73 protein-coding genes and 6 tRNA genes (1 of these 79 cut by a window edge) are annotated in these 53,578 nt (G+C 37.8%); 67 read left to right on the top strand and 12 right to left on the bottom strand.

The window, feature by feature from the left end:
• The 32 genes from KTR07_RS05930 to KTR07_RS05775 all read left to right on the top strand — a co-directional run.
• Positions 1-206: the 3' portion of a hypothetical protein gene (locus KTR07_RS05930; RefSeq protein WP_032555573.1), read on the top strand. The gene continues 58 nt to the left of window position 1, outside the view; the window shows 206 of its 264 coding nt (coding positions 59-264); its start codon lies beyond the left edge, outside the window; its stop codon occupies positions 204-206.
• Between the two features lie 2 nt (positions 207-208).
• Positions 209-385 (top strand): hypothetical protein, encoded by a 177-nt coding sequence (locus KTR07_RS05925; protein WP_008647785.1) that lies wholly within the window; start codon positions 209-211, stop codon positions 383-385.
• Positions 386-396: 11 nt separating this feature from the next.
• The gene (locus KTR07_RS05920; protein ID WP_008768595.1) at positions 397-1,074 is read left to right on the top strand and encodes a DUF4120 family protein; all 678 of its coding nucleotides are present in this window, start codon (positions 397-399) and stop codon (positions 1,072-1,074) included.
• Between the two features lie 12 nt (positions 1,075-1,086).
• Positions 1,087-1,404, top strand: coding sequence for a hypothetical protein (locus tag KTR07_RS05915; protein ID WP_008647782.1), 318 nt, complete (start codon positions 1,087-1,089; stop codon positions 1,402-1,404).
• Entirely contained in the window at positions 1,401-1,853 is a 453-nt protein-coding gene (locus KTR07_RS05910; protein WP_008768596.1) for a hypothetical protein, read from the top strand. Before KTR07_RS05915 ends, KTR07_RS05910 begins: the two co-directional genes overlap by 4 nt.
• A 221-nt stretch (positions 1,854-2,074) precedes the next feature.
• A complete protein-coding gene (locus KTR07_RS05905; protein WP_008768597.1) occupies positions 2,075-2,452 on the top strand; it encodes a hypothetical protein in 378 nt (125 codons plus the stop codon).
• Between the two features lies 1 nt (position 2,453).
• The gene (locus KTR07_RS05900; protein WP_128131928.1) at positions 2,454-2,687 is read left to right on the top strand and encodes a hypothetical protein; all 234 of its coding nucleotides are present in this window, start codon (positions 2,454-2,456) and stop codon (positions 2,685-2,687) included.
• A 4-nt stretch (positions 2,688-2,691) separates the two neighbouring features.
• The gene (locus tag KTR07_RS05895) at positions 2,692-3,156 is read left to right on the top strand and encodes a hypothetical protein (RefSeq protein ID WP_008768598.1); all 465 of its coding nucleotides are present in this window, start codon (positions 2,692-2,694) and stop codon (positions 3,154-3,156) included.
• 4 nt (positions 3,157-3,160) lie between these two features.
• The gene (locus KTR07_RS05890; RefSeq protein ID WP_008768599.1) at positions 3,161-3,865 is read left to right on the top strand and encodes a hypothetical protein; all 705 of its coding nucleotides are present in this window, start codon (positions 3,161-3,163) and stop codon (positions 3,863-3,865) included.
• 17 nt (positions 3,866-3,882) lie between these two features.
• Positions 3,883-4,092, top strand: a complete 210-nt coding sequence (locus KTR07_RS05885; RefSeq protein WP_032555576.1) for a hypothetical protein — start codon at positions 3,883-3,885, stop codon at positions 4,090-4,092.
• A gap of 17 nt (positions 4,093-4,109) precedes the next feature.
• Positions 4,110-4,388 (top strand): hypothetical protein, encoded by a 279-nt coding sequence (locus KTR07_RS05880; protein ID WP_128131927.1) that lies wholly within the window; start codon positions 4,110-4,112, stop codon positions 4,386-4,388.
• Positions 4,389-4,413: 25 nt separating this feature from the next.
• Positions 4,414-5,112: a hypothetical protein gene (locus tag KTR07_RS05875; protein ID WP_008768600.1), complete on the top strand. Its 699-nt coding sequence runs from the start codon at positions 4,414-4,416 to the stop codon at positions 5,110-5,112.
• A gap of 17 nt (positions 5,113-5,129) precedes the next feature.
• Entirely contained in the window at positions 5,130-5,345 is a 216-nt protein-coding gene (locus KTR07_RS05870) for a hypothetical protein (protein ID WP_032555580.1), read from the top strand.
• 18 nt (positions 5,346-5,363) lie between these two features.
• Positions 5,364-5,534, top strand: a complete 171-nt coding sequence (locus tag KTR07_RS05865) for a hypothetical protein (RefSeq protein WP_155272570.1) — start codon at positions 5,364-5,366, stop codon at positions 5,532-5,534.
• A gap of 17 nt (positions 5,535-5,551) precedes the next feature.
• Positions 5,552-5,884, top strand: a complete 333-nt coding sequence (locus KTR07_RS05860; protein WP_225472616.1) for a hypothetical protein — start codon at positions 5,552-5,554, stop codon at positions 5,882-5,884.
• Positions 5,885-5,889: 5 nt separating this feature from the next.
• The gene (locus KTR07_RS05855) at positions 5,890-6,147 is read left to right on the top strand and encodes a hypothetical protein (protein ID WP_008768602.1); all 258 of its coding nucleotides are present in this window, start codon (positions 5,890-5,892) and stop codon (positions 6,145-6,147) included.
• On the top strand, positions 6,110-6,721 hold the full coding sequence (locus KTR07_RS05850) for a hypothetical protein (RefSeq protein ID WP_008768603.1): 612 nt from the start codon (positions 6,110-6,112) through the stop codon (positions 6,719-6,721). The genes KTR07_RS05855 and KTR07_RS05850 overlap by 38 nt, the downstream gene beginning before the upstream one ends.
• A complete protein-coding gene (locus KTR07_RS05845) occupies positions 6,711-7,034 on the top strand; it encodes a hypothetical protein (RefSeq protein WP_008768604.1) in 324 nt (107 codons plus the stop codon). Before KTR07_RS05850 ends, KTR07_RS05845 begins: the two co-directional genes overlap by 11 nt.
• Positions 7,031-8,299: an RNA-directed DNA polymerase gene (locus KTR07_RS05840; protein WP_055268802.1), complete on the top strand. Its 1,269-nt coding sequence runs from the start codon at positions 7,031-7,033 to the stop codon at positions 8,297-8,299. Before KTR07_RS05845 ends, KTR07_RS05840 begins: the two co-directional genes overlap by 4 nt.
• Before the next feature lie 1,023 nt (positions 8,300-9,322).
• Positions 9,323-9,781: a hypothetical protein gene (locus KTR07_RS05835; protein ID WP_055268803.1), complete on the top strand. Its 459-nt coding sequence runs from the start codon at positions 9,323-9,325 to the stop codon at positions 9,779-9,781.
• Between the two features lie 34 nt (positions 9,782-9,815).
• On the top strand, positions 9,816-10,805 hold the full coding sequence (locus tag KTR07_RS05830) for a hypothetical protein (protein ID WP_055268804.1): 990 nt from the start codon (positions 9,816-9,818) through the stop codon (positions 10,803-10,805).
• A gap of 78 nt (positions 10,806-10,883) precedes the next feature.
• Positions 10,884-12,029 (top strand): hypothetical protein, encoded by a 1,146-nt coding sequence (locus tag KTR07_RS05825; protein ID WP_225472615.1) that lies wholly within the window; start codon positions 10,884-10,886, stop codon positions 12,027-12,029.
• A 373-nt stretch (positions 12,030-12,402) separates the two neighbouring features.
• Positions 12,403-12,711, top strand: a complete 309-nt coding sequence (locus KTR07_RS05820) for a helix-turn-helix domain-containing protein (protein ID WP_055268807.1) — start codon at positions 12,403-12,405, stop codon at positions 12,709-12,711.
• Positions 12,708-12,974: a hypothetical protein gene (locus KTR07_RS05815; protein WP_055268808.1), complete on the top strand. Its 267-nt coding sequence runs from the start codon at positions 12,708-12,710 to the stop codon at positions 12,972-12,974. The genes KTR07_RS05820 and KTR07_RS05815 overlap by 4 nt, the downstream gene beginning before the upstream one ends.
• A 27-nt stretch (positions 12,975-13,001) precedes the next feature.
• A complete protein-coding gene (locus KTR07_RS05810; protein WP_217315238.1) occupies positions 13,002-13,700 on the top strand; it encodes a DUF1566 domain-containing protein in 699 nt (232 codons plus the stop codon).
• 53 nt (positions 13,701-13,753) lie between these two features.
• Entirely contained in the window at positions 13,754-14,005 is a 252-nt protein-coding gene (locus tag KTR07_RS05805) for a hypothetical protein (RefSeq protein ID WP_008647747.1), read from the top strand.
• 15 nt (positions 14,006-14,020) lie between these two features.
• On the top strand, positions 14,021-14,647 hold the full coding sequence (locus KTR07_RS05800) for a hypothetical protein (protein WP_008768611.1): 627 nt from the start codon (positions 14,021-14,023) through the stop codon (positions 14,645-14,647).
• The gene (locus KTR07_RS05795) at positions 14,644-16,281 is read left to right on the top strand and encodes a DNA cytosine methyltransferase (protein ID WP_109115735.1); all 1,638 of its coding nucleotides are present in this window, start codon (positions 14,644-14,646) and stop codon (positions 16,279-16,281) included. Before KTR07_RS05800 ends, KTR07_RS05795 begins: the two co-directional genes overlap by 4 nt.
• 15 nt (positions 16,282-16,296) lie before the next feature.
• Positions 16,297-16,515, top strand: a complete 219-nt coding sequence (locus tag KTR07_RS05790) for a hypothetical protein (protein WP_055268813.1) — start codon at positions 16,297-16,299, stop codon at positions 16,513-16,515.
• 9 nt (positions 16,516-16,524) lie between these two features.
• Positions 16,525-16,701, top strand: coding sequence for a hypothetical protein (locus tag KTR07_RS05785; protein WP_165861919.1), 177 nt, complete (start codon positions 16,525-16,527; stop codon positions 16,699-16,701).
• Positions 16,702-16,721: 20 nt separating this feature from the next.
• On the top strand, positions 16,722-17,417 hold the full coding sequence (locus KTR07_RS05780) for a class I SAM-dependent methyltransferase (RefSeq protein ID WP_055268814.1): 696 nt from the start codon (positions 16,722-16,724) through the stop codon (positions 17,415-17,417).
• A 245-nt stretch (positions 17,418-17,662) separates the two neighbouring features.
• Entirely contained in the window at positions 17,663-17,818 is a 156-nt protein-coding gene (locus tag KTR07_RS05775) for a hypothetical protein (RefSeq protein ID WP_008768615.1), read from the top strand.
• 52 nt (positions 17,819-17,870) lie between these two features.
• Here the strand turns inward: KTR07_RS05775 and KTR07_RS05770 are convergent, their stop codons facing one another.
• Positions 17,871-18,089: a hypothetical protein gene (locus KTR07_RS05770; RefSeq protein WP_133304326.1), complete on the bottom strand. Its 219-nt coding sequence runs from the start codon at positions 18,087-18,089 to the stop codon at positions 17,871-17,873.
• 136 nt (positions 18,090-18,225) lie between these two features.
• Here KTR07_RS05770 and KTR07_RS05765 point away from each other — a divergent pair, with 136 nt between their 5' ends.
• From KTR07_RS05765 to KTR07_RS05720, 10 genes are all read left to right on the top strand, one after another.
• On the top strand, positions 18,226-18,537 hold the full coding sequence (locus KTR07_RS05765) for a hypothetical protein (RefSeq protein WP_032846348.1): 312 nt from the start codon (positions 18,226-18,228) through the stop codon (positions 18,535-18,537).
• A gap of 19 nt (positions 18,538-18,556) precedes the next feature.
• Positions 18,557-18,742, top strand: a complete 186-nt coding sequence (locus KTR07_RS05760; RefSeq protein ID WP_032555586.1) for a hypothetical protein — start codon at positions 18,557-18,559, stop codon at positions 18,740-18,742.
• Positions 18,743-18,993: 251 nt separating this feature from the next.
• Positions 18,994-19,383 (top strand): hypothetical protein, encoded by a 390-nt coding sequence (locus KTR07_RS05755; RefSeq protein ID WP_008768617.1) that lies wholly within the window; start codon positions 18,994-18,996, stop codon positions 19,381-19,383.
• A 240-nt stretch (positions 19,384-19,623) separates the two neighbouring features.
• Positions 19,624-19,761, top strand: coding sequence for a hypothetical protein (locus KTR07_RS05750; RefSeq protein ID WP_165360465.1), 138 nt, complete (start codon positions 19,624-19,626; stop codon positions 19,759-19,761).
• Between the two features lie 236 nt (positions 19,762-19,997).
• Positions 19,998-20,408, top strand: coding sequence for a hypothetical protein (locus KTR07_RS05745; protein WP_008768618.1), 411 nt, complete (start codon positions 19,998-20,000; stop codon positions 20,406-20,408).
• A gap of 4 nt (positions 20,409-20,412) precedes the next feature.
• Entirely contained in the window at positions 20,413-20,592 is a 180-nt protein-coding gene (locus KTR07_RS05740) for a hypothetical protein (protein ID WP_115484601.1), read from the top strand.
• Positions 20,593-20,599: 7 nt separating this feature from the next.
• The gene (locus KTR07_RS05735; RefSeq protein ID WP_141409269.1) at positions 20,600-21,034 is read left to right on the top strand and encodes a hypothetical protein; all 435 of its coding nucleotides are present in this window, start codon (positions 20,600-20,602) and stop codon (positions 21,032-21,034) included.
• 648 nt (positions 21,035-21,682) lie between these two features.
• Positions 21,683-21,922 (top strand): hypothetical protein, encoded by a 240-nt coding sequence (locus KTR07_RS05730; protein ID WP_008768620.1) that lies wholly within the window; start codon positions 21,683-21,685, stop codon positions 21,920-21,922.
• Between the two features lie 60 nt (positions 21,923-21,982).
• On the top strand, positions 21,983-22,399 hold the full coding sequence (locus KTR07_RS05725) for a helix-turn-helix domain-containing protein (RefSeq protein ID WP_159062822.1): 417 nt from the start codon (positions 21,983-21,985) through the stop codon (positions 22,397-22,399).
• Between the two features lie 383 nt (positions 22,400-22,782).
• A complete protein-coding gene (locus tag KTR07_RS05720) occupies positions 22,783-23,154 on the top strand; it encodes a hypothetical protein (RefSeq protein WP_032555593.1) in 372 nt (123 codons plus the stop codon).
• Here KTR07_RS05720 and KTR07_RS05715 read toward each other — a convergent pair.
• Complete coding sequence (locus tag KTR07_RS05715) at positions 23,151-23,399, bottom strand: hypothetical protein (RefSeq protein WP_032555595.1); 249 nt, start codon at positions 23,397-23,399, stop codon at positions 23,151-23,153. The two genes, KTR07_RS05720 and KTR07_RS05715, sit on opposite strands and share 4 nt — an antisense overlap.
• A 150-nt stretch (positions 23,400-23,549) precedes the next feature.
• Here KTR07_RS05715 and KTR07_RS05710 point away from each other — a divergent pair, with 150 nt between their 5' ends.
• Positions 23,550-23,894 (top strand): hypothetical protein, encoded by a 345-nt coding sequence (locus tag KTR07_RS05710; protein ID WP_008768621.1) that lies wholly within the window; start codon positions 23,550-23,552, stop codon positions 23,892-23,894.
• Here KTR07_RS05710 and KTR07_RS05705 read toward each other — a convergent pair.
• On the bottom strand, positions 23,891-24,145 hold the full coding sequence (locus tag KTR07_RS05705) for a hypothetical protein (RefSeq protein WP_032555596.1): 255 nt from the start codon (positions 24,143-24,145) through the stop codon (positions 23,891-23,893). The two genes, KTR07_RS05710 and KTR07_RS05705, sit on opposite strands and share 4 nt — an antisense overlap.
• A 224-nt stretch (positions 24,146-24,369) precedes the next feature.
• Here KTR07_RS05705 and KTR07_RS05700 point away from each other — a divergent pair, with 224 nt between their 5' ends.
• Positions 24,370-25,023, top strand: a complete 654-nt coding sequence (locus KTR07_RS05700; RefSeq protein WP_008768622.1) for a hypothetical protein — start codon at positions 24,370-24,372, stop codon at positions 25,021-25,023.
• 862 nt (positions 25,024-25,885) lie between these two features.
• Here KTR07_RS05700 and KTR07_RS05695 read toward each other — a convergent pair.
• Positions 25,886-26,059, bottom strand: a complete 174-nt coding sequence (locus tag KTR07_RS05695; RefSeq protein ID WP_153880776.1) for a hypothetical protein — start codon at positions 26,057-26,059, stop codon at positions 25,886-25,888.
• 399 nt (positions 26,060-26,458) lie between these two features.
• Here KTR07_RS05695 and KTR07_RS05690 point away from each other — a divergent pair, with 399 nt between their 5' ends.
• From KTR07_RS05690 to KTR07_RS05615, 16 genes are all read left to right on the top strand, one after another.
• On the top strand, positions 26,459-26,782 hold the full coding sequence (locus KTR07_RS05690) for a hypothetical protein (protein ID WP_109115738.1): 324 nt from the start codon (positions 26,459-26,461) through the stop codon (positions 26,780-26,782).
• Positions 26,783-27,144: 362 nt separating this feature from the next.
• Positions 27,145-27,462, top strand: a complete 318-nt coding sequence (locus tag KTR07_RS05685; RefSeq protein ID WP_109115739.1) for a DNA mismatch repair protein MutS — start codon at positions 27,145-27,147, stop codon at positions 27,460-27,462.
• Between the two features lie 227 nt (positions 27,463-27,689).
• On the top strand, positions 27,690-28,217 hold the full coding sequence (locus KTR07_RS05680) for a hypothetical protein (RefSeq protein WP_008647695.1): 528 nt from the start codon (positions 27,690-27,692) through the stop codon (positions 28,215-28,217).
• A gap of 202 nt (positions 28,218-28,419) precedes the next feature.
• A complete protein-coding gene (locus KTR07_RS05675) occupies positions 28,420-28,818 on the top strand; it encodes a ribonuclease H (protein ID WP_008647689.1) in 399 nt (132 codons plus the stop codon).
• A gap of 285 nt (positions 28,819-29,103) precedes the next feature.
• Positions 29,104-29,177: transfer RNA gene (locus tag KTR07_RS05670), tRNA-Met, on the top strand.
• 249 nt (positions 29,178-29,426) lie between these two features.
• Positions 29,427-29,512 (top strand) — tRNA-Leu (locus KTR07_RS05665).
• 206 nt (positions 29,513-29,718) lie between these two features.
• Entirely contained in the window at positions 29,719-30,510 is a 792-nt protein-coding gene (locus tag KTR07_RS05660) for an SPFH domain-containing protein (RefSeq protein WP_109115741.1), read from the top strand.
• Between the two features lie 366 nt (positions 30,511-30,876).
• Positions 30,877-30,948: transfer RNA gene (locus KTR07_RS05655), tRNA-Glu, on the top strand.
• Positions 30,949-31,161: 213 nt separating this feature from the next.
• Positions 31,162-31,233 (top strand) — tRNA-Asn (locus KTR07_RS05650).
• Between the two features lie 83 nt (positions 31,234-31,316).
• Positions 31,317-31,387, top strand: a tRNA-Cys gene (locus KTR07_RS05645).
• A gap of 44 nt (positions 31,388-31,431) precedes the next feature.
• Positions 31,432-31,953: a hypothetical protein gene (locus KTR07_RS05640; protein WP_141409265.1), complete on the top strand. Its 522-nt coding sequence runs from the start codon at positions 31,432-31,434 to the stop codon at positions 31,951-31,953.
• A 44-nt stretch (positions 31,954-31,997) separates the two neighbouring features.
• Positions 31,998-32,070, top strand: a tRNA-Asp gene (locus tag KTR07_RS05635).
• 327 nt (positions 32,071-32,397) lie between these two features.
• Positions 32,398-32,619 (top strand): hypothetical protein, encoded by a 222-nt coding sequence (locus KTR07_RS05630; protein WP_109115744.1) that lies wholly within the window; start codon positions 32,398-32,400, stop codon positions 32,617-32,619.
• Between the two features lie 22 nt (positions 32,620-32,641).
• The gene (locus KTR07_RS05625) at positions 32,642-33,187 is read left to right on the top strand and encodes an adenylyltransferase/cytidyltransferase family protein (RefSeq protein ID WP_109115745.1); all 546 of its coding nucleotides are present in this window, start codon (positions 32,642-32,644) and stop codon (positions 33,185-33,187) included.
• A 4-nt stretch (positions 33,188-33,191) separates the two neighbouring features.
• Positions 33,192-33,911, top strand: a complete 720-nt coding sequence (locus tag KTR07_RS05620; RefSeq protein WP_109115746.1) for a DUF2829 domain-containing protein — start codon at positions 33,192-33,194, stop codon at positions 33,909-33,911.
• An 88-nt stretch (positions 33,912-33,999) separates the two neighbouring features.
• A complete protein-coding gene (locus tag KTR07_RS05615) occupies positions 34,000-34,266 on the top strand; it encodes a hypothetical protein (RefSeq protein ID WP_130061552.1) in 267 nt (88 codons plus the stop codon).
• A gap of 1,145 nt (positions 34,267-35,411) precedes the next feature.
• Here KTR07_RS05615 and uxaC read toward each other — a convergent pair.
• A complete protein-coding gene (gene uxaC / locus KTR07_RS05610; RefSeq protein ID WP_217315236.1) occupies positions 35,412-36,818 on the bottom strand; it encodes a glucuronate isomerase in 1,407 nt (468 codons plus the stop codon).
• Positions 36,819-37,017: 199 nt separating this feature from the next.
• On the opposite strand from uxaC, the gene KTR07_RS05605 reads away from it, so the two are divergent.
• Both KTR07_RS05605 and KTR07_RS05600 read left to right on the top strand, forming a co-directional pair.
• On the top strand, positions 37,018-38,085 hold the full coding sequence (locus KTR07_RS05605; RefSeq protein WP_008761511.1) for a LacI family DNA-binding transcriptional regulator: 1,068 nt from the start codon (positions 37,018-37,020) through the stop codon (positions 38,083-38,085).
• Between the two features lie 26 nt (positions 38,086-38,111).
• Positions 38,112-39,551 (top strand): tagaturonate reductase, encoded by a 1,440-nt coding sequence (locus KTR07_RS05600; RefSeq protein ID WP_008761512.1) that lies wholly within the window; start codon positions 38,112-38,114, stop codon positions 39,549-39,551.
• 117 nt (positions 39,552-39,668) lie between these two features.
• On the opposite strand, the gene KTR07_RS05595 is transcribed toward KTR07_RS05600, so the two are convergent.
• Complete coding sequence (locus tag KTR07_RS05595; RefSeq protein WP_008765683.1) at positions 39,669-40,202, bottom strand: FHA domain-containing protein; 534 nt, start codon at positions 40,200-40,202, stop codon at positions 39,669-39,671.
• Positions 40,203-40,217: 15 nt separating this feature from the next.
• Complete coding sequence (locus KTR07_RS05590; protein ID WP_070750768.1) at positions 40,218-41,315, bottom strand: SPOR domain-containing protein; 1,098 nt, start codon at positions 41,313-41,315, stop codon at positions 40,218-40,220.
• A gap of 89 nt (positions 41,316-41,404) precedes the next feature.
• Between KTR07_RS05590 and rfbC the strand changes: the two genes are divergently transcribed.
• From rfbC to KTR07_RS05575, 3 genes are read left to right on the top strand one after another with little or no spacing between them, the layout of a single operon-like run.
• The gene (rfbC, locus tag KTR07_RS05585) at positions 41,405-41,953 is read left to right on the top strand and encodes a dTDP-4-dehydrorhamnose 3,5-epimerase (protein ID WP_008761514.1); all 549 of its coding nucleotides are present in this window, start codon (positions 41,405-41,407) and stop codon (positions 41,951-41,953) included.
• Positions 41,954-41,972: 19 nt separating this feature from the next.
• On the top strand, positions 41,973-43,286 hold the full coding sequence (locus tag KTR07_RS05580; RefSeq protein WP_016267541.1) for a UDP-glucose/GDP-mannose dehydrogenase family protein: 1,314 nt from the start codon (positions 41,973-41,975) through the stop codon (positions 43,284-43,286).
• A 37-nt stretch (positions 43,287-43,323) separates the two neighbouring features.
• On the top strand, positions 43,324-44,121 hold the full coding sequence (locus KTR07_RS05575; RefSeq protein ID WP_011107473.1) for a DUF4738 domain-containing protein: 798 nt from the start codon (positions 43,324-43,326) through the stop codon (positions 44,119-44,121).
• A gap of 11 nt (positions 44,122-44,132) precedes the next feature.
• On the opposite strand, the gene KTR07_RS05570 is transcribed toward KTR07_RS05575, so the two are convergent.
• The gene (locus tag KTR07_RS05570) at positions 44,133-45,401 is read right to left on the bottom strand and encodes a DEAD/DEAH box helicase (RefSeq protein ID WP_008765688.1); all 1,269 of its coding nucleotides are present in this window, start codon (positions 45,399-45,401) and stop codon (positions 44,133-44,135) included.
• A gap of 47 nt (positions 45,402-45,448) precedes the next feature.
• Positions 45,449-46,678 carry a phosphoserine phosphatase SerB gene (serB, locus tag KTR07_RS05565; protein WP_008765689.1) on the bottom strand — a complete coding sequence of 410 codons (1,230 nt, stop codon included), beginning with the start codon at positions 46,676-46,678 and terminating at the stop codon, positions 45,449-45,451.
• A gap of 268 nt (positions 46,679-46,946) precedes the next feature.
• Between serB and KTR07_RS05560 the strand changes: the two genes are divergently transcribed.
• Positions 46,947-47,453: a thioredoxin family protein gene (locus KTR07_RS05560; protein WP_008761517.1), complete on the top strand. Its 507-nt coding sequence runs from the start codon at positions 46,947-46,949 to the stop codon at positions 47,451-47,453.
• Positions 47,454-47,630: 177 nt separating this feature from the next.
• Here KTR07_RS05560 and KTR07_RS05555 read toward each other — a convergent pair whose 3' ends face one another.
• From KTR07_RS05555 to lon, 3 genes are read right to left on the bottom strand one after another with little or no spacing between them, the layout of a single operon-like run.
• Positions 47,631-48,728 carry an LptF/LptG family permease gene (locus KTR07_RS05555; protein ID WP_008761518.1) on the bottom strand — a complete coding sequence of 366 codons (1,098 nt, stop codon included), beginning with the start codon at positions 48,726-48,728 and terminating at the stop codon, positions 47,631-47,633.
• 3 nt (positions 48,729-48,731) lie between these two features.
• Entirely contained in the window at positions 48,732-49,862 is a 1,131-nt protein-coding gene (gene tgt, locus KTR07_RS05550; RefSeq protein WP_008761519.1) for a tRNA guanosine(34) transglycosylase Tgt, read from the bottom strand.
• Positions 49,859-52,324 carry an endopeptidase La gene (gene lon / locus KTR07_RS05545; RefSeq protein WP_070750770.1) on the bottom strand — a complete coding sequence of 822 codons (2,466 nt, stop codon included), beginning with the start codon at positions 52,322-52,324 and terminating at the stop codon, positions 49,859-49,861. Before lon ends, tgt begins: the two co-directional genes overlap by 4 nt.
• Before the next feature lie 213 nt (positions 52,325-52,537).
• Between lon and KTR07_RS05540 the strand changes: the two genes are divergently transcribed.
• Positions 52,538-53,251 (top strand): tRNA1(Val) (adenine(37)-N6)-methyltransferase, encoded by a 714-nt coding sequence (locus tag KTR07_RS05540; protein ID WP_048692148.1) that lies wholly within the window; start codon positions 52,538-52,540, stop codon positions 53,249-53,251.
• Positions 53,252-53,578 lie beyond the last annotated feature (327 nt).

Here is a 53,578-nt window from a genome sequence, read left to right as displayed (position 1 = left end):
AGAACAAGGCAACCAAAGATGGGTTGGCAAACTATTGTAAGAAGTGTGACAAAGAAAGAAGACGCAAATCCAGTGGGGGCATAACTCAACAAGGAGTAAAAGCTACTCTGAAAATGTCTGACTTTGATGACAACATGTTGTTTGCTGAATTGCGTAGACGTGGATACACTGGAGAATTACGTTATTCCAAAGTAGTAAATATATAGGTATGTACACAAGTTATGGCTGGGAATTGACTAATCTTTTGCAGGGACAAGATGAGGAATATCTGCTTGAAGTGTTAACGGAAAATTACAGACGTTTGAGAGATGTGCCAGATCATCTTATTGTGACATTGCTTGAATACCGTGGTTATACTGGAAGATTGATAAAAAGTGAAAATTAAAATAAAGAAGTATGATACCAGAAATTATTGAACAAATGCGCAAAGAGTTATACGATACTAAATTGTGCATCTCTGATTTCGAGAAGTATGATTTGAAAACTCTTGAAAAGACCAATGAGCCATTTTTTTGGTTAGTGCGCACACACGGAACACATTTGTGTTTTATTGGCCCCAGTGTAGAAAGTCTTTTTTCGTCAGAAAGTAACCGGTTTGCAATTATGAAAGATTCTCATGCTATTATTGCAAGTATTGTTTATTGGGACGATTTGGACTATAATAAGTATTTTTATTGGGATGGAGCACAGCTTCAGAAAGTATCCAAGGATAAGGTTATTTCAATATTCAATAATATTTGGGGAAGCCGGATACATCAACTTTCCATTCAATACCCTGAAGAGTATGCAGCCATAAACAAACCATTGGAATTAAAAATGTCCCCAGAAATATCAGAGCGTGTAAAAGAGGTCAAGAATATTGCTTCGGAATTGCAAGATTCAAGTTTTGAAGATTGCTTGAAAAGTCTACAAAAATGGGTGAGATTTGCCGTTAACCAACATATTGAAATATATGGTGATTTTGCGAAAAATAGCTTTGGATTCTCTGAGGTGGTAAATGGCAAACGCAAAATTTGCGGCGGGATAATTATGTCCCCAAATGCGACTGAAAGACGTTGGAGTATTCATACATAAAACTGTTGTAATATGAAGTATTCAGTAAATCCTAATCTCAATGCTGTTATGAATAGTATTGAGAAACTATTGTTATCCAAAGGAAAGGATAAGCAAGAGAGTATTCAAATTATTAAGAGGTATATAAAATCATTTCCTAAAGAACCGGATTATAACTTGGCACAACATGGAGGTATGCTTGTTTCCCCTTATGATGTGAGAGAATTGAATATTAAATGCGGTTATAGTGCTGTTGTTCAGAACAGAATCTCTGATGGGAGAGTCTGGAATGAATACTTGCTGCGGGTAGGAAGAGTTGCTAAGGAACTTTTAAAAGCAAACGAACTATGAAAGTTATATCAGAAATTTCACTTCGAGATTTCAAATTTTGGAGTGGGGGTGAGGATCGGGCAAAGAACTGTACCGATGAACAACTGGATAAAATTGAATCCATAATGGAGAGTGCTGCTCCTGAAAGTGGTTGGACCGATGATGACATAAATAATTTCTTTTGGTTTGACTTTGATACAATTGCAGACTGGCTTGGATACAAGGATGGAGAACATTTTGATGCAGGAGTTAGTGAAGATGATGTGAAAGAAGCGCAAGATTGGTTTGACGGTATCACAGACACCGAAGATATGATTGATATAGCCAGCCTTGACAGAGAAGACTATATTTCTACAGATGAAAATGGGGAAGAAGAATTTGATGAAGATCTTGTTTACTATGACTTTTCAAATTGGTGGAACAATATGGATGATATTGAACAAGTGAAAGAGTATCGTAAGCACGAGTAAAGTGTTATGGTAGAAATCCGGGTTCGATTCCCGGAACACTACATATATTTGTTGTTTCCATGTGTGTTGTTCGACATGTTTTTGTTTGAAGGGTGGCGCGATCAGAATGTTATTGTTCTGGTTGCGCCTTTTCCTTTAAAGTTAAAGCGAGTTAATATTCAAAAAGTGGACAACTATGGACACCATCAAAAAACTATTCGATAATAAAAACAAAAAGAAATATGCAAAAGGAATTGTTAGAAATAGAATTTCGTTATCATGACAGACCGATAGGTAGCTGCCCAGCTACTTCTTGTAGTAAGACAATTGCCATAGGTATATTTGATACTTTGGAAGAAGCAGTCAAAGCTGGTAATGAAACATTGAAGGTGTTGTCAGAACATTTCCAAGTAAGATCAGATGACCGATTTAAAGTTCGTGGTTTGTTTGGCACTCCAGATAGACTTGTAACAAATTGTTGTTATACAACTAAAGGGATTGCATATTTTGCAAAAATTACTCCTCTAAAATTTGATGATCTCTCTGAAACTATAGCAGAGACATTTAAAGCATACGATAGATACAGACAATATAGACGTGAACAAAAAAACGATGAATAATATGGATGTAATAGTCTTAAATCACAAAAACAAAGTATCCTTGCAGGTACAGCATGTAGATATTGGTAGTTCTATTGATTTGCATTTTCCAAACGAAAATCAATCATTTGATGCTTTTCAGAAACTTCGTGAAATAGGTGTGAGATGTTTTCATGCTGGTAAAAATGCTCCTTGTGGGGCTTCTGTAATGATGTATTCTTATGGTAATGATAATCTTCAACTTCAAATAAAGTAGTAAAATGGAAGAAAAGAAGTATATAAATATTGATAATATGGCGACACGCCTTTGTCAAATTCTCAAAGATGCACGTGAAAGCATGGTTGATGATAAAAATAAGGATTTTATCATGGAGAACTTTTCGGATGAATATCTGGAAGATTACAGTAATGTAATGGCTTGGCAATTTAATTCTGATATGAAGAAATACTTGCATAATCCGGACCATAGGATCTGTGGTAATTTTAATAACATTGATTATGACTACCCTTATCATATTTATGGAGAGGTTACATACGACACACCTCTTGTAAATGCTATGATTGCTAGGTTAGATGCCGGTGAAGACAGCGAACAAGCTAACGAGGACCGGGACTTTCTTGTTGACTGGTTCTTTGAAACTTTTGGAACATGGGGAATATCCTATAATTTCCAGTCAAATATATCAGAGTTCCTTTATATGGAGTTTAAAAACCAACAATCTTAAATCAATGAAAACAATAACATTGCAACTGTACACTTTTGATGAATTGTCGGAAGAGGTACAAAAAGAAATTATTGAGCGTGAACGCTGGAATATAATGGATCAGTGTATGGAGGCTTACGGTTCAGATTATGTAACGTCTCTAAGAACTTTCGAGAAATTGACAAATACCCAATCATGTAGTTGGAGTGTTAATTATAGCGGATACAATTTTAATTTTAAATATAATAATAATCCCATTTTTGAGTGTCCAATAGATTGCAGTAATGATATTTATGCAGAGGAATTATGTGGTAAACTATTATTTCGATATATCAATAATAATATTATGCCATACATTACACAAGGTAGATATTATTCATCTTCAGGCAAATATATAAATGAAAAATACACTTACAAATACAGACGAAGCCGTATTATCAAATCTGTAGGTGATGATTGTCCACTAACAGGTATGTGTTATGATTTCTACTTGCTTGAACCTATCATCAAATATTATAAAACTTGGTGCAGTTATCCGGACAACTTTTCGCTCACAGACTTAATAGAACAATGCTACGACAGTTTTTTCAAATGCTGGCATGAAGAATATGAGTATTGGGCCAATGATGAAAATGCAATCCGGGAGGAATTACATAACAACCAGTATGAGGACAGGTTGTATTATATGGATGGAAGAGTCTATAGTGGACCGTTAGATGATGTTGCATAATTAAAATTCAAAAAACAATGATACTCAATATAGTAAAAAATGGTACAGATTCTTCAAGTATTTTAGAATGCGTGAGAAAAACTTTCAATAACTCAAAGGTCAGTATTAAAACAGACTATGAAATATCTGTTGATATTGAAGTAGTTGGCGAGGGTGGACTGCACAGTTTGGAAGGACTAAAAGAACTGGAAGATTATTTTAGAGACTATGACATCAGGGTTTGGTAATTTTAAGTGGTCAAGAAATGAACGGAGAACAGATAATACCGCCAATTACTGATCCATTAGGGAAACATTGGCAACAACCTCACAGAAGATTTATTGAACTGGACAATACCCATGCACTTATGAGCGAACAAACGTTCAAGGGATTAAAAGAATATTCTACCTCAATACCCACAGGAAGATACGAAGGTAAAATGTGGAAAGGATTTACAAAAGGAGAATGGTATCTTGTATGGTTCGCTCCTGACATAAATCACAACTTACTTCGTATAGAAAGAAGGATAATATTAATAGTGTAAAATAAAATAAGAAAGGAGTAAAATAATGAGTCATTTTGTAGTAATGGTCATTGGTGATGACGCAGAAAAACAATTAGAAAAATACGACGAGAGTTTGGAACTTCCTCCGTATATAAAACACACAAAGGATGAGCTAGTAGCTTTGAAAAGAAAAGAGATTGAAGATTATCGAAACACTGTATATGCAAAGTATCTGGAAAACAAAGAACTTTATAAACAGGGTTGTGAAAATGAAAGACATATAGAATATCTGGAAAACGAGTTTCCTCAAAAGTTACATTGGAGTGATGAACAAGTATATCAAGATGCTATAAAATACAGTGAAATAGACGAAAAAGGGAACGTTATTTCAACATATAATCCGGATGCTAAATGGGATTGGTATGTAAGAGGTGGCAGATGGGCTGGATACCTCTGGCTGAAAGAGGGAACTGAACCATTGGTACCTGTCAATTTCTCATGGGGATGGAGCGAAGAAGAAAAGCAGAAAGTTATTGATGAAAACAGAGCAGATGTAGCCGTAAAAAAAGACATTGCTAATTTGGATAATATTATACCATTTGCTATTGTTAAAGATGGTCATTGGTATGAAAAAGGACAAATGGGCTGGTGGGCTGTTGTGCTGAATGAGAAAGATGACCATATCTGGGAAGAAGAAGTGAAAAAACTATTAGAAGGACTTTCAGAGGATACTATCATTTCGATTTATGATTGTCATATTTAATATATAACAGATTAGAAATGAGTAAAGAGGAATTGATAAATCAAATAATTGCAATAATTGGATCTGATGATAATTTTGATAATCAAATTTCCGATTATGAACATGTTTCAATGTCGCGTCCAGAAGATTTGATTCAAGATAGGACATCGTTTGAACAGATGGTTTTGTACGCTAATGAAATGATGTATAAAATCGAAAATGTGAGAAATTTGGTATTAAATGAAATAGATTAATATTCAAAGTGGAAAGATATGATATTATTTGAAAACCCACCTACTGTCTATTTTGAGAAAGTAGAAGATTATGAAGAAAAATCGACTCCGTGGAGACGGGTTCCTCCTACATATAAAGGCTCCTCAACAAAAAATGGACGTAACAAGAAGCAAATAAGAAAAGACCGGAAACGAAATAAGAAAAGATAATTATGTCACAAAAATCAATGAAACTCCCAAAACTGTATAGGATCATCGTTGATGTCCAATTTGGAGACATGCTGGACGAATGCAATAAACTGTATGATGGCGAAGGGTATGGAACTGTCTTTACCGATGCGAATGGAGATGCTGTTATTGACTATCTTAAACAATGGGATAGTGATGAATGGACTGACGATGATATTCGCAGCGAAGAACCAAGGTGGGTGAATAATGGCACTGATTCCGTACATCAAAAGGATGGATACACCCTTATTTACAACTCAACTATTGGTGGTGTATATATGCTGTATCGTGAAGCAAATGATGCTGAAATAGAATGGTATAATAACAATTGATATGTATGAAAAATGAAACAAAAATAACTTTCGTAAAATCTCCAGAAGAAGGAGAAATATGTGCTGTATTTGTGAATGAATTTTGGGATAGGTTCAAAACTAAATTGACAAGCTATATGCACATCGGACAACACGCCGGTTGCTCTCCTGACATTCTGAAAAATTGGCCTTTAGCTACTGAACAAGAATATCGGTCATTGTTAGAAGAACTTAACACAATAGGATATGAAAACATCAAAATCATTCAATCAAGAATACATTGAGAAAGCGAAAACGCTAATCCATGAGATCCTCGAAGATAAAAAAGAGTACGATGACTGGACTCAAATCTGTTTTTCCATGCAAAATGCAGTACAAGCTGCGGCTAATATATGGGGAATATCATCAGATGAACAGATTAATAAAATGAGATCCTTTATTACAGAAATGGTTTTTACAGAACTTTCAAATCTCAAACAGTTTGACATAGTGTTTAAAAAGAAGGGGGCACAAGTAGAAAGGTCATTAGACACATTGTATTGCTCAAAATGTGGAAGCAGTGATGTTGAAAAGAGGGTATGGGTAAATCCGAATACACGTGAAATCAGATGCAATGATTCAATTGAGGTGACAGATTGCTGGTGTGGCATTTGTGAAGAGCATGTAGAATTATGCACCCTTTCAGAATTATGGGAAATGTTTGGAGACATTCCGGTCAATAACGATGATGAGATTGAAGAAGACTTTCTCAACTTCCCGGCCGGAACCTTAAAGATTGATGTCTGGCATTGGTTTGATGAACGATGTCCTAACAATTTACACGATGATTTAATGTATTTTAAAAACGATGCCGTATAAATCAGAAAAGACTCGTATCGCTGGAACCCAATATGATAGACGAATAAAGCTCACTCCAGACCAAAAAGAATATATAAAATGGTTGAGAGAAAAGCAATTAATCAGTTACTCTAAACTTGCTAAAATATTTGGAGTGAGCAAGCGTCTTATTCAATTTATTTGTTGCCCAGACAAATATTTGAAAAACAAAGAGAGTTTAAAACAACGTAAAGCAGAGGGGAGATACAAACCTACAAAAGCAGAATGGGCAGCAACAATTCGTGAGCACAGGAGATATAAGGAACAACTCAAAAAGAAAGGAGATATAAAATGAAAGATAAGATTCTTACAATGTTCTTCGACATTAATAGATGGACAAAAGCAATTGAGAAAGGCGTTCTGAAGGATATTCGGAAGAGCGAACTTATCAAACTGACAGAAGAACCAACCAGAATTCGTATGGCAGAAGCTATGTTGAATGGTAAATATCAAATAACACCACCACATATTGCACAAATTCCGAAGGATAACGGAGAGTTTCGTACTGTATATGTCAACGAACCTATTGATCGTATAATCCTAAGCATCGCGAATGATTTGCTATTTGATTTAATGCCAGAGATGATTCATCCTGCTTGTAAATCTTATCAGGTCGGTATTGGTTGTGGTAAAGTGGTTTTGGAAGTAAGTCACACAATTGTTAACATGAAAAGTGATGGTTATGTGGGCTGGAAGTCTGATTTAAGTAAATATTTCGACTCTGTTCCTATCCAGTTTATTGACGCAGCCTTTGATAAAGTGGAAGCTAAGTGTGGTCATTCTGTGTTAATTGATGTATTAAGAAAATACTATCATTGCGGATTGTATTTCGATGAGAACAACGAACTGCATGAGAAATATCAATCACTTAAACAAGGATGCGCAGTAGCAAGCTGGTTAGCCAACGTGTTGCTATATAGCCTAGATGATGAACTGTCCCAATTGAATGGGTTTTACGTAAGGTATTCGGATGATATGTTGTTCGTTGGTCCGGACTATGAAAAGGCTATGACCATTTTACAAAAGAGATTGGCCGAAAAATCAATGAATTTGAATCCCAAGAAAGTAGAGTACCTGACTATGGACAAGTGGTTCAAATTTCTAGGTTTCAGCATTAAGGGAAGTATGATTTCTTTCTCTCCCAATCGTCTTAAAACCTTCCAGAAAGAAATAGAATCAAGAACCATCAGAAAACGTGGTATTACGTTGAAGAAGGCTGTGGATTCGGTTAACCGATATTTATATAAAGGCAATGGAGAATATAGTTGGGCGACTCAGACCCTTCCAGTATGTAATGTTCGGGTTGATATTAATGAATTGAATAAATTCGTAATGGATTGCCTTAGAGCCGTTGAAACTGGGAAACATAAAGTTGGTGGCCTTGGCTATGTTAAGGATAAGCCGGATGGTTGTGTTGTTAGAGGCATTGGTCGGAACGTAAAGGCTAATCGAAATAAATCTAAAAGTAAAGAAATTGAAGGTTATTTGACAATAGGTTGTATGCAGAATGCTATTTTGACCAGAAGAGCAGCGTACAATACTTTAGTGTCAATATTGTAACTACAATCTGAACACACAGTAAATGAATCCGAGGAACAAGTGTTTAATATCCAGATTATATATTAGGTACCCCGATTCTATCCTTGAAGGATTACATCCTTCAGTATCTACTCCGGGTACCATATAATCATCTGGATTATATCAATGAAGATAAATAAATGTGTCGATTGTTATGAGGGTTTATAAAGCAGCACAGCAGGCAAGTTCAAGAAGAAAATTTCATATTCTAAAGTATGAACTATTGATCGTTCACCGGAGGTTACAAGGCTGCATAGCCTCTCACCTCAGGTTCTCGATCAGGTCATATTTATAATTATCATGAGAGTAAAGTGATGTGCCATTCATTTGAGGACTTGTAAAATAAGCGAAATACATTCGAAGTTATTCAAGGAATACATTTGTTTACTGTTCCGGTGAGCAGCTTCCTGGATCTATGAGTCGATAACTCATCTGCTCCAGGAATATCCAACCGGAATACATCTATTGGGTAAAGTAATGTATCAGTATTATGAGGATAACTATTTAGCACAGATATGTAATTCAAGAAATATCATTTATATAGCTGGTTATATATCAGGAAGGACCGAGTACTAATTGTCCTGGTCCGTTCCTGATCACACCAGCTCTAAATCGAATAAGTATAGAAATGTGCCAATATTTTGAGAATTACAACTTATTACTTAACACAAAGTTTACAGTCTGGGATTTAGTAATTTAACATACTGGACAAGATATGATGTCCGCGTGATGACGGTCATCCTATGTATGACCTAGGATTACGCGGGTATCTTACTTGATACAGTATATATCATAAACATATAGACATGTGTCACGCTAAATGGGGGCTGTTTTATAAGTAACACAACTTTCATTTATACAAGAACCTTGCGTTTAACAACTATCCGACAATTACGCCGGCATCTACGGTTTTATAAACCTTTATTCCGGCGTATTCTGGATGTTAATATCAGGCTTTTAAAGAAATGTGTCAAAGGTTTGAGTATAAAATCAAAAGTAAACATTATGAAAAATATTTATCAAGAATCAATACAGGCTGTAGAGAACGGAACCAAGTTTAAAGTAGATTTTAAAACACGAAGTTTCAAACTTAATGGCCAATATATTATACAGAATTCGCAGTATGAGGGAAACTTAGGTGTGGAATTATGCGCTTCTCTTGATGAGTTTCTGTCTAATGTAGAGCATTTATATACTCGATATAAACATTCTATTCCATCAACAATGAGTGAATGTAAAAACCGAAAATACTTTAAAGCTTTGTCTGATAAAGATTTGGAGGATGAAGACATGTTGTTTGGAGTTGGTCGAGATATAGCACAAGTCGAATTGGAATTATACATTCTCTGTCAAATAATATTGGGTATAGGTTGGGATGCTAATAAAATGGGTAAATGGTTTTGGCAAAGCAACAAAGATAGAGATTTAGTAATTCTCAAAAACTGGGTTACAGTAGAGAAATAAATAATCAGACTAAAAATTAAATTATTAATAAGTTATGAAACAGTTAAAATTTGAATGTCCTGAGTGTGGTACCGAGTTTACGCTTACAGCTAATCAAACCAAAGCTAAGGAGCGTATTGAAGCTCTAAAGAAAGCCGGTGTTGATGTTAGTGAGCTTTTTGCAATGCAAAGTGCAGATGGTTTGGAGTTTATAGCCTCAAAAAGAGATGGTGTCATTAGTATCTTGGAAGAAGATGATCCAATCTTCCAGGCCATTATAATTCAAGGCACAATTCCTAATCGCCAATTATTCAGACGTTGGGTAATGGCACAGATGTTCCGCATAATTTATATAGCCACCAATACCCACGGTGCTTATAAGCCGATTGGAGTTTCAGAGGTGATTCATAGTATGGGATATGAATATCAGTGGAAGATGTTAAATAACGAGTTGTACGCCCAGCACAAAATGATGCAGAATGGTGATGTTGATAATTTCAGAGATCGAAATCGCTGGTTCAACAAAAGAGTGGTATTAGATATGGCAAAGGACTATATCGAGAAACTCAAAAAGAGATTTGATGAGTTGAAATTAAGAAAATGTAAAGGGATACCGTATAAACGCATAAATGGTCAAAATATTTTCGTGGATGATTTTGATAAAAAAGTAATCAAGCCATTGTTATTTGCAGTACATAAAATACAACATTCCGAAAACACTTATGAACTTTGGCATTCGGTGCAGGAGTTCAATAAAAGGCGTATCAAAATGCATTGGGATACTCCTCAAAATGCAGCATGGCTAGATGCTTACAAAGGATCTGGAGCGTTCTTTACGATGCAGAACATGATTCGTTTTCATAATTGTGTTATCATAGATGACAATGGAAAAACATTAGGTAAAAACGCGTCCCTTGCCTTTTTGAATAAGAAGGCAAAGTTGTATGAGAATAGAGAAGGTTGGCGTTTGATTGGTATGTTGAAGAAAATGCTAGATGACAACAACATTGATGTGGTTGCTAAAATGAAGGAATGGCGTAAATAACTTAATCAAGGCAGTTTTCATAAACCAGTTTAGGTGCATTGCCTCTGGTTTATGAAAATAAAATTAGAAAGATTGATTATGAGAAACGATATAATATTCAAACGTTCCGTCCAATTTCGGGACGAAAATAAAAACAGTTGGACTGTAGATTTTGAGGTTTATAAGGAAGAATCTACTCGTATAAACCGTGAAACATTGCAAAAATTTAAACAAAGTTTCAGTGTTTCGGTATGTGGAGCTGGAGGTATGGGTGCCGGGCAATGCTACGATCATATAATTCCTCGTACAGAAGGACAAAAGAAACTTCTGGAATTTTGGAACAAATATCATCTAGGTGGTATGTCTGGCGGTACGATTCGTCAAGATGAATATTTAAACGGCGAGCAATATGTTAACGACTACAATTACTTTGTGGAGTTGTTTAAAACATATAATGAGCATTACCGTGAACAGTTTGATGATATTTCTTTTCAGATTATTGTTAAGAATTTTAATATTAGTGACGCGGCTATAATACAGGTGAGAAATGTGCTTTATGAGAAAATGAGGAATAATCCCATTCAATATATCCTTGGATTGTCAAACAAATACTTCCATACATCTTCAGATTACAACGTAAAATGTTTCTTTCTTGCTATAAAAGGCTTATATGTAGATAATGGATATAAATATGGTAATGGCTGGTTATCCAGTCCGCTTCCAGATAATATTGAAGAGATTATAAATAATATTTGTGATCTTGTTGAAGAAGAAGAGACTGCGTTAACAGAAGAACTGGAAGCAGTTTTTGACATGGGTGAAAAAGGGTTTGTTGCCACAGAAGAAATTATCCAGCAAGTAATGGATTTACGTGAATGTGACGAAGATGAAGCAAAACGCTTCGTAGCTTTGGGAGTACATTTAGGATGTACATTCGGTGATTTGAATGATACATTTGAAGAATGTTCCTATGGTGAACAACTATACTGTGCAAATGGTATTGATTATTATATTGGCACAGAAGATGAACTGACCAATATAGCTAGTGATAGAGTACATAATGATGATGAATACGCGTATTTATGGCGTGAAGCTGTGGCGGCTCAAAGAACTACCGATTCGTTGAGTGATTGGTTGAATTCAATCATAAGTGAGGATGGTTGGTGCTCGGTACTTAATTCTTGGGATGGACGGTATGAAGAATATAAGATTGCTGAGGAATATATTTGTGTTTGTAGGTCATAAATTGTCATGGAATACATGCTTGTTACGGACAAGGTGAAATCAGTGGCAATAAACGATGATTAATATGGGACATAAAAAGACGATTGATTATTGGAGACACCCAACCAAAAGGGAAATCAAGTTCGGTGAGGGAGCTATTCATTGGTTAACAGTGGATATTGAAAAAGTTCAGAAGCCAGACGGAAGTTTGAAGAAATGGTTTATTCATACAGACGGACTAAGGTACAATCGACCATAGTTAAAGTGATGTCTGTAAAGCAAAGGCTGTTCTAACAAAATAGAGCAGCCTTTTGTGTTAAACAATGGTTAAAGTGGACAACTATTCACACCATATAAAACAATAAAATCTATTCACATTAAAACAGTAATAAATATGCCATTGAAAATTGAGAATATCAAGTTGGCAGGAACCAAGTTTGATGGTCGCGCTAAGTTGTCCCCAGAACAACGTCAGGCTATTCAAATTTTGGCCCGTGAAGGATATAGCCAAAGAAGGTTGGCTGCTATGTTCAATGTTAGCAAGCGGCTTATACAATCTATACTATCTCCTCCTGTTCGCAAGCACTCTAAACAATATCCAACAGAATATTGGACAGAGTTAAAACGGAAGTGTCGAAAAAAGAAAATTGATTTATATAAAAATGGAAAGATCAAGTTTAATAACAAGCTGAAAAATAAATGAAACGCAAGCGTATCAAGTATGTAGCTAACATTGATTTTGGCTATCGTTCAATTACTGATGCAAAGCAATATATAAAAATATTCTTGAAATCGCTTCTTTCGCAAATAGGGTTACAACTAGGAATAGACTATATCGTAACAGCTAACCATTTGCGAATTAGACATGTGAAAAATATTACAGGAAAAATAACTACCACACTTAAAGAGATATTCCCAGTATTCAATTTTTATTGGAAGACTCCAAGACTATTGGTGTGGTTCTAAAATCAATATTAATAATAATTTACAAGTATGGAAACGTATTCTATTTCGGTTTTAGGAGCCGACAAGAAACAGTATGAAATCGCAGATTTCAGAGCAAGAGGTATGAATTATGCTAATGCTATTGGTATTATCGTAGAAACAGAATTTATGAGTCGTGTTTTGGCGTTTGACACTTGGCAAGAACAATGGGGAAATACTGATAGGATCTTAACGGAAGAGCAGAATGAATCCGTTGCTATGCAAACTTTCTCCGGACTTGATCTAACCAAACGTATTGTAGAAGCACAAACTGATATTGATGGAATGACTGCCGCCAAACGCTGCTGGAACTATCAAAAAGGTGGCCTCCAGTGGTATTTGCCTTGTTTGATGGAGCTAGGAGTGCTTTGCGCATATCATGATGAGATAAACAAAGCAATGAAAGAAATTGGATGTCCCGATGAATGTTTACTTCCTACAGAAGATTCTGATGAAACCTGGGTTTGGAGTAGCAGTGAGGGCAGTCAGGACAACAGCTGGGTCGTGGACTTTAGTGGTGGCAACTTCTACGTCGGCATCAAGTACAACAGTAGCATGGTGAGGGCGGTTGCAGCATTTCAGCCTTCGCCGAGCCTGTTGACAGGCGAGGCAAAAAGTAACGATTGTCTGCATAGTGACGAAGCTCTTATAAACATGTTACGTGAACGTGGTTATAAAGGCGAATTGACTAAGACCTTGACTATTTAATATTATCGCCACCCATATTTGATATGGTATGGGTGACAGAATATTTTTGACACATGGAAACATTTAAAAAGATTATAAGACAATATGCACAAAGCGAAGTGTGTATGGGAGAATTGTTAGCTAATATTTCGGCAGATGGCATGTCTATTGAAGATGCTTTTGAATTGTATATAAAAGCTATGAACTATGCTGAAAAAGATGAATTTTATCAATTAGCTGACGGAGAAGTGAAACTATTAACAGCTAAGAGTGAAGATGACAAACAACCTTTAAAACAATTGTTAGATTCGCTAAATATGTCCTAATATATAAAATTGAACATGAATAAATACTATTTTATAAATATTGGTGCTGAAGTAATATGGCACCCTGAAAATAGTGACGAGCAGAAAGTTGTGCAAATATGCACCTCGGTTTCTTATCCTGTTGAAAATGACACATTAGTTTCTCTAATTTTTTCTGATAAAAAAGGGAGTGTAAAAGTAAAGGCCGACGAATTAACTCCAAAATTGACTGACTTCAATCAAGGGTACTGGTGCGCACTTCAAGATGCAATAAGTAATGGTGCCTCTGATATGGTTATTCAGGAAATGCTACGCAGTGCCGGATTTACATACTGGGAATGTTACTGGCATATACAAAATTCTGATTTTCAGTCAGAAAAAATATGGTCGATTATTCGTGGGATGTTTTGCCAAAATCCAGATTATATTGATTGGAATGGTGCTGATTATCCAATAAAAACGGTAGTAATCTTTGAAAATACTCCTGATGAAGAAAAGGTGACTGTATCTGTAGAACGGTTAGCGCGACAATTATTAGATGATATGGGTAATTGGAGTACACGAGAAGCAGAATTTGTAGATGAACAGATTTATTTCTATCTGGATGAAGATACCTTTAATATGCCTGATGAAGATATTGTAGAATACTTGGAAAAACAATGAAATTACTTTATATAGATTTATTTTGTGGTGCCGGTGGAACCAGCACAGGGGTAGAAAAAGCCCGTTTAGAGAATGAACAATGTGCTAAGGTAATAGCATGTGTAAATCATGATAAAAATGCGATTGCAAGTCATGCTGCTAATCATCCGGACGCTCTTCATTTTACAGAAGATATTCGTACACTAAATTTATCTCCTTTAGTTTCCCATCTACAAAAATGCAGAGCTGAATACCCTGAAGCATTGATAGTTTTATGGGCTTCGTTGGAATGTACTAATTTCTCGAAAGCTAAAGGTGGTCAACCACGAGATGCAGATAGTAGAACACTTGCAGAGCACTTGTTTCGGTATATTGAGGCTATTAACCCAGACTATATTCAAATTGAGAATGTAGAAGAGTTTATGTCATGGGGAGATTTGGATGAGTACGGTAAACCCATTAGTCGTGATAAAGGTAAATCTTATTTGAGATGGCTGGATAACGTAAGGTCTTATGGCTACAAATTTGAACATAAAATATTAAATTCAGCAGACTATGGAGCTTACACTTCCAGGAAGAGATTTTTCGGAATATTTGCGAAAGGGAGTTTACCTATTGTTTTTCCGGAGCAAACCCATTCTAAAAAGCCAGACCAAAAATTAAAGAACTGGAAGGCAGTACGAGATGTGTTAGACTTTGATGATGAAGGAAAAAGTATTTTTGGTCGCAAAACACCTTTAGTAGATTCTTCTTTATTAAGAATTTATGCAGGACTTATTAAGTTTGTAGCAGGTGGAAAAGATGCCTTCATGGTTAAGTATAACTCAATGAGTAAAGCTGGAAAGTACAATGCTCCGGGAGTTGATGATCCATGTCCAGTAATATCTACTCAAAATCGACTTGGGGTTGCTTGCATAAATCGTTTAAATATCCTAACCGGAAAAGCATTTATTTCTGTTCATTATGGAAATGGATTTTGTAAATCTGTAGATGAACCAGCACCAACCGTAACAACAAAAGACCGATTTTCATTAATTTCTTCTGTATTTATTGACCAACAATACGGGAACAGTAAGCCTTCTTCGCTGGATAAACCACTAGGCTGTATCACTGTTAATCCCAAATATAGTCTTGTAAGCTGTAAACCTTGGATTTTAGATACAAATTTTAAAAATGTCGGCACAAGTATAAATCAACCGGCACCAGTAATTACTGCAAACCGTAAATGGCATTACTTGATGAATCCTCAATTCAATTCTGCTGGCGGATCAGTAGATAAACCTTGTTTTACGTTAATTGCTAGAATGGATAAGATGCCACCATATTTAATTGAAGCATCTAGAGAGGGAGATCTACCTAGCTTTATTAAGATGTTTTCAGGAGGACTGGTATATGAGATATACGACACAGATACCGATGTAATGAAAAAAATAAAGGAATTCATGGCCATGTACGGAATTTCCGATATAAAAATGAGAATGCTAACGATTCCAGAGTTGAAACGTATTATGGGATTCCCGGAAGATTATATGCTAATAGGAACAAAAGCAGAACAGAAAAAGTATATAGGCAATGCTGTAGAAGTTAATATGGCACGAGTTCTTTGTGAGGCATTATGTAAAATATTAGTAACAACGCAACGTAAGGTTGCATAATTTAACAACAATAATATGGAAAATTTAAAATTTAATGTTGGGGATAATGTGAAAATTGTCTCTAATGATTTGCAACCGGCAATGGTTGGTAAAATTGGTCGAGTAAAGAAAGTGTATCCGTCATTTTCTGAAGATTCAGATAACAATATTCAGCCTTCTTACTTTTATCGCGTTGAAGTTGGAGGAGCTGTTTTAAAAGGAATTGCAGCAAGCAGTGATCTGGAAAAAGTATAGAAAAATGATATGAAAAAATACCGAGTGACGATTGACCTGGATGCTTTTGAAATAGTGGTTTCGGCTAATAATAAAGCCGAAGCCAAAAGAAAAGCTATCGAGAGACTTCAAAGAAAGAAGATCACTTCCCTGATTCGTAAATCTTGGCCTGACAATAAGAAAGAGGTGTATGTTGATGAGGAATAATTTGAGAATCAAAAGGAGATATGAGCAAAGATAATATTACAGAGCCTGTGAATACATGGGATAATTTCTATCAAAGTCGTGTCTGTAACGACAGTTATGTGAATGTCTTTTGTAAAAAATATAACCGGTTTATAGAAGAAATAATTATCAATATACAACAAATATCCTACGACCTGAAAGCACCCCTTATCTTAAAGGAGGAAGGATGTGGAATAGGTACTGTAAGCCTTGCTATTTCGCAAATAGGAGAGAGGTTGTTTAATTATTTTGGATTAACAGGTGCTTCTGATGCAAAGAAAATTTCAAAAGTTATCTTCTCTGACATCAATATTCCTATGTTGGAGCTATGTTGCAAGAACACACTCTCAATATCCACGGATAATTACTTAGGAAAAGTCCCATTGTTTTATGTTAAAGAGAATATTTGTGAACCTAAGTTTTTTGAATCATCTACAGTAGTGGTAACACATGGGGTCTTGGAACATTTTTCTGATGTAGATATAACAAGAATCATGTCAACATATAACAATGATAAGGTTTTGTTTCAAGCTCATTATGTTCCAACTAGCCAATACACGTCTCCTTCTTTTGGAGACGAACGTTTGCTGCCTACAGATTACTGGATCACATTAGTAAAACCGGATTATTATCTTCTTGATAATAATGGTAAAGATTTGTATATGTTTAAAACTAAACCGGCACCGACAAGAAGATAAGAGAGTCTATAAATGATAAATTTTGAGAACATGGCAACTAATGTTAATAATGCGGAAAGATTAAGAAGTTATTTTCTTTCTCACAAACAAAGGGAAAATATTATCAATGTATGTAGAGCACGCCCAAATTGGGACGGTTGTGACTATTGTGACTTATATTCAGGTTCAGGGCTTCCATGTTGGAAGCAAGATGATAAACATAATTGTTGCAAATTAGAGGAAGTCAAAACAAAAAACAAGAATGTATGAAAGAAAAATCAGAAACAAAAGATTTAGCAATGACACCTAAAGAACAGGAAATGGATTTGCGTAGATGGTGTGTGGAAGTATCGGTGAAAATCTGTGATAAAGAATCCATCATTGAAGTTGCCGAAAAACTGTACAAATGGATTACACAATAGAAAATGACGTAAAGTCAGGTAGCAATAGTTGTGCACGCCCTGACTTTAAACATTAGTCTAATTCAAAAACAACATGTCCTTTACCAGCAGCAGCTATGTTAATTAGCTCTGATGTTAATTTGCATCCTGCATTGGTACAAATGAGAGTTACGTTATTCTTTGACGCAGCCATAGCAATGTTGATTAGTTCTGAAGTTAGTTTTGATTTACAGTTAATCTTTACACTTCCACCTGCGTTGAGGATGTTGATAATTTCACTAGTTAATTTCATAAACAATAATTTTTTAAATTCGACAGTTGTAAAAGTAGTAATAAAAAACAAAGGGCGCATCCATTTCAGCAATAATTTTAAAATTCGACACTTTATTTTTATTAGGGTGTGCTCTTTAACTAATAAATGTATAGAAATGAAGATAAGAATAGGAAAATCTTTTGATAAAGAAACAAATGAAGTCTTTTATCAGCTACAATTTAAATTGGATGGAGAACGGACCTATAACGCATATTCTTATGATGTTTTTAAAGAGGAATCTGACGCAAAAGAAGCTCTTAACAAACATCTAAATGGTGAACGTGAATACACTTATTTTGTGAGTGCTGAAAAAGTTAAAAGAACAATCAAAGGGAACCGCGTAGATGTGAAAAAAGTATTAGCATTTCATGTTATGTCAGCTAAATCAGATTTACCAGGTTCTCGTATCTGGGTGAAAATTAACTAATAAAAAGATAGTAATAAATATGGGAACATTTATTTTTAGACTATGCATTGATAATACACTTTGCTTAGTTACCGCTTTTGATAAAATAGAAGCAGAACACATGTTGGAGAAAAACAAAGGCATCATCTCAAAGGCCGAGTATTATTTTGTTGGGGTAACGAGCGGGGTGATTACTATTAGTAAAGATGGAAATTTAACTTATTAAATATCGGAAATGAGTAAAAAGAGATTTACAGATGACCGTAAACAGCTTTTAATACGGTATAAGATAGATGAAAAAGGATGTGTTTCTTTTATAGACCCCTGCTGCGATGAAATTCCAGTTTGCCTTTTCGGTAAGATAATGGAAGCTATATCAAATGTAGAACAAGAATGGAATTGTAGAATTGCTAATAAGGTCGACTCTCTTCTGCCTAATATTACATCCGAGAAACCAACACTCAGATAAGAATAAATATGAAATTCTGTGATTTACCGATTGATACTCAACAACGATTAAATTGCGAACGATTGAATTTACATAATCGTTCAATTAATAGTGCATACGAAGTGCTATTGTATAATCAACCTGGTACTCGTTATTTTCATGCAAGACGTCATCAAAATTCGTGGTCTGATGATAAAGGTAACTATATGCCGTTTGGAGGTGGTTCTGAATGGACGCTGCAATATGGATGTATAGGTTTCTCTCGTAAGAAACAAGTAATGGGTTACGATTATGAATTATGTCGTGGCAAGACCTATTCTAAGTCTGCAAATGGGACAATTATTCCAGCTTCCGTAAAAACAAAGAAGGAAGTTTTGAGTATAGCAAAAGCGATTGGAATATTGAAAACATTGGTTTAATTAAAGTTGATATACAATATGGGTAAAACAATAGTTAATGAAATCGAGAAATGTACACAATGTCCGCATTGTACAATTCTTCCAGACCCAGAACCGTATGATTGGTTTTGTGACGATGACGTAAAACTCTTCTGTGAAAAATAAAAAAGGACAGTAGCCGCTGCACTTCGACCCTACGAAAGTGACGAAGTTGATATTCCCAGTGATTGTCCTCTGGAATAAAATATAATAATAAGAAATATGAACGAAACATTGGAACAACAAATTAAACGTCTGGAATTCTGTCGTGATTGCATTGACCAGTCTTATAAAGCTGGGAGAGATGAATACAATCGCCTTGAACGGATGATTGAAGAATTGAAAGAAAAACAAAAATAAGAAAACACATAGAAGAAAGAAATGATTATGGAAGTAAATAATGGAATAATAATTAATGGAGTTTTGCATGAGTTTGTCATACCGAGCGAATCCCCTTGTTTAGAGTGTTCTTTAAAGAATGAGTGTGGTACTTATTTAGGTGATAGGTTGTATTCAGATCCATGCGATGTTTTTAATTCATGTAGTGGAATATTTGTAATACGTGCCAAAGTAAAGATAGAAACGGAGGATTAACTATGGGATTTACAACACCTGTGTTTATACTCAAAAACACACCGGAGCTTCGAGATAAGTTAGTTCGTTTAGGGTATAAAATAGGATATGAAAGGTATATAAACGATGATTTTTTAGCGACAGACAATGATGAGATGTTTGGAATTGATGTTCCATATCCTCCTGAACAATGTAATGGGTATATTCATTGCGGAACTAATGAGGCTTTGTTCCTTGCCATAGCCGCATTGAGAGACGATACTGACGATTCACAATGGTTTGTATATCCTCCTGAAAATATTTGGTTTATATGCGATGACGATGACATCAATTATGCACGAGAAAATATTAAAGATAGTGTACAGGCGGCATGGTTCCATTGTAGTCATAAGGCAACGGTGAAAGAGCTTATAGAACATTTTAAATCTGTTTAGAGAAATGAGTTATGATTTTTTAGGAGACATAGATCGAATAGGCATGGATACCTACAAGCAAGGTGAAGAAGATGCCAAGAAAAGAGCTATAGAAATTCTGGCTTCTGTTTTAGAGAATTGGGTACATGGTGGTGATGCAGACTGTATCATTGCCGAATTTGAAGAAGAACTAATGAAAAAATGATAACGATATGGCACAGTTTACAACACAAGTTGCAACAAGCATAGAGCAGTCGCAACAATTAATAGAGCTAGGTGTAAAACCTGAAACAGCAGATTTGGTATATCGCTGTACAAAATCAAGCACTGATTCATTGGAATGGGAACTACAATTGTGTCCACCATCACTGGAAAACATAGACAACAATGACATTCCAGCATGGAGCTTGGTCCGGTTACTTGAACTGCTTCCTTATGAGATTCCTTGCGACAAACCAAATGTTCTTCACCATCCAGAATTGATTAAGTATGAGGCTGGATATAACTTCTCCGTATGTAGATATACCGTAGATTGTTTTGCCGGTACCCATATCGAGAACAGCCCTTTTGACAGTTGTGTGTCTATGATTAAGTGGCTTATTGCAAAAGGGTATTTTAGTAAAGAATATTTGTCTAATACAGATTAAAAAAGAAACGAGGATACCTGTCACGTATCCTCGGAAAGACTAGTCTTTTAGCGATAATGACACGGTAGTCTTCTGCAATGTTCTGTCACGTGTTCCCATTTACCAAACCGAAATCTGTAATAGGAACGAACATGCACAGGTTTATCGCCACAACACTGGACTGTTTTGCAGTTTTGAGACAGAGCCTCATTCTAACAGTTCTAAAAAGAATGAGGTTGTCTATTAAATATGTTAAACATATTTCTTAACCCTAAGTTTGCCCTCTGATTTGGTTTATATATCAAAGATGCTGAAAGGGGTTACAAATATACAACATTTAATTTTTTGATAGAGAATATGAATAAAATTAGCATGTGTGAAACTAAATAAAAAGGAGTGCGATATTCCGCACTCCAGCTAAGATAAAAATAATCAATTGTAAGAGGTCTTGCCTCGCTTGACCACCCGTGCAAATTTTGTGATAGCCTTGATTAAGGCTGCTGATTGTCGTAATACTTGGGCAATAGCATACAGAACAATAGCAACCCTTACCTCTTGGTAATCAACGGAATTTGCCATTAAAAGAGTAGCCAACATGATATTCATTATCATAGTTGGCTACAAATTTAATAATAATGTGTATAATCGAATATAATCGTATTTAAATAAATGAACAAAGAAAGGAAAGGTAGATTCAACGATGTTATTAGTTCCCTGGAAGAAGCGAAGGGAGAAGTGGAGGACATCTTAAATGAAGAACAAGACTCTTACGATTCTCTCCCAGATGGCTTACAAATGTCTTCTAGAGGAGAAAAGATGCAGGACTATATCGGCTTGATGGAGGACTGTATAAGCAAGATAGATAAGGTCGTTGGGTTTGTGGAGGAGAAAATTATAAAGAAAAAATAGGTATTATTTGTGTATATCAAATACATTGCTTATTTTTGTTGTATTATTAACTATAAGAACATGAATAGACAAGAATTTTGCCAAATAATTGCAGATATACGAAAGCAGTCTACCATTAAAATGAAAGATATTTGTTTTCAAATGGGGGTTATGCCTACTGCTATATATCGTTTAGAAAAAGGAAGTAACAATTTTGAAATGGGGAATATGATGTCGTATATTAAAGCACTACAGCATATTCTTGTAATTGAGAACGGCCAACATTCATATCGTACAAATGATGCACAAGAATTAGGAAGTATATTAGCATTAATTCGTAAAGAAAAAGCAATTTCACAGAGAGCTTTGGCTGAAAAAGCAGGGTATTCTCACCTTACAATTGCGAATATTGAGAGAAAAACAACTACTATTAGTATAGATACATTACTTAAAACAGTAGATGTTCTGGGATATACAATTAATATCGAAAAACAATAATTGCTATGGTTGCGTTTATTTGTGTTATTATTTGGATTATAGTAACACCTTGCATTGCTGTTATATGTGGGTTGTCTTTAAAAAAAGAAAAAAGTCAACGTATTTCGTGGAAAAGATATAGTACATGTATGTTATTAGTGTCTGTATTTACTTTTTTCCTTTTGTATATGTATGACGAACATTATGAATTACTGTATAAGTTTTTCTTAGCTATTGGGGTAATTGGTGTCGTTATTTATGCTTTGGGTATATCGTTTTTTAGAACTAAAAGATGATTGTCTGGTAATAAGAGCTGGCATATTATTTATGATTTCAATACCTTTTTCATAACCGTATTTCTTCTTTTTTTTCTATTCTATAGAAAACAATTTTAAGAAGATAGTATGGAAAAAGAGTTGCATACAAACGAAAGTAACAATATAGATATACATTCAACTTCTTTAGAAAGAAAACTTTCATTGGCGTTGCATAAAAGATACCCCGTTATATGGGCAGCAGATAATATTCAGGAATTGGTATTAGATGATAAAGCAACAGTTGAGAATGTATATGACGTACTGGCAGAAATCGAGGATAAGTGCGTGCATTTATCAAAACTCATAAATATAGAATTTAATCCTTCCAATGTTCAGAAATTGGAAGAGGAATATGGGGTACAAATTTCTGAACATTGGAAAAATTACGCTCTAAATGTAATAAATAATTTTGCAGGAGAGGTGCTTGCTTTTGCGATGCAGGCTTCTTCTGTGCGTTAGTCTTCTGGATAGAAAGCAGGTTTATGTCGGTCGTTGATATACATTATTACAACTTTTATAGCTTCTTCTACATGATATTCGGGAATACCGTTCTTGAAAGTTGAAAAAAGTTGTCTATTGGCAGAAAGATAGGTGCAACACCCATCCCAAATACGTGTTGCGATATAAGAGTCGTTTTCATGGTTGATTCGTCTTCCAATAACTTTACTTAACAATTCAATTTGCTCTTTTTCTTTTATGTTCATAGTATCAATTGTTTTTAATCACAAATATATAAAATCATTGATAATTGAGCACAATTGTGGTTAATAAATTTTTCAAAATAAATCCAATAACATAACCATTCCCCTTTTTTCATTCTATTCTATAGAAAATAATAAAGAATATGGAAGAATATGGAAGAACCTAAAAATGCAAAATTATTTTTGGCATTAAAAAGTAGATATGCCTTACACAATACCGACCGTTTGGTAGAGTTCATATTGGATGATCAGAAGACATCTTTTGACTTTATTACTGAAATTATTCCCCAAATAGAAGAAGAGAATAAAAAAGCTCCTAAACTTTTCAAGGTAACTGTTGATACAGACATTCTGGAAAGGTTACGTGCAAAACAAACATGTAAGGGGAAATACCCCCTTAATGATGCGAATATAGCAAATGAAGTAAGGCTGATAGAAGTATATCTAGCAGATAAGGTTTGGGACCTTGTTGGACTAGCCTATATGGACCAACGCTAAAATTCTATTATATTTCCAGCTATTTTAGGGTTATCAATCATTTTCTGAGATAATTCTAACGCTTTATCAATATGATATTGAGGAATTCCATGTCGGCAAGATTCAAAAAAAACTTGCGGACATGTGGAAACGTATGTTTGGCACCCAACCCAAATTCTCTCTTTTTCATAAGGGGTTACTTCAGGGCCAAAAGCTCTTGTTACAAATTTTACTAATAACTCAATGAGGTCTTGCTTTTCTTTTGTATTCATTGTATCATCAATTGGTTTGATTGCAAAAATACACCAATATCATAACTATTTTTCTGTTTTTCTTATCTAAGCTAATCCTATTAGAATAAATGCTGCAACAAATTTGTAATTAAAAAATAAATTATTACCTTTACCAGACAAATTGGAAATGATTTTGTACATTGAACAATCCTGTTAATTATGTCAGTCTGTGTAATTAATTCATAATAAAAATAAAATAAGCTATGTACCCACACGATAATATTTTTAGTATTTATTACAATATAGGGAAACGAACTCCATTCTTGGTTAAACGATGTGAGTTAGGATTAGCACGTTCATCCAGCGAGGAAAGACGTATTGATCCAAATCAAGATAGAACCTTCTTAGTCGAAACTGTAAAGCCGCGTGGCAAATATGGTAAGGCTTATGGCAAGTGTTTTGTAAATGGTAAGCCTGATGATACATATAGGCAGGAATGTTATCCAAATATCAAAGACGAAGAAATCCCTTGCGCTGGATGTGGAGAATGGGTTTTGATTGATGTTCCCGGTGTATCGCTTAATGAAATATTTCCCATTCATAAAGCGGATGAAATACTTATGTTTGGTAAATATAAGGGGAAAACTTTTGGTGACATTTATAAGATAGATTATCAATATCTTCATTGGCTAGAAAAAACAGACAGGCTTTTCAAAGTTGATTTTGAGGAACTTAAACAATTATATCCAGATGTCGAAAAACAGGAAGATATATCTATTGCAGACCAAGTAATTGATTTTGGGAAATATAAGGGACAAAAGTTTCGTGACATTAAAGATGATATTTCTTATCTTGAATGGCTTGTCTCAATAGACAAAATATCTATTGAAGATTTTGAGTTGTTGTCCACGATATAATACCATACAGTTTTGGCTATAAACACTTTTAACACACATATTTATATGAATAAATTTTTATGCTCTCTTGTATTTGTGCTTTCTTTTTCTTCAGTCCATGCACAATCTAATGATTCACAAAAGGAAATACAAACACTTGTCCAGAGAGTCGATTCTCTTGAACATGAATTGTCATACCTTAAATTGACTTATGAATTAAATACACTTAATTCCGACATAACAATGTTTGCAAACGAGGTGTACACCAAATCTATCGCAATTCAATTAGACCTCTATAATCGAAATTTTAATTCCAAATTAGGTGATGCGTATCAACAATATTATGAAACATGCCAACGCAAGAAACAATCAATTTCTGAACTCATTGAAGCTAAGAAAACATTATACTTAATTAAAGTTATAACATATCCTTATTCCGAGAGTGAACTAAAGACGTTAAAGGCAAGTTATAACGTAATTAATGATGCGTATGACTCGTTAGGGAAATCAATGGAGTTACTGGAAATTGTTATTGATACATATAATAAGTTTTTGTAACTATTTAATTTCGGCTTATTCGATAAGTTGTGGAATTCCGAAATTGGTGTTAAAAAAGAATTTTGTCATTCTGGTGTAATAACTAAAAATAACAACCATTCTTTTTCCATCTTTCCTATTCTATAGAAAACTGTAGTTGTCAATATCAGTACTTTGGTATCTGGTATTGTATCTATTTAATATGATATTGTTATAGACTAAAATTTTGTTATATGAAAGCTATTATTGAAGCAAAAAAATATAGGGACACTGATTCTTCGTATATTGTTGTCGAGATACGTTTTTTGTGTGTTCCTATGTTTTATTATAAAAAGCAATGGGCTTGTTAGTCGATTTTTACGAAAGCATTTATATTTCCTGTTATTGTAAGATATGCTCCTTGGGTATGACTCCAGTACACTGCGGTTAAATGTTCATTGTCTATTTTATCTATAACAACCATCTTTATAGGATCAATAGCATTGACAATTTTTACACTGTCTCCAATTTCTATACTCATAATGATAAATATTTATTAATCGTTTCAGCAAAGATACTGCTATTTATTGATAATTGAATACAATTGTAGCCAATTAATTTTCCAAAAATGCACTTGGTTTTCTAAACTAACTCCATCCAGTTCCAACTATTACTTAAAAAAGGCCGGAGATATATTCTCCAGCCATACAGATAAAATTCATCAATTTGCAGAGTCTTTTTGACTCCTTTTGGTTAGTCCTGCAAACCTTGCGATGGCGGCTGAGAAAATATCATAAATCAGGGTGGTATAATTGATCCATGATATTCCAGGTGCATCGACAAGGTTTGCTACTAAAAGGGCAACCAGCATGACTAATCTTACCATGTTGGTTGCAAAATTACATAAATTGTTGATAATCGTATATAATCATTTATAAATATGACAAAAAACAAATTATCTATTGCGCCTCCAGATAAGAAGAAGACTTTGGAGGCGTTTTTTCGTTATTATGAGTTAAGCCGTTTATTGTTCGGTCAAAAGCAAAACGAAATATATGATGTCACAGACATTCCGAAAACAAATAAGTTTTATGAGTTAGCGAAAGAAATAGCTAAACAATTAGAAATTGACTGGGAAAGTATGACACACGAAGAAAGTAATCGTGTTATGTTGGCCCTATTGGAAGATTCATTTAATCTTATACGCGATATTGAAGATTCCAAATCTATAATCCTTCAAACTAAAATAGTGATAAAGAAATGAGTGATGCACAGATTTATGACTTGTATGCTCAAAAGATTTCGGATATAACCAATATTCCATATCCTTATATTATTGTATTGAGAGACAATGGCTTGTTGAATCAGAAAGAAGCAAGAGATAAGTTAATCCGATATGATTATTGGAAATTGATGAAAACAAACAAATTCACACACAACCAGATACTTGAAAAACTTTCTGGTATATATGATGTCAATAAACGTAAAATTTTATATGCGATAAAAGTTAAACCCAAGCGCGTATATTATTGTAGGCAATGTGGACTCCAGTTATCGAAAGTCAAATACATGCGAAACGATGGTATATGCGATAAGTGTATTTCTAAACAAATAAAATTATAAATTATGGACAATCTGTACATTGAAGCGTATAAGTTCTATAAGAATGACTACGCACATGGTTTAGTATTATTTCATATTCAATCTCATTTTGAGGCTTATGAAGATGATGCTATTCAACTGGGGGCAGCACTGAATCTCCCAGTACATCTGCAAGAAGGCGTGAAATTCTGTAGTTTCCCGGATTATGAACTTGAAAACACCTTGTTGTTCCTTGTACAGATTGGTATCTCGGTTAATACTATAGAATATCGAGATGAAAATGGGGTATTCGCAATACCAAAAGTGAAACAAATTTTGGATGATATTGAAGCTGATTATTGACATTTTCGATATACTAATAGTGATTTTTGTAAATATCTGTAATATAGTCAATTATATTAAGTATTATATTTAGTTTTATATATAGCTAATCTATTGTATAACAGTTGATTAAATATAAAATAATTAATAAATTGATGTCATAATTTAAAACAAAGTCGTACCTTTGCCTCACCATCTTAACAAAATAGTTGGTGAGGCTTTTATATGTAAACAAAAATCATAGGAATATGGATAAGATAAAAACAAAATTGAAATTTATTAAGTCAGACCGTACAGAGTCATGGGTAGGATTTGTTTCTATCAATACTAAAACCGGTTACATTAAGGGCGTTAGAGAAGACGCAAAGGGTCCTAAAAAAGTATGTATTGTAACACATGAGCTAGAGCCAATTATTGAGCCGAATGTGCTTTATGATGTACAAATGGTTCCTATGAAAAATGAAAAGGCTGGATACATCGTTGTAGCAGCGGAACCACATGCTTTTGATGCAAAGATTACTTCTACAGTTGTAAAGAATGCTGTGTATTTAGTGGAAGTAAAGTTCGGAAACAAGACAATCAAATACGATCCGCTGGATGGTGTCAAAGATTCTGTTCGTACTATTGATGGGGTTGTAGAGGAACTGTCAAAACGTAAAGACATCAAGAATCTACTGCTGGTAATTGATGATTTCTGTAAGTCAGCAAACATTGTATTAACCGCATTCCAGAACGATGGTCATTATGTCGCAGCAAAAAAAGTTCTCAAAAAGTAGAAAACCTAAGCTGCCGAGAAAAAGAAAAAAGGCTTGTATAAAAGCACAAGGACGCGCTTCGTATTATAGCACTGTTAATCTTGCTAAAGTAGAAGGAGAGTGGCCTTGTAAATTTTGGGTTAATTCGACAGTAGAAATGAAACCGGTAATGATAAATGGTACTGTGGCTCTTATTCCCACACCCGCTCAATATTGGTAGAATATGATAGAAATTCCAGTAGAGGGAATAGCTACAGACGCAGCTCATTCCACGAAAAATAAAATAACAGAGTTTCAGGGGATAGATTTACGGACCGGTAAGCGGATATTTTATCAGAACCTGGGTAATAAAACGGTGAATATTGGTGAGTTCTTAGGCGTTGTTGAAGCGGCAAAATATATCATAGAAAATGATTATTCTCCCAGAATTATCTATACAGATAGTATAACAGCAATAGCTTGGTTTCAAAACAAAAAAACAGCATCCAAGAAGAAATGCAAAGAACTTCAGAAAGCCGAGATATTTCTTAAAACTCTTGCATGGGATGTTGATACAATTGAAGTCCGACACTGGAACAACAAAGAATGGGGTGAGACCCCTGCTGATTTTGGAAACAAATAAAATCCTCCAGCAAGAGAACTGGAGGATTGAGATATACAAATCATCATTTGTTGGAAGTCTTTCTTCCTCTGAAAGCCCAGATAATGTCAGCGATAGATTTTAACGATGCGGCTACATCGAAATCCACTCTTATTCGTAGGCATTTTCTCATTGTAAAGGCAATCAGCACCCATGCGATTGGCATATATTCGCAAAGGTAAGAAGAATCTTTCAAAGTAGGACAGTTTTTCAAAATTCTGTCAACTAACGGCTGTTGAGATACTTAGTCATAAATAGCCGTTACATAGCGGGATGGAGCAGTTGGTAGCTCGCTTGGCTCATAACCAAGAGGTCGCCGGTTCGAGTCCGGCTCTCCGCCACTAACTAATTAAATTAATTATAGTATGAAAGAGCAAATCATATCTGAAAGGGCAAATATTATTGCCAATTTGAGACAATTGGTTCAGTCCTTAGTGGAGTTGAATACGAGAGCTAAAACACACGTGTCTTCCAATAAGGCAGACATTAAGAAATTGAGAAAAGACAATAAAGAGTTGGAGAAGATGAAAACCCGAAACTCATTCTTTATCCGGATTTTTTCTTTGTTCTTTAAGTCTTGATAAGATGATGCCGCAATGGTGGAATTGGTAGACACGATGGACTTAAAATCCATTCGTCCGAAAGGACGGTGCAGGTTCGGCTCCTGTTTGCGGCACAATGACATTAGTCAATAAGAGTTCTTTGAAATATACCAAACTTAATATGCGATGAAAAAGTATATAGAACAATTCTTTTTTATGATAGCGGTCTTATTCATTGGCAATAGAGTATTCAATCATGTTGACGCTTGGTTGGGAATTGCTATATGTTTTGGGGTTTGCTATCCATTTATTAACATCATTAAATTAATTATCAAAAAACATGAAAACGAAGATTAAGTTTATGTTGGTTGCTCTTATGGCAACAGTGATTTTTTCATCTTGTGAGCGTGTTGCTCCTAACTACGCCGGTGTCCTTATGGAGAATTACGGTAAAAAAGGTAAAAATGATTTTAAGATTGTGTCCGGAAAGGTTTCTACATGGGAATGGGGGACAGAGTTGTTCCAGGTACCGTTGTTTGAACAGCGAGGAGGTTTCCAGAGAGCAGTTACTCTGAAAGCTGCTGACAATACGGAATTTGAGGCTACTCCTTTATACTCATATAGAGTAATTAAAGACAAAGCGATTGATGTTGTTTTCGATAATAAGCATATAGGTAATGGCGATGGCTTTATGAGGTCCTTGGAGGATAACATTTTGGAACCGCGTATTTACGACCTAATTAAAGAAGAAAGCCGGAAGTATAAAACAGATACGCTTATGGCCGATGGTGGCTCTTTAGCTTTTGAAAAGCAGCTAGAGGATATTGTTAGGGCGGAGTTTAAAGAACGAGGGTTAGATTTAAAATCGTTTTCTGCTCAATTAGAGTTTAGTAAGAGAGTCCGGGAAAAGATTGATAATAGAAACGAGGTCAACACTAATATTTCCGTTATTGATCAGAAAATCGAGGAACAGAAAAAGCAAAACGAACTGGAAAGATTAAAAACCGAACAGGCTCTTATCACATCGAAAGGGTTAACTAAAGAAATTCTATACAAACAGTTTATAGACAAATGGGACGGAAAAACGCCGCTGTATGGGGTAACTCCAGAATTTCTGAAGATGACGAATTAAAGCCCGTAAGTAAATTGGAAAGAGGAGGGGTACGATCCATGCAGTTTCCAACTTTGGTGTCGCTGGGATGGCTGCATGGGTTGTTAAGAAACATCTTGGAAAAATGTTTTGCACCCCCTTTATTCCTCTGGATGGAAATTATGTAAAATGCTTGAATGCCTGTGAACCGATCGTATTTCACATTCCAAATGGCAAGAAAGCTCAATTGTTGTTTTTACGTCCTACGGACGGCTTATCGTCTTTTGATTTCCTTTACGAGAGCGCGAATTTCTCGTACAAGGAGGACAAGCAACAGCAAATAAATTTCCATTACGGCTGCAAAGTTAAAACTTTTTAGCCAAAAGCCGGTGAAAAATCCGGCTGTTTGCTCGGTTCGTCTATCGGAAAGGACATCTGCCTTTCGAGCAGAAAAGAATGGTTCGACTCCATTACCGAGTACAACAAGCCCGAAGTACAAGGGAACGAACATGCAGGTTATGCTGAGACAAGTCAATATGCAAGTAAACTAAGCCCTGTTCGGAATCGTTGGTCCGGGAGTGTGATACCGAGCTGTTGGTAGAATCGGTATGTTAGATGTCTTTACGGGAGTGTTCGATTCCTCCACCATCGCCGAAAGGGGATGGGTCGGTTAGGGAGATAAAGACATCATTTGCTCTTATAGCTTAGTGGTAGAGCAGATGACTGTTAATCATCAGGTCGGTGGTTCAAATCCATCTAAGAGCGCATTTAAGGTTAAAAAGATTGTTATTGGATTAGCTTATTTTTCTTTCCGCAAAGCTGTGAAGTTGTGAAACTTCCAGCTCTCTGGTTCATTAGCCAAGTGGTAAGGCAATGGTCTGCAAAACCATGATCGCAGGTTCGATTCCTGCATGGGCCTCAAATGGGATGCAATTAATTTTCCACGATTTTAAATTGATTTATATGACAGTATCCAATAAATTGAAAGAATACTATAGAGCATATTATCAGAAGCATAAAGAAAGGCTAAAAGAATATGCCAGACAATACTATCAAAAGCATAAAGAAGAAATAAAAAGAAAAAACAATGCTTTTTATCATAGTCACAAATACCGAAATGCGATGTATTACCGTAATAAAGTAAATAGTGGTCAAGTAGCACAATATGTCAAAAAGCGGAACCAACGTATTGTGAATACAAAGATTAGTATATTGCTTTATTCTTTATCTCACCAGAAAGAAATCTTAGATGAGAAGAGAAAAAGAGACGAGTTACGTAAAAAAAAGAATAGAGAAGGTGCTAAAAAACGTTATTACAAACAAAAAGAAGAGGGCACTCTAAGAACTTACCAAGATAGGCGTGACTATCTAAGAGCTTATAATAAAGAATATTATTATCGAAAACGTAAACAAAGTAATGGGGAGTTGCAATTACTCCCCAAAGATAACAACCATAGGGCTAATATGGTTGTGAAATCAAAATGACAGCGGCTATTCGTAAAGTTGAATCAAAAGAGATATGACATTATAGTGCATTAGTTCAGTGGTTAGAACACTACACTGTCACTGTAGAGATCACGAGTTCGATTCTCGTATGCACTGCAAAAATACAACCATGCAGCCAACTACTGCATGGAGGAAGATAAAAATAAATCAATTGTTAAATCTACGGACAATCCATTTGCCTATAAAGTAGCTTGCAATACAAACCGCGAAACTGGCAGTAATTGACACTGCTAATGTCAAGTCCAGATTGATGTCGTAGTTAACATTAACATTTACGTTGGTTGTAAAGTTGGCGTTAATGTTTGTATTACAACTATTTATAGTAAACATCTGAAGGAAAGCCGTTATCAACGGATTCATTTCAATCAGTTTTAACCGCAAAGATACGGCTTTTCTTCTTATTGTCCGTCTAAAAGCATTATTATGAGTAGTCAAACAAAAACATCCGGTAATGGAATCGGATTCTTAGGATTGCTGGCAATTGTGTTTATCACATTAAAGTTGTGCAATGTAATCAATTGGTCATGGTGGTGGGTAACTTCACCTCTTTGGGGAGGAGTTGCTGTTCATTTTGCCATTATTGCAATTTCATTGCTTGTACATGCAATTGCAATCATAGTGAGAAGTATGATTAATAAGAAATAACCATCAGCTTATTTGAGTAGTTATGAAAACAGGAGTAATATTGGCTCGATTCCAGCCTATACATAATGGACACCTACAGCTGATAAAGAAGGCTTGTGACGAGAATGAGCAAGTTTTAGTTATTATTGGATCAATAGATAAACTCTCAAAACGGAATCCGATACCTTGGACTATCCGAAAACAGCTTGTTGAAAAGGCGATTAAAGACCATTCTCTTCACGAAAAAACGAAGATTGTTGAGCTTGCTGACCTTTCTGATGAATCTGACAACAGTCACGATTGGGGTTTTTATCTTTATTCGTTTATTGTTAGCAAAATCAACCAGTCTGATTTCACCATCTATTACTCTGATGGATTTGAGACCATCACATCTTGGTTTCCAGGATTTCTTTTAAGGAATAACGTGTCTCTATCTTTACTTGCCAGAAACACTTGTGAAGATGGTGTGTCAGCAACTATGGTGCGTGATATGATACTTGCTGATAGCCTTCCAGAAAATAATGTGGTCCCACAGTGCGTGTATGATATGCGCCAGACAATTAAGGCATTTTTAAACGTTTTCAAATAAAAATATGAAAAAGTACATTGAAACAAAACAGATTGAAGCCGAGCCTATGACATTGGGAGACTTCGTTCAAGAAACGGGTAGAAACCCCTATGGTAAGGACATTGAAAACCATAAAGAAACCGAGAAAGGTTATCGTGTTAAATACGAAGATGGTTACGAAAGTTGGTCGCCTGCCAAAGCGTTTGAGAAATCATACAAGTGTGCAGACACCTTTCTTGACCGTTTGCATATTGAAATGAAAGACTTGTATGACAGGTTGGATAAACTTGTTGCTTTCATTGATTCTGGAAAGATGGATGAAGTGGTAACAGACAACTACCAAAAATTTTTGTTACGCTTACAGCAAGTAGTGATGGGTAATTACGTGAAAACACTTGAATGTCGTATTGGATGTCTTGATGGTGCTCCTAATGCTCCGTTTAACCAGATGTCTTTCGGAGTTGCAATCGAAGCGTTGAAATTTGGTCTTGCTATTCGTAGAAAAGGTTGGAATGGAAAGGGATTGTGGGTCATCAAGCAAGTCCCGGCACACATCGAAAGCGATATTGTTCCGAAGATGCAGTCACTTCCTCAATCGGCAAAGGACCTTATTCTGAAAGGCAAGGGTTTCATTAACTATACAAGCCAATGCCTTATCTACAACGAGAATACTGGTCGTGCTGATTCATGGATTCCGTCTATCAGTGACGTGTTTGCAGAAGATTGGGAGATTGTTCAACAATGAAGTTTCAATCATATAGAAACAGCAATTTTTTCTGCAAAAAGCTCTTTTGTTTGTCAATGATTATAAGTTGGATATAAAGACGTTAATTATGATTATATTAAAAACAACAAAAAGTAGCATTGAAATAGTAAAACAAATGGTCAAAGAAATGAACGATTTTGAGTTCAGAGCGTATACACCTGAATGTCATTTCTACTATAATTTATTATGTGATGAGCTATCACAGTTTGTAAATGAACATCTCGTTTGTGATGCAACAGTTCGTCAAGAAGCAAAACAATATATCTATAATAATTTAAAGCGTTTATATGTACCTGGAATTGGGATATTACCATTTCCTGAGATGGAGTTGTAGTATGTTAGAAGTTTCTCGAAACACATATTCTGAGATTCATAGTCCATATAAAAATTGAGCTGAAAGGAGAGCTATGAATAAAAAGAAATAAAATCCAATAAAGACATAGATTTATTCTCATAATGAATTATCTTTGTACTATAAACAAGTGAGTCTATCCTACATTTATTAACCTATGGTTGGTAATGTAGATGAATTGAAATATTGGGATGTGATACTAAAATGATACCAAATGTGTAATTATCTGACTATCAACATCAATTTTACCCCCTGAGGGTGTACAAAGAATGAAGAAGTAACTTAGTTATTTCTTTTTTTGTTTATATGAACTGCCTTGTAAGGGATCAGTTGTAAATCTTGTGAGGACTACTCTTCAACTCAATTTGAGCCTACTCTTCGGGAATCGTTGCTCCTTAGCCCGAAAGATACTTGTCAATTTTATCAGACCTGCCTGGTTTAATAGTCTATGCTTCGTTGATTAATCCCTTTTGTATGCTAAGTTAATGTCTTTTGAAAGCAATAAGAACAAGTTTCAGGTACGTGATCCCATCGGTTCATGTACGTGGGCTGATGGGATCACGTGCGTAGTCTGAATGTTTCACGTACGTAAAACGAGAGCATATATCCTGCAAAATGTATTAATCAAGGCTTGTTGATGTATTAGGTATACCGGCTTTAACTATTATACATGCCATCTAAAATCTCTTAGGAGGCCAAAGAAGCATCGTTTAATGCTTTAGCAAATAAAATTTTGTTGTTGACTGGAGGGAGAAATAATGGATTAATAGGAATTATAGAAGGCAAAAAGGGGGTGAAAATACAATTCTCGGGTCGAAAATACAGTTCTCTGTGATAAAGAGAAAAAGATGTTAGTTTCTGTTTAAATGTTGGTAATCAGTGTAGTAGGAAATATGGGTGATAATAGAAGGTGATAAATGAATTCATATAAATTCTATTATCACCTTATTATCACCGCTTATTGTCACCACTATTTTATTGATTACTAACTCTTTAACTATAAAAGGTGACAAGTGACAATAGAATCGTATATGAAACTACAAGGAGAGGAACGTTAGTTTAAAAAAAAAATACCGCTGTGGAGCATCGTGCCCCGACAGCGGTATTACTATTTAGTAATTCTTGTTTTAGAATTTGAAGAAGTTCTTGGCATTGTTGTAGCTGATGTCTTCGATCATCTGATTTACGCGATCCATTTCAGATACCGGAATTTCTCCGTTCTCCACATCACGTCCTACCAAATTACATAATGTACGGCGGAAGTATTCGTGGCGTGGATAGGAAAGGAATGAACGGGAGTCTGTCAGCATACCTACGAAACGGCTCAAAAGTCCAAGTACTGACAACGCGTTCATTTGTTTTTCCATACCATCTTTCTGGTCGAGGAACCACCATCCGGAACCGAACTGAATCTTGCCGGCTATCGAGCCATCCTGGAAGTTGCCCAGCATAGTGGCAATCACTTCATTGGCGCAAGGATTCAGGTTATAAAGGATTGTCTTGGTCAACTTGCCGTTAACGTTCAGGCGGTCGAGGAATTTAGACATTGCCTTGGCTGTTGTAAATTCGCCGATAGAGTCGAAGCCTGTATCGGGTCCTAACAATTTGAACATCTTCGTATTGTTGTTACGGATAGCACCGTAGTGGAACTGCTGAGTCCATCCTTTTTCCCAGTCCATTTCTCCGAAGATTACCAACATAGCAGACTTGAATTTCAGAATTTCTTCTTTAGTCAATTCAGCTCCGCCATATACCTTATTAAATATAGCTTTGATTTCTGCGTCGGTGTAATCTTCTGCATAGAACTCTTCGATACCGTGGTCGGACAAGCGGCAACCCTGTTCGGCGAAGAAGTCATGACGTTTGCGGAGAGCCGCAATCATATCGTCAAAATTTGAGATTGTCATGCCGCTTACTGCAGACAGTTTTTCTACATAAGCGCGGAAGTCGGCAGGAACTTCTACTGCCATTGCCTTGTCCGGGCGCCAGGTAGGCAACATTTTGATTTCAAAACCGCTTTCGCGTGTCTGGATATGATATTCCAGAGAATCAATCGGATCGTCCGTAGTACATACTACTTCCACGTGGTAACGACGCATCATTCCGCGAGCTGAGTATTCCGGCTGAGCCAGCTTCTCGTTACACTCGTCGTAAATTTCGCGTGCAGTCTTGGGGCTTAAAATCTTGTCGATGCCGAAAGCAGTCTTCAATTCCAGGTGTGTCCAATGATACAACGGGTTGCGGAAGGTATAAGGAACGGTTTCAGCCCATTTTTCGAACTTTTCCCAGTCTGTGGTATCTTTTCCTGTACAATAACGTTCGTCTACGCCATTTGTACGCATTGCACGCCATTTGTAATGGTCGCCACCCAACCAAATTTCAGTCAGTGATTTAAACTTGTAGTCGTCAGCTACCATTTGGGGGATTAGATGACAGTGGTAGTCAATAATCGGCATTTTAGCCGCATGCTCGTGATACAACTTTTGTGCAGTTTCTGTCTGCAGCAAGAAGTTTTCATCCATGAAGTTCTTCATTGTTACTGTGTTTTTAGTATATAAAATTATTACTTTCTGCATTTATACCTATATAGTATTGATTTTAAAGCTAATAGGTGTAAATCTTCGTTTTAGTTTTATTAACCGTTATCGAACACAAAAATAGAAAATTTACTTGGAGTAACAAAATAATTCGTATATTTGCAGCGATTATTTATAATATTTAAGTTTTAGCACTATGGAGGACCAGAACTATACCATCAAAGACATTGCCCGTATGGCGGGTGTTTCCGCCGGAACGGTTGACAGAGTGCTGCACAATCGCGGCGACGTATCTCCTCAAAGCAAGGCTAAAGTACAAAAGGTATTGGATGAAATTCACTACCAGCCTAATGTATTTGCTATCGGACTGGCTGCCAAGAAGAAATATTCTTTCGTTTGTCTGATACCTTATTATATAGAGCACGACTACTGGCATTCGGTAGTGGGAGGCATCGAGCGGGCACGTCAGGAATTGCGTCCTTTCAATGTGAGTGTGGATTATCTTTGCTATCATCAGGGGAACAAGGAAAGTTATCTGGAAGTGTGTCGCAGAGTTGAAGAAAGCAATGTCGACGCTGTACTGATCGCTCCGAACTTCAGAAATGAGACATTGGCTTTGACAGACTATCTGCAAGCTAAAAAAATAGCTTATGCATTCATTGACTTCAATATGGAGGAAGCGAACGCACTGACCTATATCGGACAGGACTCTTATAAAAGCGGATACATTGCCGCCAAAATATTAATGCGCAACTATCAGGCCGGCGAGGGGCAGGAGCTGGTTTTGTTCTTGAGCAATAATAAGAACAGTCCGGCAGAAATACAGATGCAACGGCGTTTGGCAGGATTTATGAGCTTTATCACCGAAGAGTATGAAGAGTTGGTGATTCATGAAGTGGTACTGAACAAGTCTAATCAGGAAAATAATCAAAAGACATTGGATGAATTTTTCCGGCTGCATCCGAAAGCTACGTTGGGTGTCGTATTCAATTCCAGAGTTTATCAGCTGGGCGAATATCTCCGTAGTGCGGGACGTAGCATGAAGGGGCTGATAGGATATGACCTTCTGAAAGCAAACGTGGAATTGCTGAAATCCGGTGATGTGCATTATCTGATCGGACAACGTCCGGGGCTGCAGGGATATTGTGGCGTAAAAGCTCTTTGCGACCACGTCGTTTTCAAGAAATCCGTTGAACCGGTAAAGTACATGCCCATCGACATTATGATAAAGGAAAATATTGATTTTTATTTCGAATTTGTATAATATCAACTTTATAAATTACAACTAACATGAAAGCATTAAACAAAGAAACAGCTCCTAAAGTACAACGTCCGGAGCGCATTATCCAATTTGGCGAAGGTAACTTTTTACGTGCATTTGTAGATTGGATTATTTACAACATGAACCAGAAGACTGACTTCAACAGCAGTGTGGTAGTGGTTCAACCGATTGATAAAGGTATGGTCGATATGCTGAATGCACAAGATGATTTGTACCATGTTAACCTTCAAGGATTGGATAAAGGAGAAGTGGTTAACAGCTTGACAATGATTGATGTAATCAGTCGCGCATTGAATCCTTATACGCAGAATGACGAGTTTATGAAGCTGGCTGAACAACCGGAAATGCGCTTTGTTATCTCGAACACTACAGAAGCCGGAATCGCCTTTGATCCGACTTGCAAACTGGAAGATGCTCCCGCTTCATCTTATCCGGGCAAGCTGACTCAATTGCTGTATCATCGTTTTAAAACATTCAACGGTGACAAGACGAAAGGTCTGATCATTTTCCCTTGCGAACTGATCTTCCTGAATGGCCACAAGCTGAAAGAAACGATTTATCAGTATATCGACCTGTGGAATCTTGGCAATGAATTCAAGACTTGGTTTGAGGAAGCTTGTGGAGTATATGCGACATTGGTAGACCGTATCGTTCCGGGATTTCCTCGCAAGGATATTGCTGCTATCAAGGAAAAGATACAGTACGATGATAACCTTGTTGTGCAGGCTGAAATCTTTCACCTGTGGGTAATTGAAGCTCCGCAGGAAGTGGCAAAAGAATTCCCGGCTGATAAGGCAGGGCTGAATGTATTGTTTGTTCCGTCGGAAGCTCCTTATCACGAACGCAAAGTAACTTTGCTCAATGGTCCTCACACGGTTCTTTCTCCGGTAGCATACTTGTCGGGTGTGAATATCGTGCGTGATGCTTGCCAGCATGAGGTAATCGGCAAGTATATTCATAAAGTGATGTTTGATGAATTGATGGAGACATTGAATCTTCCGAAAGAGGAACTGAAGAAGTTTGCAGAGGATGTATTGGAACGTTTCAACAATCCGTTCGTCGATCATGCGGTAACAAGCATTATGCTTAACTCATTCCCGAAATATGAAACTCGTGATCTTCCGGGATTGAAGACTTATCTGGAACGTAAAGGGGAACTGCCGAAAGGACTGGTACTCGGATTGGCTGCTATTATCACTTATTATAAAGGTGGTGTACGTGCAGACGGGGCTGAAATTGTACCGAACGATGCACCTGAAATCATGAACTTGCTGAAAGAGCTTTGGGCTACCGGTTGCACGAAGAAGGTTACCGAAGGTGTACTGGCAGCAGAGTTTATCTGGGGCGAAGATTTGAATAAGATTCCGGGACTGGCAGCAGCTGTAAAGGCTGATCTGGATTCTATTCAGGAGAAAGGTATGCTTGAAACGGTAAAGGGTATCCTTTAATTAAGTACTATCATATAAAAATAGCGTCACTGTTCGTTGTGAATGGTGACGCTGTTTTTATGTGTATATATGATATCAAAGATAGTTCTGATAGAAAAGAGAAAAACAGTTTTATTTCTATTCAGCTTCAGCTGTATGAAGAATGAATGTGGTAGCTCCGATAGTTACGATTGCTCCGTCTTCCATGCGGACGCGGTCCTTATCTCCCAGAATCTCATTCATGAGAAAGGTACCTGTGAGGCTGGGGGCGTCCCGTAATGTGTAGACAAGCTTTCCCTGTTTGTTACGCTTTACATTAATGATGCAGTGACGTCTGTCCATACTCATGTCACCGCTTTCGATCGGAGTATTGATAACGGTACCCACGCAACGACGGCCTATCACATTATCACCTTCTTGCAACGGAAGTACTTGTTTGAAACCAAACACGTTTTCAATAACCGTAATATAACCGAATTCTTCTTTATGAGCCTCCGCTTCTTCTTCCAGGTTCTCTTCCTTTCTAAGGGCTTTTACTTTGCTTTTTCCGAGACGGATGCTGAATTGTTTGCCACAATGTTCGCATTCGAATACAAGCGATTGACCTTCGCTGTATTTGGTTTCATCAAAAAAAAGGTAATTCTCACATTTAGGACAAAGAACTCGTTTCATGTTTCAAAAGGGGATTTATTTTGCCAGTAACCAGGCATTCTTATAAGTTTCGTTTTTTCTAAGCTCCAGTAGTTGTTTGGTAGCTTCTTCGCGATTTCCGAATGAACGGATGCTGACACGTACTTTGCCATCGCTGTTCAAGGCTTTCGCTTCGGCAAATCCTTTTGCCTTTAATTGTTCTGCCATTGCTTCAGCATCTTTCAGACCGATTCCTCCTGCTACGATAATGTGAAAGGGATGATTGGCCTGTGGCTGAACTGCGGGTGCAACCGGAGTTGTCACTGCGGTCGTAGTCGGTATTGTTGCTGTCGGTGCGGCCGGTGTTGTTTCCTGCTTGGCAACCTTGACTTCTTTGACAGCGATAGGTCTTGAAGTTCTGGCTTTATCAGCGGTAACTTTCTTCGTCTGACCAGTCGCATTCTTTTGATTATGCTTTGTTTCTACAGAAACAGGAGTGACTGCAACCGATTGTTTTTCTATTTGCTCAAAAAGCTCGGCAGGCAGCAACTGGGCATAATTGTTCTTCTCGACATACGTATTTTCTACAGGAGTAGAGAATGCGAAGAACATAACGATAACGGCAATCATTGCCGCAGCATTACGAAGAAGGGTACGACTGATGCTGATTTCATACGTTTTCTTTTCTTTCGTCAGACTGGCAGGTACCAGTATTCTTTCTTTTCGCTGCAACGCAGAGAGCTCACGCATCTCAAAAGAATTCAGTCCATATAATGAAGGAGTCGTTATCTTATGATCATAAGGAGTGAATTCGTAGTTCCCGTAAATGTTATAACGGATTTCACCCACGTTTTCCAGATCGGCTTTACCTTCTTCATGAAGAATCTCGACGAATGCGTTCACTTCTTTCTCCACCATACGGGTAGCATCGGCAAAACTGGTGTCATGCGCAGACATATAGGACTGTACCAACACGCCGTCATTCAGTTTAAGCTGAGAATTGAAACCGATGATACGGGTAGGAGGTAAAAAAAGATTTTCTTCTTTTACATAGGTTGCGGGAGCGTAGTGTGCTACGAATCCGCCAAAATTAGGAACGATTACGCAATCGTTCTCTAACAACAGAGCCTCTATGTGTTGTGCTAATTCAATCATAGTGCAAAATTAAGAGATTAATTGAATATATCCCAGAAAACTTCGAAAAAATCACTACTTTTGCATCGTTTTACTTATTACTACTAACGATGAACTATATACAGACAGAAATAGATGGGGTGTGGCTGATAGAACCCAATGTTTATTCTGATGAACGGGGCTACTTTATGGAAGCCTTTAAGAAAGAGGAGTTTGAAGCGAAGATCGGTCCGGTAGACTTTGTGCAGGATAATGAATCGAAATCGTCCTTTGGTGTATTGCGGGGACTGCACTATCAGAAGGGTGAATACAGCCAGGCAAAGTTAGTTCGCGTTCTGAAAGGAAAGGTGCTGGATGTTGCTGTCGATTTGCGCCGGTCGTCACCGACTTTTGGAAAACATGTCAGCGCATTGCTCAGTGAAGAAAATAAAAGGCAGTTTTTTATTCCCCGTGGTTTTGCTCATGGCTTTGTGGTGTTGAGCGAAGAAGCTGTGTTCATGTATAAGGTAGACAATAAATATGCTCCGCAAGCAGAAGCGTCTATAGTATATAATGATGAAACGTTAGGCATCGACTGGATGCTTGGGGAGTCGCAGATGCTTTTGTCGCCCAAGGATAAAGAGGGCATGGCTTTCAGAGATGCTGTATATTTTGAATAAACTCTAACAAACGATAGATATGAAAATAGCGATTGTCGGAACCGGTTATGTTGGTTTGGTAACCGGAACATGTTTTGCTGAAATTGGCGTAAATGTAACTTGTGTAGATACGAATAGCGAGAAAATAGAATCTTTGCAGAAAGGAGTGATTCCGATCTATGAGAATGGATTGGAAGAAATGGTACTTCGCAATGTCAAGGCAAAAAGACTGAAATTCACGACTTCGCTTGAGAGTTGCCTGGACGATGTTGAGGTTATATTTAGTGCTGTCGGTACGCCTCCGGACGAAGATGGCAGTGCTGATTTGAGTTATGTGCTGGAAGTTGCCCGCACCATCGGTCGTAATATGAATCAATATAAATTGGTAGTGACGAAGAGCACGGTTCCTGTAGGTACTGCGCGCAGAGTTCGTGCCGCTATACAGGAAGAACTGGATAAAAGAGGAGTGAACATTGAGTTTGATGTGGCTTCCAATCCGGAATTTCTGAAAGAGGGCAATGCTATCAGCGACTTTATGAGTCCGGACCGTGTAGTGGTAGGAGTGGAGTCTGTTCGTGCGGAGAAACTGATGTCGAAACTCTATAAGCCGTTTTTATTGAATAACTTCCGTGTTATTTTCATGGATATCCCATCGGCTGAAATGACGAAATATGCGGCTAACTCTATGTTGGCAACCCGTATCAGCTTTATGAATGACATCGCGAACTTGTGTGAACTGGTAGGTGCCGACGTAAATATGGTACGTAGCGGTATCGGTTCTGATACTCGTATCGGACGCAAGTTCCTATACCCAGGTATCGGATATGGTGGCTCCTGTTTTCCTAAAGATGTGAAAGCATTGATCAAGACTGCCGAGCAAAACGGGTATACTATGCGTGTACTTCGTGCGGTGGAAGATGTGAATGAGGCGCAGAAAGGAGTCTTGTTTGAAAAACTGATGAAGCAGTTTAATGGTGATTTGAAAGGTAAGACCATCGCCTTGTGGGGATTGGCTTTTAAACCGGAAACGGATGATATGCGTGAGGCTCCGGGATTGGTATTGATCGATAAACTTCTGAAAGCAGGTTGTCAGATACGCGCATATGATCCGGCTGCAATGAATGAGTGTAAACGTCGTATCGGTGATGTTATTTATTACGCCCGCGATATGTATGATGCGGTACTTGATGCTGATGTCCTGATGTTAATTACCGAATGGAAAGAATTCCGTCTGCCTTCATGGGCTGTCATCAAAAAGACTATGAATCAGCAAATTGTGCTGGATGGACGCAATATTTATGATAAAAAAGAAATGGAAGAGCTCGGATTTATTTATTCATGCATTGGTAAATAAGATAATTAGAGTATCTTTATACACAAAATTTAGACAAATGACGAAATATGTAGCGATATCGTTAGTAGCGATCTTGCTCGCAGCATGTAACAGCAGTAAGAATCCGCACTCTTCCTCCGGACAAGAGGAGGATTTGAGTGCGAAAGAACTGCTGCAAGGAATCTGGCTGGATGATGAGACTGAGAGCCCGTTGATGCGTATAGAAGGGGATACCATCTATTATGCAGATTCGCAGAGCGCTCCTATTACATTCAAAATTATACGGGATACTCTTTATACTTATGGCAATGATACTACCTATTATAAGATAGATAAGCAGGGGGAGCATATTTTCTGGTTTCATTCGATTGCAGATAATATGATCAGATTGCATAAATCTGAAGATCCTAATGATTCGTTATCTTTTGTCGGTCAGGAAATGATTATTCCCACCTATACGGAAGTAACGAAGCGCGATAGTATTGTGAACTATAATGGTAGCCGCTATCGTGCTTATGTGTATATCAATCCATCCAAAATGAGGGTGATCAAGACGATATATACTGAAGACGGTATTAGTATGGATAATGTGTACTACGATAATGTGATGCACATTTGTGTGTATGAAGGCAAGAAGAGCCTGTTTGCCAGTGATATTACCAAGCAGATGTTTGAAAGTGTGGTTCCTGCGGATTTCCTGGTGCAGGCAATTTTATCTGATACTAAATTTGTAAAGGTAGACCGGAATGGTTTCCATTATCAGGCTGTTTTATCCATTCCGGAAAGTTCTATTTACAGTATAGCAAATTTGACTGTCAGTTTTAGCGGCAAGTTGACTATTACTCCGACGAAATAGCCAAATGTTTTTTAGTTTCTTGCAGGAGAAGAGGGGCGGTTATTGCCTTTTTTTCCATTGTTGTTATTCCTTTTTCCTCCGAAGCTTCTTCTTTTAGAACTGTCACCTCTCTTATTGTTGTAAGAGCGGGGCTTGTATTCCGGTGCTTCTCCTAATTCGGCGGGAACGGGAATTTTATATATTTCTTTTTCAAGAAAGTTCTCGATGGATTTGAAGTTGCTCTGTTCTTTCTCGCTGATAAAGGTGAGTGCTACTCCGTCATTGTTGGCACGTGCTGTACGTCCGATACGGTGCACATAATCCTCGCTGTCATGGGGGACATCAAAGTTGATAACCAATCGGATGTCGTCAATATCGATACCACGGGCAACGATATCCGTAGCAACCAGAATATTGATTCTTCCGGCTTTAAATTCGTGCATGACCACTTCACGTTGTGCCTGTTCAAGATCCGAATGCATTTCTCCTACATTCAGTTTCATCATTTTCAGAGCCTTTGTTACTTCTTTAACCTTGATTTTGGAGGAAGCGAAAATAATCACACGTTCGGGTACTTCGTCAGTAAAAAGGCTGCGTATGATACCTAGCTTCTGATTCTCGTAACATACATAAGCTGCCTGAATGATTTTATCTGCCGGTCTTGAAACGGCAAGTTTGATTTCCGCCGGATTATTCAGAATTGTTTTTGCCAGTTGCTGTATTTTGGCAGGCATAGTTGCCGAGAACATGATTGTCTGTCGTTCTTTCGGCAAATATTTCACGATTTGCATGATATCTTCGTAGAATCCCATATCAAGCATACGGTCTGCTTCGTCCAGTATAAAATAAGAAACCTTGGAAAGATCTACGTATCCAAGGCTTAAATGGGCTATCAGCCGTCCGGGAGTAGCTATTACTACATCTGCACCTAACGTAAGTCCCTTCTTCTGTTGTTCGAAAAGGATTCCGTCATTTCCACCGTATACGGCAACACTCGATGCGGGCATAAAATAGGAGAAGCCTTCCATTTGCTGGTCGATTTGCTGCGCCAATTCCCGGGTAGGGGACATAATGACACAGTTAATGGCATCTTCGGGATGTCCTCCTTCGGATAACTTATTCAGGATAGGCAGCAGGAATGCTGCTGTTTTACCAGTGCCCGTTTGTGCAACTGCTATCAAATCTTTACCTTCTAGTATGATTGGAATTGCTTGTTCCTGTATAGGCGTGCACTCGTCAAATCGCATGGCGTCAAGCGCATCAAGCACATTTGCATTTAGTTTTAGTTCGGAAAACTTCATTACTTCTTTTTATTTGCCGACAAAGATAAAATAATTTTTGGTCTCAATTACATATTCAAATAAGAATCTTTGAATCCCAGGAAATAGAGCACTCCGTCAAGCCCGATGGTATTGATGGATTGTTTGGCATTTGCCACTACTTTGGGCTTTGCGTGGAAGGCGATTCCCAGTCCGGCGATTCCCAGCATAGGAAGGTCGTTGGCACCGTCTCCAACGGCTATCGTCTGAGCAATATCAACCTTCTCTACCTGAGCGATCAGACGGAGGAGTTCGGCTTTTCGTTTGCCGTCTACTACGTCTCCCAGATAGCGTCCGGTTAATTTGCCGTCTACAATTTCCAATTCGTTCGCATATACGTAATCTATGCCGTATTTCTTTTGCAGATACTGACCGAAATAGGTGAATCCTCCGGAAAGAATAGCAATTTTGTATCCATATTTTTTCAGTACATACATCAGGCGGTCTACTCCTTCCGTAATAGGAAGGCTTTCTGCTATTTCCTGCATGACTGATTCATCCAGTCCTTTTAACAAGGCTACACGACGTGTGAAGCTTTCTGTAAAGTCTATTTCTCCACGCATGGCGCTTTCTGTAATGGCCTTTACTTCATCGCCTACACCTGCACGGATAGCCAGCTCGTCGATTACCTCAGTTTCGATCAAGGTAGAATCCATATCGAAACAGATCAGACGGCGCATACGGCGGTACATATTATCTTGCTGGAAAGAAAAGTCCATCTCCTGTTCGCTAGCCAACTGCATCAGTCGCTCCTGCATGGCGATACGGTCTTTCGGGGTACCGCGTACGGAGAACTCGATACAGGCACGGGTACGGGTATCCGTTTTGTCCTCATCCAAAGGGATACGCCCTGTCAGACGTTTGATGGCATCAATGTTTAAGTCTTGTTCTGCTAGTACGCGGGTAGCGGCAGATATCTGGCGGGCAGACAGTTTGCGGCCCAATACCGTCAGTATATAGCGGTTTTTCCCCTGCATACCTACCCAGTTCTCATACTGGTCGGTTCCTATCGGTTCGAAACGAATGGTTACTCCCAATGAAGATGCCTTAAACAGCAGCTCCTTCATAATGAATCCGGAATGCCTTTCTTCGCTTCTGAAAAGAATGCCTAACGACAACGTATTATGGATGTCCGCCTGTCCGATATCAAGGATAGTAGCGTCATACTTGGCAAGTATTTCAGTTACGGAAGCGGTAAGTCCCGGGCGATCTTCGCCGGTAACTCGAATCAGAATCAATTCAGTATTTGATGGTTGCATAAAAAAATAGACTTTAACGCTGCAAAAGTAGGGAAAAAAGTTCGTTTTTATGCTAAATAACATAAAAAGTTATACCCCAAAAGTAAGAAAATGGCTTGTTTTTTTGGAAGTTAATTTAATAATTACTTACCTTTGCACCCGGTTTCAAAATTAAAGGCACTGATAATCAGCGGATTCCTCTTCGCCTGATGCCTGAAAAGACAACGTTTCGGGAAGAAACCACTGTTTAAGGACAGTCCCCGGATAGTATTAACTAAAACCGAATTACATGAATTCTTATGTAAAATGGATTTTTGTTGTATTACTGATTTGTTCCTTGACCGCTTTCGTTGAGAAAGACAAACCTACCGGAGGTTTGAGTGAGGGTGACGTAGCCCCTGATTTTAAAATCGAATCTGCGTCGAATGGGCAACCGGCTTTTAAGTTGGGTAATTTGAAAGGTAAATATGTGTTGCTTAGTTTTTGGGCAAGTTATGACGCGCAATCCCGGATGCAAAACGTAAGTTTGAGCAATGTGCTTCGTTCTTCCCGTAATGTGGAAATGGTTTCTGTTTCGTTTGACGAATACCAGTCAATCTTTAAGGAAACCGTTCGTAAGGACCAAATAGTTACGCCCACTTGTTTCGTGGAAACAGAAGGCGAGGACTCCGGATTATTTAAAAAGTACCGTTTGAATCGGGGGTTCACAAACTATTTATTGGATGGAAATGGTGTGATTATAGCCAAAAACATCTCTGCTGCAGATCTTTCTGCTTATGTAAGTGAGATTGGTTGACAATCTCGAAAAGAGTAAGGAGAAAGAGGGATTTTCCGGATCACCGTTTGGTGATTAAAATGGAGAATAGACAAAAGAGGAAATGGATACAACAAAAAAGTTCCGCCTGTACTTGCTTTCGGCAAGAATAGGCGGAACTTCTATTTTAGATCTCCTTGATCTAAGTTTTATGTTTCCTTATTTAGGTGCTTTCTGATACAGATAGAATGCGATGCCTGCATAGAGGATATTGGGAATCCAGACTGCAATCGCAGGAGGCACGTTACCGTTTATGGCAAAGGTAGAAGTGATTGTCTGGAACAGGATATAAGAGAAGCTAAGCCCTAATCCAATACCCAGATGAAGTCCCATACCACCCTTCGTTTTTCGTGATGAAAGAGAAACCCCGATGATTGTCAGAATAAACGAAGCAAATGACATTGCAATTCGTTTGTGGTACTCAATTTCAAACTCTTTGATATTGGCAAATCCCCGTCGTTTCTGCTTTTCGATATATTCGCTCAGTTCCGGACTGGTCAGCATCTCCTGTTGATTTTTCATGATCAGGAAGTCCGATGGGTCCATATTTATAATAGAGTCGATCCGGTCTCCTTTGGTGATCTTTTCTTTTAGTCCGTCCAGTTCACGTACCATATAGTCGTGAATGGTCCATTTATTGACCGTTGTTGTATCGTAAGTGATACGGCGTGCCGTTAAGTGGGAGACAAGTTTCTTGTCGACAAACTTATCCAATGAAAAGCGGTTGCCGGTTTTCATTCCGTCATTGTAATTATCGATATAGGCTATGACACCACTGTCCACTTCCAACTGCACGTTTCGGACCGAGTTGACTTTCTTGGGTTTGATGTATTTATCTTCAAAGTTCAGACGGGTAACACTACCTTTGGGAATGATGAACGAACTCATCATGAATGTTGCCGCAGCAATGATGGCGGCAGAGATCATATAGGGGCGCATCATTCTTTTGAAACTCATACCGGTGGAGAACATGGCAATGATCTCAGAGTTCTCCGCCAGTTTGGAGGTAAAGAAGATAACGGCGATGAATACGAACAGCGGACTGAACAGATTGGAGAAGTAGGGGATGAAGTTCATGTAGTATTCAAAGATGATCTTGTCCCAAGGGGCTTCATGCTCCATCAGCTTGTCCATCTTCTCGTTGAAGTCGAACACCACCGCAATTGAGATAATCAATGCAATGGCAAATACGTATGTCCCCAAGAATTTCTTGATGATATACCAATCCAGCCGTTTTATTAATCGATTGCTTTTCATTCTTTATAATCTTGTTGACACTCTTTTTACCATCATCGGCTTCCAGGTAGAGAAATCTCCGGCAATGATATGTTTCCGGGCTTCACCTACCAGCCACAGGTAAAATGCCAGATTGTGTATAGAAGCAATTTGCATTGCCAGTAGTTCTTGTGCGTGGAAAAGGTGACGCAAGTACGCTTTGCTGTATAGCGTGTCTACAGCAGAAGCACCGTCTGCCTCGATGGGAGAGAAGTCTGTTTCCCATTTCTTGTTTCGCATATTGATGATACCGTCTTTGGTAAACAGCATGCCATTTCGTCCGTTTCGGGTAGGCATAACACAGTCGAACATATCGACTCCGCGTTCAATGCCTTCAAGGATATTTACGGGGGTACCGACTCCCATCAGATAGCGGGGCTTGTCTTTGGGAAGAATCTCGTTGACAACCTCTATCATCTCGTACATCTTATCTACCGGTTCGCCTACGGCCAGTCCGCCGATTGCATTTCCATCCGCTCCTTTGGAGGCGACGAATTCAGCGGATTGCTTACGCAAATCCTGATAAACACATCCTTGCACGATGGGGAAGAGAGACTGGTTGTAGCCGTATTTCGGTTCAGTTTCGTTAAAACGCTGAATACAACGATCAAGCCATCTGTGTGTCAGCCCTAATGACTTTTTGGCATATGCATAATCTGAATCTCCCGGAGGACATTCGTCAAAAGCCATCATGATATCAGCGCCAATGGTACGTTCTATATCCATCACCTTTTCCGGGGTAAAGATATGTTTGCTGCCATCAATGTGCGAGCGGAATTCGGCTCCTTCTTCCCGAAGTTTTCGTATTCCTGCTAATGAGAATACCTGAAAACCACCGCTATCGGTCAGCATAGGACGATCAAAACCATTGAAGCGATGCAGTCCGCCTGCCTTTTCAATTACGTCTAGTCCCGGACGCAAGTATAAATGATAGGTGTTGCCCAGAATAATCTGTGCCTGGATATCTTCTTTCAGTTCTGTTACATGTACTCCTTTAACAGTGCCCAGTGTTCCCACAGGCATGAAGATAGGTGTTTGTATCTGCCCGTGGTCTGTTGTTATCAGACCTGCACGGGCATTACTTTTAGTGTCTGTATATTGTAACTCAAATGTCATTCCTGGCTGGGTTTCTTTACAGATAAATCAATGGCATCCGCAACTTTCTCGTTTGTCAAGGCGATTGCGAATACTTCTTTTATGTCGTTTACATAGTGGAATTGCAGTCCTTTTAAATATATGTCCTGAATTTCATCTATGTTCTTTTTATTTTCGGCACTCATGATGATTTCTTTGATTCCGGCACGTTTGGCGGCAAGAATCTTCTCTTTGATACCACCGACAGGAAGCACTTTGCCACGGAGAGTGATTTCTCCCGTCATGGCAAGGTTTGCTTTTACCTTTCTTTGGGTGAGAGCAGAAGCTAAAGAAGTAGCCATAGTAATACCTGCCGACGGTCCATCTTTCGGAATAGCACCTTCGGGCACATGGATGTGTATGTTCCAGTTGTCAAAGATGTCTTCATTCAGATTGAGGATTGAAGCGTGTGCTTTGATGTATTCAAGTGCCAGCATAGCTGATTCTTTCATTACATCTCCCAGATTACCTGTTAGTGTAAGACGCGCACCTTTACCACGGCTCAGACTCGTTTCTACAAAGAGTATTTCACCGCCGACGGCAGTCCATGCCAGTCCGGTGACTACGCCTGCATAGTCATTTCCCTGATATTTGTCACGAGTATACTCCGGTGCTCCCAGGAATTCATACAAATCAGTCGGTTTAATTTCTGATTTGGCGAAATAACCGTCTGTTGCATATTGACGGGCAGATTTGCGGAGAATCTTGCCGATTTTCTTTTCCAGTTCACGGACGCCGCTTTCACGGGTATATGATTCGATAATCGCTTCCAAAGTATCTTTCGGAATCTTGATATCCGTCTTTTTAAGTCCGTTTGCTTCCAGTTCTTTCGGCAACAGGTGCTTACGGGCAATTTCAACTTTTTCTTCCGTGATGTATCCGCTGACTTCAATCAGCTCCATACGGTCGAGCAACGGGCCGGGGATCGTATTCAGATTATTGGCGGTTGCAATGAACAGTACTTTGGAAAGGTCATAATCTACATCCAGGAAGTTATCATGGAAAGAGGTATTCTGTTCCGGATCAAGTACTTCCAGCAAAGCTGATGACGGATCGCCTTGACGGTCGGCACTGACTTTGTCGATCTCATCCAGTATAAATACAGGATTAGAGGCTCCTGCCTTAATCAGACTCTTGATGATTCGTCCGGGCATAGCGCCAATATAAGTTTTGCGGTGACCGCGAATTTCTGCTTCATCGTGCACACCACCCAAAGACATACGGACATATTTTCGTTTCAGTGCCGATGCGATGGATTTTCCGAGGGATGTTTTACCAACTCCCGGAGGGCCGTACAAACAGATAATAGGTGATTTCATATCGCCTTTCAGTTTTAATACGGCAAGGTGTTCCAGAATACGTTCTTTTACTTTTTCCAGTCCGTAGTGGTCTTTATTCAACGTCTTTTCTGCATTTTTCAAATTCAGATTGTCTGTTGTATAAACACCCCAAGGCAGGTTGAGCATTGTTTGCAGATAGTTGAGTTGTACGCTGAAGTCCGGTGATTGCGGATGTGTACGTTCCAGTTTCGCCAGTTCCTTCAGGAAAGTATCTCTTACTTCTGCATTCCAGTGCATTTTAACTGCTTTCAGGCGCATTTCTTCAATTTCCTGCTCCTGACCGCTGCCACCCAGTTCATCCTGGATCGTTTTGATCTGTTGTTGGAGGAAGTATTCACGCTGTTGCTGATCGATATCCTCACGGGCACGCATTTGGATGGATGCCTTGATTTCTGCCAGCTGTACTTCGCGATTCAAGATTTCCAATAGATGATAAGTACGCTCTCTTAATGAGTTGATACTTAATAAATCCATCTTCTCATCTTTCTTGAATGGCAGGTTGGCACAAATGAAATTAATGAGGAACATCGGATTACTGATGTTTTTTATAGCAAATGACGAGTCCTGATGCATTTCTGATGATTTGATATAACGCATCGTCAAGTCCTTGCATGTTTCAACCAGGGCTTGAAACTCTTTATCGTCTTTGTTTGGGACATCTTCTTCCAAAAGTTCGACCTCGCCCTTCAGATAAGGGTGTGTATCTACAATATCTTTCAGACGCAGACGTTTCATTCCCTGAAGGATGACTGTTGTTGTCTGGTCAGGCATTTCCAGTACCCGTACAATTCGTCCGACAGTGCCGACATTGTGCAAATCTTCCAGTTTGGGGTCTTCCGTGTGTGCCGATCTCTGGCAAATCACTGCAATATCTTTGTGTTTCTTTTCAGCTTCGCGAACCAGCTTTAATGAAGCCTTTCTGCCTACTGTAATAGGTAAAAATACTCCGGGAAACAACACCATATTACGAAGGGGGAGAACCGGAAGAATATCACCGGATTTTATATTCACATCAAACACATGTTCGTCATTGCCATCATAGTCGGTAATCAGTGAGAAGCCGTTCTCACCAACTTCTTCTTCCAATAAGTATCTTTCTTTCATCTTTTCGTTTTAATTTAGTTTATGTCATACATAATATGCATAAATCGTTTGCAAAGTTAATTGATTCTCTTTAATAATAAAGCACAGTGTGGAATAAAAACACAAAAACAATGCCAAAATATCGGGCAGTAATGGATTTATTCCATAATAATTATTTATTTTTGACGGTTTTCAGCAAAGATCAATAAAAAACAGGTTTAGATGGCTAATAAAATGGCGAATCCTTTCTTTCAGTTTAAGCAGTTTACAGTATGGCATGACAAATGTGCCATGAAGGTAGGTACGGATGGGGTACTTTTAGGGGCGTGGGCTTCTGTTCAAGGGGCACATCGAATTTTAGATATTGGAACCGGGACGGGGTTGGTTGCTTTGATGCTGGCTCAACGTAGTCTGCCGGATGCAAATATTGTGGCGCTGGAAATTGACGAAGCCGCTGCCGGGCAGGCTAAGGAAAATGTGGCCCGTTCTCCCTGGAAGGATCGGATAGAAGTGGTGAAGCAAGATTTTCTGTTCTATCAGTCTCCGGATAAATTTGATGTGATCGTTTCCAATCCTCCTTACTTTGTGGATTCGCTTAGTTGTCCGGACCAACAGAGAAGCATGGCACGACATAACGATTCTCTGACTTATGAAAAGTTGCTGAAGGGTGTGGCTGATTTATTGAAGAAAGAGGGTACTTTTACAATCGTAATACCGACAGACGTGGCTGACAGGGTGAAGACTGCAGCTTCCGAATATCATTTATATGCAACTCGCCAGCTAAATGTAATAACCAAGCCGGGAGGAACTCCTAAACGGATGTTAATTACTTTTACGTTTAATAATGAGGGATGTATTAAGGAGGAACTGTTGACTGAAGTAGCCCGTCATCAATATAGTGAAGAGTATAAAGAATTGACTCGTGAATACTATTTGCATTTGAAATAATATTTTTGTATAAACAAAAAAAAGAGCTACTTAATGTAACTCTTTTTTTTCGTCGGGGTAGCGGGATTCGAACCCACGACCCCCTGCTCCCAAAGCGGCGTGATAATAAAGGATATTCAGCTACATATCAGTCAATTATAATGATGCGAGCTAACCATTTCAAAGATAGTTCAAAGAACGCTCTTTTGGGGGCTTCATTTTAGCCCTTTCTAACTCATGATTTAAGAGAGCAATTTCTTGCTTTTGAACTCTGTTTTCTCGCAGGACTTTCCGTAAGCCCCCGATAAAGTACCCGTATAAAAAAGAATCGCTATAGCAAATCGAACA

The sequence above is a fragment of the Bacteroides sp. MSK.20.82 genome (genome assembly GCF_019052485.1).
GTDB lineage: Bacteria > Bacteroidota > Bacteroidia > Bacteroidales > Bacteroidaceae > Bacteroides > Bacteroides thetaiotaomicron.
Note: the sequence above shows the minus strand (reverse complement) of the source record. Positions and strands in the feature narration are given on the sequence as shown.

What these genes read in the sequence shown, in the direction of transcription:
- KTR07_RS05925 (WP_008647785.1), top strand. Translation starts at nt 209, where the DNA reads ATGTACACAAGTTATGGCTGGGAATTGACTAATCTTTTGCAGGGACAA.
- KTR07_RS05920 (WP_008768595.1), top strand. Translation starts at nt 397, where the DNA reads ATGATACCAGAAATTATTGAACAAATGCGCAAAGAGTTATACGATACT.
- KTR07_RS05915 (WP_008647782.1), top strand. Translation starts at nt 1,087, where the DNA reads ATGAAGTATTCAGTAAATCCTAATCTCAATGCTGTTATGAATAGTATT.
- KTR07_RS05910 (WP_008768596.1), top strand. Translation starts at nt 1,401, where the DNA reads ATGAAAGTTATATCAGAAATTTCACTTCGAGATTTCAAATTTTGGAGT.
- KTR07_RS05905 (WP_008768597.1), top strand. Translation starts at nt 2,075, where the DNA reads ATGCAAAAGGAATTGTTAGAAATAGAATTTCGTTATCATGACAGACCG.
- KTR07_RS05900 (WP_128131928.1), top strand. Translation starts at nt 2,454, where the DNA reads ATGGATGTAATAGTCTTAAATCACAAAAACAAAGTATCCTTGCAGGTA.
- KTR07_RS05895 (WP_008768598.1), top strand. Translation starts at nt 2,692, where the DNA reads ATGGAAGAAAAGAAGTATATAAATATTGATAATATGGCGACACGCCTT.
- KTR07_RS05890 (WP_008768599.1), top strand. Translation starts at nt 3,161, where the DNA reads ATGAAAACAATAACATTGCAACTGTACACTTTTGATGAATTGTCGGAA.
- KTR07_RS05885 (WP_032555576.1), top strand. Translation starts at nt 3,883, where the DNA reads ATGATACTCAATATAGTAAAAAATGGTACAGATTCTTCAAGTATTTTA.
- KTR07_RS05880 (WP_128131927.1), top strand. Translation starts at nt 4,110, where the DNA reads ATGAACGGAGAACAGATAATACCGCCAATTACTGATCCATTAGGGAAA.
- KTR07_RS05875 (WP_008768600.1), top strand. Translation starts at nt 4,414, where the DNA reads ATGAGTCATTTTGTAGTAATGGTCATTGGTGATGACGCAGAAAAACAA.
- KTR07_RS05870 (WP_032555580.1), top strand. Translation starts at nt 5,130, where the DNA reads ATGAGTAAAGAGGAATTGATAAATCAAATAATTGCAATAATTGGATCT.
- KTR07_RS05865 (WP_155272570.1), top strand. Translation starts at nt 5,364, where the DNA reads ATGATATTATTTGAAAACCCACCTACTGTCTATTTTGAGAAAGTAGAA.
- KTR07_RS05860 (WP_225472616.1), top strand. Translation starts at nt 5,552, where the DNA reads ATGAAACTCCCAAAACTGTATAGGATCATCGTTGATGTCCAATTTGGA.
- KTR07_RS05855 (WP_008768602.1), top strand. Translation starts at nt 5,890, where the DNA reads ATGAAAAATGAAACAAAAATAACTTTCGTAAAATCTCCAGAAGAAGGA.
- KTR07_RS05850 (WP_008768603.1), top strand. Translation starts at nt 6,110, where the DNA reads ATGAAAACATCAAAATCATTCAATCAAGAATACATTGAGAAAGCGAAA.
- KTR07_RS05845 (WP_008768604.1), top strand. Translation starts at nt 6,711, where the DNA reads ATGCCGTATAAATCAGAAAAGACTCGTATCGCTGGAACCCAATATGAT.
- KTR07_RS05840 (WP_055268802.1), top strand. Translation starts at nt 7,031, where the DNA reads ATGAAAGATAAGATTCTTACAATGTTCTTCGACATTAATAGATGGACA.
- KTR07_RS05835 (WP_055268803.1), top strand. Translation starts at nt 9,323, where the DNA reads ATGAAAAATATTTATCAAGAATCAATACAGGCTGTAGAGAACGGAACC.
- KTR07_RS05830 (WP_055268804.1), top strand. Translation starts at nt 9,816, where the DNA reads ATGAAACAGTTAAAATTTGAATGTCCTGAGTGTGGTACCGAGTTTACG.
- KTR07_RS05825 (WP_225472615.1), top strand. Translation starts at nt 10,884, where the DNA reads ATGAGAAACGATATAATATTCAAACGTTCCGTCCAATTTCGGGACGAA.
- KTR07_RS05820 (WP_055268807.1), top strand. Translation starts at nt 12,403, where the DNA reads ATGCCATTGAAAATTGAGAATATCAAGTTGGCAGGAACCAAGTTTGAT.
- KTR07_RS05815 (WP_055268808.1), top strand. Translation starts at nt 12,708, where the DNA reads ATGAAACGCAAGCGTATCAAGTATGTAGCTAACATTGATTTTGGCTAT.
- KTR07_RS05810 (WP_217315238.1), top strand. Translation starts at nt 13,002, where the DNA reads ATGGAAACGTATTCTATTTCGGTTTTAGGAGCCGACAAGAAACAGTAT.
- KTR07_RS05805 (WP_008647747.1), top strand. Translation starts at nt 13,754, where the DNA reads ATGGAAACATTTAAAAAGATTATAAGACAATATGCACAAAGCGAAGTG.
- KTR07_RS05800 (WP_008768611.1), top strand. Translation starts at nt 14,021, where the DNA reads ATGAATAAATACTATTTTATAAATATTGGTGCTGAAGTAATATGGCAC.
- KTR07_RS05795 (WP_109115735.1), top strand. Translation starts at nt 14,644, where the DNA reads ATGAAATTACTTTATATAGATTTATTTTGTGGTGCCGGTGGAACCAGC.
- KTR07_RS05790 (WP_055268813.1), top strand. Translation starts at nt 16,297, where the DNA reads ATGGAAAATTTAAAATTTAATGTTGGGGATAATGTGAAAATTGTCTCT.
- KTR07_RS05785 (WP_165861919.1), top strand. Translation starts at nt 16,525, where the DNA reads ATGAAAAAATACCGAGTGACGATTGACCTGGATGCTTTTGAAATAGTG.
- KTR07_RS05780 (WP_055268814.1), top strand. Translation starts at nt 16,722, where the DNA reads ATGAGCAAAGATAATATTACAGAGCCTGTGAATACATGGGATAATTTC.
- KTR07_RS05775 (WP_008768615.1), top strand. Translation starts at nt 17,663, where the DNA reads ATGAAAGAAAAATCAGAAACAAAAGATTTAGCAATGACACCTAAAGAA.
- KTR07_RS05770 (WP_133304326.1), bottom strand. Translation starts at nt 18,089, where the DNA reads ATGAAATTAACTAGTGAAATTATCAACATCCTCAACGCAGGTGGAAGT.
- KTR07_RS05765 (WP_032846348.1), top strand. Translation starts at nt 18,226, where the DNA reads ATGAAGATAAGAATAGGAAAATCTTTTGATAAAGAAACAAATGAAGTC.
- KTR07_RS05760 (WP_032555586.1), top strand. Translation starts at nt 18,557, where the DNA reads ATGGGAACATTTATTTTTAGACTATGCATTGATAATACACTTTGCTTA.
- KTR07_RS05755 (WP_008768617.1), top strand. Translation starts at nt 18,994, where the DNA reads ATGAAATTCTGTGATTTACCGATTGATACTCAACAACGATTAAATTGC.
- KTR07_RS05750 (WP_165360465.1), top strand. Translation starts at nt 19,624, where the DNA reads ATGAACGAAACATTGGAACAACAAATTAAACGTCTGGAATTCTGTCGT.
- KTR07_RS05745 (WP_008768618.1), top strand. Translation starts at nt 19,998, where the DNA reads ATGGGATTTACAACACCTGTGTTTATACTCAAAAACACACCGGAGCTT.
- KTR07_RS05740 (WP_115484601.1), top strand. Translation starts at nt 20,413, where the DNA reads ATGAGTTATGATTTTTTAGGAGACATAGATCGAATAGGCATGGATACC.
- KTR07_RS05735 (WP_141409269.1), top strand. Translation starts at nt 20,600, where the DNA reads ATGGCACAGTTTACAACACAAGTTGCAACAAGCATAGAGCAGTCGCAA.
- KTR07_RS05730 (WP_008768620.1), top strand. Translation starts at nt 21,683, where the DNA reads ATGAACAAAGAAAGGAAAGGTAGATTCAACGATGTTATTAGTTCCCTG.
- KTR07_RS05725 (WP_159062822.1), top strand. Translation starts at nt 21,983, where the DNA reads ATGAATAGACAAGAATTTTGCCAAATAATTGCAGATATACGAAAGCAG.
- KTR07_RS05720 (WP_032555593.1), top strand. Translation starts at nt 22,783, where the DNA reads ATGGAAAAAGAGTTGCATACAAACGAAAGTAACAATATAGATATACAT.
- KTR07_RS05715 (WP_032555595.1), bottom strand. Translation starts at nt 23,399, where the DNA reads ATGAACATAAAAGAAAAAGAGCAAATTGAATTGTTAAGTAAAGTTATT.
- KTR07_RS05710 (WP_008768621.1), top strand. Translation starts at nt 23,550, where the DNA reads ATGGAAGAACCTAAAAATGCAAAATTATTTTTGGCATTAAAAAGTAGA.
- KTR07_RS05705 (WP_032555596.1), bottom strand. Translation starts at nt 24,145, where the DNA reads ATGAATACAAAAGAAAAGCAAGACCTCATTGAGTTATTAGTAAAATTT.
- KTR07_RS05700 (WP_008768622.1), top strand. Translation starts at nt 24,370, where the DNA reads ATGTACCCACACGATAATATTTTTAGTATTTATTACAATATAGGGAAA.
- KTR07_RS05695 (WP_153880776.1), bottom strand. Translation starts at nt 26,059, where the DNA reads ATGAGTATAGAAATTGGAGACAGTGTAAAAATTGTCAATGCTATTGAT.
- KTR07_RS05690 (WP_109115738.1), top strand. Translation starts at nt 26,459, where the DNA reads ATGACAAAAAACAAATTATCTATTGCGCCTCCAGATAAGAAGAAGACT.
- KTR07_RS05685 (WP_109115739.1), top strand. Translation starts at nt 27,145, where the DNA reads ATGGACAATCTGTACATTGAAGCGTATAAGTTCTATAAGAATGACTAC.
- KTR07_RS05680 (WP_008647695.1), top strand. Translation starts at nt 27,690, where the DNA reads ATGGATAAGATAAAAACAAAATTGAAATTTATTAAGTCAGACCGTACA.
- KTR07_RS05675 (WP_008647689.1), top strand. Translation starts at nt 28,420, where the DNA reads ATGATAGAAATTCCAGTAGAGGGAATAGCTACAGACGCAGCTCATTCC.
- KTR07_RS05660 (WP_109115741.1), top strand. Translation starts at nt 29,719, where the DNA reads ATGAAAACGAAGATTAAGTTTATGTTGGTTGCTCTTATGGCAACAGTG.
- KTR07_RS05640 (WP_141409265.1), top strand. Translation starts at nt 31,432, where the DNA reads ATGACAGTATCCAATAAATTGAAAGAATACTATAGAGCATATTATCAG.
- KTR07_RS05630 (WP_109115744.1), top strand. Translation starts at nt 32,398, where the DNA reads ATGAGTAGTCAAACAAAAACATCCGGTAATGGAATCGGATTCTTAGGA.
- KTR07_RS05625 (WP_109115745.1), top strand. Translation starts at nt 32,642, where the DNA reads ATGAAAACAGGAGTAATATTGGCTCGATTCCAGCCTATACATAATGGA.
- KTR07_RS05620 (WP_109115746.1), top strand. Translation starts at nt 33,192, where the DNA reads ATGAAAAAGTACATTGAAACAAAACAGATTGAAGCCGAGCCTATGACA.
- KTR07_RS05615 (WP_130061552.1), top strand. Translation starts at nt 34,000, where the DNA reads ATGATTATATTAAAAACAACAAAAAGTAGCATTGAAATAGTAAAACAA.
- uxaC (WP_217315236.1), bottom strand. Translation starts at nt 36,818, where the DNA reads ATGAAGAACTTCATGGATGAAAACTTCTTGCTGCAGACAGAAACTGCA.
- KTR07_RS05605 (WP_008761511.1), top strand. Translation starts at nt 37,018, where the DNA reads ATGGAGGACCAGAACTATACCATCAAAGACATTGCCCGTATGGCGGGT.
- KTR07_RS05600 (WP_008761512.1), top strand. Translation starts at nt 38,112, where the DNA reads ATGAAAGCATTAAACAAAGAAACAGCTCCTAAAGTACAACGTCCGGAG.
- KTR07_RS05595 (WP_008765683.1), bottom strand. Translation starts at nt 40,202, where the DNA reads ATGAAACGAGTTCTTTGTCCTAAATGTGAGAATTACCTTTTTTTTGAT.
- KTR07_RS05590 (WP_070750768.1), bottom strand. Translation starts at nt 41,315, where the DNA reads ATGATTGAATTAGCACAACACATAGAGGCTCTGTTGTTAGAGAACGAT.
- rfbC (WP_008761514.1), top strand. Translation starts at nt 41,405, where the DNA reads ATGAACTATATACAGACAGAAATAGATGGGGTGTGGCTGATAGAACCC.
- KTR07_RS05580 (WP_016267541.1), top strand. Translation starts at nt 41,973, where the DNA reads ATGAAAATAGCGATTGTCGGAACCGGTTATGTTGGTTTGGTAACCGGA.
- KTR07_RS05575 (WP_011107473.1), top strand. Translation starts at nt 43,324, where the DNA reads ATGACGAAATATGTAGCGATATCGTTAGTAGCGATCTTGCTCGCAGCA.
- KTR07_RS05570 (WP_008765688.1), bottom strand. Translation starts at nt 45,401, where the DNA reads ATGAAGTTTTCCGAACTAAAACTAAATGCAAATGTGCTTGATGCGCTT.
- serB (WP_008765689.1), bottom strand. Translation starts at nt 46,678, where the DNA reads ATGCAACCATCAAATACTGAATTGATTCTGATTCGAGTTACCGGCGAA.
- KTR07_RS05560 (WP_008761517.1), top strand. Translation starts at nt 46,947, where the DNA reads ATGAATTCTTATGTAAAATGGATTTTTGTTGTATTACTGATTTGTTCC.
- KTR07_RS05555 (WP_008761518.1), bottom strand. Translation starts at nt 48,728, where the DNA reads ATGAAAAGCAATCGATTAATAAAACGGCTGGATTGGTATATCATCAAG.
- tgt (WP_008761519.1), bottom strand. Translation starts at nt 49,862, where the DNA reads ATGACATTTGAGTTACAATATACAGACACTAAAAGTAATGCCCGTGCA.
- lon (WP_070750770.1), bottom strand. Translation starts at nt 52,324, where the DNA reads ATGAAAGAAAGATACTTATTGGAAGAAGAAGTTGGTGAGAACGGCTTC.
- KTR07_RS05540 (WP_048692148.1), top strand. Translation starts at nt 52,538, where the DNA reads ATGGCGAATCCTTTCTTTCAGTTTAAGCAGTTTACAGTATGGCATGAC.